Origin of the sequence: Flavobacterium sp. LM4, from assembly GCF_002017935.1 — a bacterium.
Lineage (GTDB): Bacteria > Bacteroidota > Bacteroidia > Flavobacteriales > Flavobacteriaceae > Flavobacterium > Flavobacterium chungangense.
The window spans coordinates 3171930-3222599 of record NZ_MUFW01000001.1; the positions used below are offsets into that span (position 1 = coordinate 3171930).

Genomic DNA, 50670 nt, shown 5'->3' on the forward strand with positions numbered 1-50670 from the left:
AATACAAATCCTTCAAATTTAATTCCAGGTTCTATATAAATATTATCTCTATCGGCTTTTGTAACACATTCAACAGATATACCAGTAGTTGCTGTTACGCTAATTTCTCCATAAGCATAGGATTTTCCGAAAAGAAGTGAATTGAATTCACCATTAGCTTGAATCATTCCTTCTAAATTAAGCATTACTTTTCCATCTACTTTACAGGGAGAATCATCATCATCTTTCATTAATCGCTCAGTATATTTACTACCTTCAGCAGTATTTATAGTTCCTTTGAGTGCACCACTAATTTCTGAGGTTATTTTTAAATCGAGATTTATGTCAAAATTTTCCCCGAGAGCTTCATCTAAAATATCTAATGTTGCCACTACTGCTAGTACAGCAGGATGATTGATTTTATACAATAGTTGGTATACATCATATTTAATTTCAAATCCAAAAAGAGGATCAAGATCTATAGCCCCTTCTATCATGGTTCCCATGACTGGAGTATATAAATCTTTTGGAGGGTCTGCATACCAGCTTACTGAGAGTCCCACGCTTGGAGGTATAAATTCAAAACTCCAATTGCTCTCTTTTGTTGCTTTGTTTTTTTCTAATCTCTCTTGTAAACGCTCTGATCTTTTACTTGTTTTGGCGTTTCCTTTTGGTGAGTTTGTAGTTGTCTTGTTGTTTTTTCCATTAAAAATACTTTCAATCAAATCTTTTACATCTCCTATTTTTTTTAGGAAATCGGTTATTTCGGGCATTCCGGATGAAAGTTCTAAAGCCTGATGAGGACGATCAAATTCGCATATTAGAGAAAATTCGCAATCAATTAGCCCTAAGTCTGTAGTGTTGCTAATCATGTGCGAAGCCTGGCTTCTATAGGATTGTTTTCTTTTTGCTTTAGCTTTAGCCTTTTTAGCTTTTAGTTTGGCTTCTTTTATTTTTTTACGTTTCTTTTTTTCATCAGAATCAAGATTCTCAGATCGGGATTTTAGTTTTTTTAGATCATCTTTTGCTTCAAGCTCTTTGAGTTTCCATTTGTCATGATAGACCTCCCGTATCTTGTTAAATTCTTCGGCATCATAATTAAAAGCTAACTGGAGTGTCCATTTAGTATCCGGATAAACCAAAATATCCAGAGGTAAATTGGGGCAGCAGGTTTGTAAAGTAACAGGGTATTTTTGTGCAATTTTTTCATTATTAGGCCATAAAGTGGCTAATAATCCATTTAAAGGACTGACCGTATTTCCATGGGTAAAATCATATCCGACCTGCAATTCCAGTTTTTCATCTGTTGGAGGCTGCAAAACGAAAGGCTTGTGTTCTTCTAAAACTTTAAAAGAGGATTGAGTTTTTAGAGATGAAATACCATTTATAAATTTAAAATTGTTCGTAAACGTGCTATCGTCTGATCCATGATTTTTAACTTCGGCATTTGGGTTTTCTTTTGCAGGGCTGTTACTTTTATATTCTGCTAATCTCCATTTTTTACTTCTTTCGCCTTTACCGTTTTCGATTAATTTTTCAATTTTAGAAATATCAATTACGTGTCCTGTGTGTGTTTTAACCGGATCTTTAGCGTGTAAACATTCACTGGTCTTTAAACCTTCTAATTCTACTGTGAAATCTTTTCTGGCTTCTTTTATACCAGCGGTCAGAGGAAAAACTAATTTTTTTAGGTTTTTATTGTTTTGTACATTATAGATTTCGATTTCAACGGTTTCTTCGCCTCTGGCATATTTACCCACAGCTCTGTTGAATCTACAGGGTAAAAAATTTGCAATGTTAGTTTCTATCGTACCGGCAACCAAAACTTTGTTTCCTTGTGGTTCTAAAGCCGTTTTTTCTTTTGTCTGACCTAATATTTTTATAAAAGGTTCATTGTTTGTTTTGTTGATTTTTAAGTGTTGATTATTTACAGCCGTATAAATAATGGCTTTCAACTGAATAGAATTTTCAGTTCCCTTGGAGTTACTTGTTTCTTTATTGACAAAGAAAGCCCAAACGGGATCTACATAAATATCTACAACGCACTTTTGTACAGTTTTTTTTGTAGATTTTTTATTGTTTTTATCTGTTGTTTCTAAAATATATTGCTGACAGTCAATAACGCGGTCGTCCAAATCTTTATGTACTATTACCTCTCTTGTTAATGTTTTATGAGATATAGGTACATTTTTTTTGTCAATTTGCTCTTTAGGTCTTGGTACACTTTGATATACACCATTATCTTTTTCAAATAATGGCAGATCCTCATCCTCAAATTGTATATCCCAAAGGTCAATTAGTATTTCGTCTCCGTATAAACCTTCCGTATAAATGTGAAGCTGTATGGTTTCGCCATACTTTGTATTACCTTTTATTATTGCGCCATTATTGCCCGATGAATACTCTCGCCATTCATAACCTACTACTTTAGGAGTTGTTTTTCCGGATACAAAAATACCATTATTAGGACTGCATGTTGGAGAGGTTACGCCATATATATAAGGCTCTAGCCAGGCAACTGCATTACCACTGTAAATTGTCGGAAGGTAAAATCTTCCTCCGGAGTAACCTTTGCCAATAAATTTGTTGTATTCGCTGTCCGTAAATGATAATTTGTTTTCAACTATATTCCATATCCAGACAGTTTCTCTTTTCTCAGCCTCTGTTAATTCATTCCAATTTTCTATTACAACATTAACAAAAGGATTTTGATTTTGCGGTTTATTTTTGCTATCCGAATTTGGTTTGGATTTTTCAATTTTAATAAATGAATTATTTGGATTGTAAACATCATTAATTCCAGGATTAACTTTTAATTTAAATTTTGGCATAATACTAATCTTTAATTGGTAGTTGTGTGTTTTCTATTTCCAAATTACCCAGGTCTATCCCCGGAAATATTTGTGCGTTTGTTTCGCTATTTGTGTTTTCTACATTTTTTTTAGAAACTTCTGCCACTTGTCCATGATTTTTTATTGTGATACAATCCGGGCCTCCAATTGGGCAAGTAGCTTTACTGTCTTCAAGTAATATTTTACCTTGATTAGATAACGTTACTTTCTCATAAAAACCACTCCATTTTGTAATTACCGCCTGACAAGGCAGATAATCTCCACTCCCGTTGGGTTGCATTTTACATTTGCCAAAAGTGTTTTTTTCTAATGTCTGCCCAATTTCTTTGTCAGTACCAATAAGTTTATCCTTTCCATCTTTATCATTTGCATAATGTTTAGAATGCGTTTTAACTTTTAATTTATCAATTTTAGGTTCAACGCTAAATTTGCACTGACAGGTTGCTCCTTGTACAACAAAATGTTTTTCGGCCATAATAAATGGATTAGATTATCTTATTTCTTTTTAAACATGCCTAAGAATTTCTCTAATGAGTTTTTTCTTTGGACTGGGGTAATTTCTTCTACAAAAAAGCTCACTTTTTCCTTAGGTTCTTTAAATACATCAGGTTTGGGAGTATCGTTTTTAAATATTTTACTTAAATCTATAATATCTTCGTCTCCCATAGTCTGGAAGTTTTGAAATTGCTCTTGTGCTTTTCGTTCCTCAACATCAGAGTATGGCCTGAAGTTTTCATCTTCAACCAAATGGTACAAAGCTATTTTTTGTACTTTATTTAGGGTTATATTTATCTTAGTATTAAAAGTAGAAATAATTGAAAATATTGATTTGTCTTCCCCGTAAAGTTTGTATTCCACTTCCATTTCTGATTCTAATGGTTCATATGCTTTTCCTTGTAATTTAGACTGCGGATAATTAAGCCCTCTTAAAACTTCATCAATAGATCGCTCATCAATGCTTTTACCTTTGGCATTAATAATTATTTTATTGGTAGCAGTATAATGTTCCTCAATAGTGTGATCTGTTTGGTAGTCAATAAACTGATTACCAAAAACAGGTGATTTCCACTTGTATGTTTGTGGTTTTTCTAGTGGGTATTCGATATAGAGAGGGGAGAAGTACAAGTGAAAAAACCAATCCTGATTTAATGATTTTTCAAGCGCATCTTTGTTTAGAATTAGTTTTTGGACCTTATTAAGAATTTTATACGCAATTTCACTGTAATAGTAAGTGCCAAGGTGTTCTTTTAAAGATTGCCACCTTTTTACAATTTCGTCATGATTGTATAATTCATAGATAGTGCCGTCTTTAGCCGGTATTATTTTTATCGGAAATAATGCTTTTGAACATTTGTCAAGCATTTGTTCTACAAGTAAATCGGGTTCTTGCTGATCAATATAGATTTGCTTTCTATTTATTTCGAAAATAAAGTTATTATGAGTGTTACTGGTTTCACAATTAATTTCGACCTCGTAATGTAATTCTTTAATAAGTTTTTCATTTTCGAAATCCTGATACATGTATCCATATTTTCTTGTTTCATAAAATCTGGAATGTTCCAACTCACGATTATGATAAAAGATTATTCTTTTTAATTCCGGCATATATTAAGAAAAGGCTTGTTATTTATACTTGGTAAATGTAGGATTTTGTTTTCAAACAAAACTACGATTATTCTGAATTTAACAATAATTCTATCAATTAAAGCATGTGAAAAATTCATAAATGAATGTAGATATATTCAATTTTTACATTCTGAAGAAGAAGCTTTACAAGTTATTTGGCTAAATGAATTTGATTTGTAGAACCTCTTATGAGGATTGCTCCGCTTGTTCACAATCGTTCGCTTCCTAGCCTTCTAATTAACAGAAAATTAAAAAGCCTTTATCAGGTTTTAAACTTTGATAAAGACTTCTTAATAGTTTGGAATTTAAAAGCATTGGAATTTCTAAACGTTACCTGTACTTATCATTCAGCCCAACATTCGCCAATATCATAGGAATCACTTTTTCAATTCTGGAAAGTTTAGTTTTTTCCTGTTTGGCGGTTTCAATATATTCTAAAAACTCGTATTGTTTGTAAGGAGAAAACTTCTGAAAGGCTTCTTTTAAAGTAGGATTCTGAGCCATTTCTTTTTCTAAAAGCTCAGAAATTATTGCTTCTTTTTTTGAAGGTTTGATTACTTTTCCCTGCTTCTCGTTTTGGATTGCCTCGAAAATATATTTTAAAACTTCTTTTTCGTTGATTTCTTCTTTCGAAGTAAAACGCCATTGGCGCAAAGATTTTGTTAGATTCTCCTGAGCGTTTATCAGTTTCTTTTTTTCGTCTTTCAGGAAAACTCCGTTGAAAAACCAAATGGCAAAATAATCTTTAAATCCGCCAAGGCCAATTACGTTTTTCTTTTCATAAACATAAACCGAACCGCCCCATTTTGTGGTCTTAGTCAGTTCTGTTTTATCCATAATAGATTTGAGAAGTAGTAGTTCTTCTTCCCATTTATCTCCGTATTTCCAAATGCCTTTATTTTCGGATTTTGATTCCAAATTATCTTCTTCCTTTAGGTTTTTCAGGTGTATCGAAAATTCCCGGAATTGCTGTTAATTCAGCAATTTTTACAATTACATCAGTTGCTTTTTGGATACTTTCTGCCGGAACATATTCGTATTTTCCGTGAAAGTTATGACCGCCTGCAAAAATATTAGGGCAGGGTAATCCCATAAATGACAATTGAGATCCGTCTGTACCGCCACGAATAGGTTTAATGATTGGTTTTATATGCAGTTCGCGCATTGCTTTCTCTGCAATATCTACAATATGTTTTACCGGAAGCACTTTTTCTTTCATATTGTAATACTGATCTTTAATTTCAGCAGTTACAATGTCTTCTCCATATTGTTTAGCGAATTTTTTATTGAATTTTTTGGTAATCTTCTCAATTAATTCTTTTCGCTTTTCGAACTTTTTCTTGTTATGATCACGGATAATTAACTCTAAAATAGTTTCTTCAATATTTCCTTTTATATGATGAACATGGAAAAAACCTTCATAACCTTTAGTTTCCTGTGGTGTTTCTCCTTTTGGAAGTTCATTGATAAAATCATTCGCAATCAGCATCGAATTGATCATTTTTCCTTTCGCATAACCGGGATGAACGCTTTTTCCTTTAAAAGTAATTTTGGCTCCCGCAGCGTTAAAGTTTTCATATTCCAATTCACCAATTTGGCTTCCGTCCATTGTATATGCCCATTGCGCTCCGAATTTCTCTACATCAAAATGATGTGCTCCGCGTCCTATTTCTTCATCAGGTGTAAACCCGATTCTGATTTTTCCATGTTTAATTTCCGGATGCTGAATCAGATATTCCATTGCTGATACAATTTCTGTAATTCCGGCTTTATCATCGGCACCCAGCAAAGTGGTTCCGTCAGTTGTGATGATAGTCTGTCCTTTATATTGTAGTAAATCCTTGAAGTAATCTGGAGATAAAATGATGTTTTTTTCAGCATTCAAAACAATATCTTTTCCGTCGTAATTTTCAATAATCTGCGGTTTTACATTCGCTCCGCTAAAATCAGGAGAAGTATCAAAATGCGAAACAAATCCAATGGTTGGAACTTCATGATCAACATTGCCTGGCAGAGTCGCCATGATATAAGCTTTGTCATCTATAGTGATATCCTGTAAGCCAATTGTTTTTAGTTCTTCAACTAATTTATTGGCAAGATTCCATTGTTTTTCTGTACTTGGTGTAGTTTGTGAATTTGGGTCTGATTCAGTATCAATAGTTACATAACTGATAAAGCGATCTATGATATGTTGCATTTTTTTAATTTTTTAGCAAAGATAGAATTTTTAAGATGGATTATTGAGTTTGATAATCAGTAATAAGAAAGGATTCTATTGGTGAGAATAGAATCCTTTCTTATTAAAATGGTGTTATTAATTGCTTTGAACACATCTGAATCCAATATGATTTGCGGGAGACTGATAATCTCCTTTTCCTCTGGTTCCTACCATGTAGCGTGTGCAATATTGGTCTGTGCATAAAAAGGATCCTCCGCGTTGTACTTTTTTAGGTAAATCTGGTTCTGCAGGGTCATAAGATTTTTCAGGTCCCTTAGGATTTTTGATTGTTTGCCCGCTTTCACTTAAAATAGAATAATAGTCAGTCGTATACCAGTCGTTTGTCCATTCCCAAACATTTCCGCCAATATCATATAATCCATATCCATTTGGTTCGAATTGCGCTGTTGGAGCTATTCCTATGTAGCCATCTTCTCCTTTATCTCCTTTTTCTACAGGGAAATTTCCCTGATAGATATTGGCCTGAAATTTTCCTTTTGGTTTTAACGTGTTTCCCCAGGCATAAAGTTCTCCGGTTTTTCCTCCTCGTGCTGCAAATTCCCATTCTGCTTCTGTGGGTAATCTTTTGCCTGCCCATTTTGCATAAGCAGCCGCATCGGCATAAGAAACCTGAACGACAGGGTATTTCTCTCTTCCTTTTATTGAGCTTCCGGTGCCTTCAGGATGTCTCCAATCTGCTCCTTTAACATAAGTCCACCATTGCATGTAATTATTTAAATCAACTTTTGCAGGAGTTGGAGTAAACACTGCAGATCCGGCAATTAAATTTTCTAAAGGGGCATCAGGATATTCTTCATGAGTAGGCGCTTTTTCAGCTAATGTTACATATCCTGTCGCTTTTACGAATGCTTCAAATTGTTCGTTAGTTACTTCTGTTTTATCCATATAAAACCCATCAACATATACTCTGTGTATGGGTGAAGCATCTTTGGTAACACCTTTTATACTGCATAAACTTTCGTCTTCTACATTGCTGCCCATAGAAAATTCTCCTCCCGGAATCCAGGCCATCCCTTTTGGTGTTTTGCCGGTTGGTTTGTTTTTGTTTTCAATGGTTGGTTTAAATAATGATTCTGCAGATATGTGTGGTGTTTCGGAACACTCCATTGCTGCGGATTTTGGTTTAGGAATTATTGTTTTTGTGAAGCTATATGCAATAGAAATAACAGATATTGTTAGCAAAGCAAAAATCCAATAGGTTTTAGTTTTCATTAGGGTAGTCTTTGAATTGGAAAAGTATAAATTGAATACATAAAATAATCAAAGTTATAAAAATATTCTATTTATTCTATAGGGTTAGTAATATTTTTATTTATTCTTTTGATAATAACCAAATTGTCTGACATGTGATATTTATTTATGTTTTCATTATTTAGTGTATAGTGTTAATTTTTATGAGTGTAGGAGTTGTTAAGTTAAGTAAAATTTTATTTTGAGAAAAGCTTTAATTTATATTTTCGATTTTTGTTTTTAATGTGATTTTGTGATTCAGGTTCTGTTGTTTAATATAATTTCAGATACTTTTGGTAGGAGAGGCAACAAAATTGAACTAATTTGTTTTGTATAAAAGAAGTCATTTTAAAGTTTAATATCTAAATTTGCATCCAAAAAAATAATAACACACTCTTATGTATAAATTGATAATCCGCCCGATACTTTTTTATTTTGATCCTGAAGAAGTTCATTACTTTACTTTTTCATTTGTCAAATTCATTTCAAAAATTCCGGGAGTTACATCGATTATCAAATCAATTTATGAAGTAAAAGATACCCGATTAGAAAGGGAAGTTTTTGGTATTAAATTCAAAAATCCGGTTGGACTTGCAGCAGGATTTGATAAAGATGCGAAACTTTATAAAGAACTTGGGGATTTTGGTTTTGGTTTTATAGAAATAGGAACTGTAACTCCTGTGGGTCAGGAAGGAAATCCAAAAAAGCGTTTATTCAGATTAAAAGAAGATCAGGCAATTATTAACCGAATGGGGTTTAATAACGGCGGTGTTTTGGAAGCAGTTGAACGTTTAAAAAAGAATTCAGGAGTTTTAATTGGTGGAAACATCGGAAAAAATAAAGTAACTCCAAACGAAAATGCTGTTGACGATTATGTCATTTGTTTTGATGCTTTGTTTGATCACGTAGATTATTTTGTGGTGAATGTAAGTTCTCCAAATACCCCAAATTTAAGAGCTTTACAGGATAAAGAACCCTTGACAGCTTTGCTTCAGACATTGCAAAACAGAAATGTTGAAAAGCAAAAAACAAGCAGTCAAAAAGTTAAACCAATTCTTTTAAAAATTGCTCCGGATTTAACAGACGAGCAGTTATTAGATATTATTGATATTGTAAAGATTACACAGATTGCTGGTGTAATTGCTACTAATACAACAATTTCAAGAGACGGATTACAATCACAAAATCAATCTGAAATGGGAGGCTTGTCCGGAAAGCCATTAACGAAACGTTCTACAGAAGTAATTCGTTTTCTTTCTGAAAAAAGCAACAAAGCATTCCCGATTATTGGAGTGGGAGGAATTCATTCTGCCGATGATGCGGTTGAAAAACTAAATGCAGGAGCCAGTTTAGTACAATTATATACAGGTTTTATTTATGAAGGACCTGCTTTGATAAAAGCGATTAATAAAAAAGTTTTAAGGCAATTTTAAAAGTGCCTGAATAATCAATCCCACGATTGTTGCAATCCCAAAACTTATTAGAGTCCCAATCATTACATATTCAGTAAGTTTTCGGTCTTTGGCTTCTTTTAAATCTCCAAACCTGAAAATAGATTTGGCAGCCAATAAAAACCCGATGGCTTCAAAATGCCCAGTTAAAATAAATCCGAATACAAATAAACGTTCTAGTATGCCAATGTAATTTCCTGCATTGGCAAGCGAATTATCCTGATTGCTGTTCTGACTTTCTGGACTCCAAATAGAAATAATAGTTTTAATAAAGATAGAAGTAGGTTTGGTTAACAATAATATTCCGGTTGCCAAAATCCAAAAATTATTTTCCTTCCAAAAAAAGATAATGCTTTTGTTCTCATATAAAAGTACAATCGAAATAAGAATCAATATGTGTAAAATTTGGTCCGTGACAAACCAAGTGCGTTTTGTGTTATTTTTTTGAAAACTTAATTTGATTAAATCAATAATTCCATGTGTGACTGCAATTAAAATAGCGTATGGAATAAACTGAATTTCTCCGGCCAAAATTGCTGCTAAAGTCCCGTGCAATAAAATATGAAAGTATAAAAATTTACTTTTATACTTCTTAGTTTCCTTGTCGGTCACCCATGAATTGGGCTGCCATATAAAATCCCCTAATAAATGTGCTAAAAGTAGTTTTATAAATAAAATCATGAGATTGTAAGTTGTTTTATCTGAGTTCTGAAATAACGGTCTAAATTCATAACCAAATCAAATTGAGCGCGTTTTTGTCTCCTGCTGACAGCTGCTTGATTAATGTTCAATTTTTGCCCCAGTTCTTCTTGTGATAGCGTTGGGTTTTCTATTGCAGCAGCAACAAATTTTGCTGATTGAACAAGCCAGTTATCCATAAAAGTCAACGCCAGTTGTATCATTAGATTTAATTTTTCATCAATATCCACATTACCTGTTCGTATGGCCAGAGTTACTTTCTGTTTTTTTAAAGTTTCAAAAAGTTCTCCCGAGTGTATAAAAGCGCCCCCGTTGCTTTCGGATATTTTTTCGGCATTATGCGTTTTATCTCCAAAACCAATACTCATTCTGGCATCAGATTTAATGGCTCTTAAATGAGCCTTTAACAGAATAGCAGTTAATAAAGCATCTTCCGGGTTTTTAACTTCAATTTGAAATTCGTCGCCCCTGTAAACCTCCCATTGACTCGGTGTTTCTCCAAACTGAATTAGAATTTTTTTTAAGTCTTCGACCCAATGTCTTGATTTTTGTTGTCTTGAGCCAATTATATCACCTGTAATTATGCTAGTCATAACATCAAATATAATTAAAAATAAATAAAGTTAATATTACAAATATAAGGAATATTTTAAATTATTACGCTTTTGTGTAATATTTTGTTTTATTACGTTTTTCGGTAATATTTTTAATTATTACCTTAAAAAGGAATATTCAAATAAAGAAAATTATAACTTTTATTTCTTTAAAAAAGAGCCTAACTTAGCCTTTACAAAAGAGTAAGCTTTGAGTAAAGAAATCAAAATTATCGAATGTCCACGTGATGCCATGCAAGGTATCAAAACATTTATTCCTACCCAAAATAAAGTTTCTTATATCCAGGCTTTGCTCAGGGTAGGTTTTGATACAATAGATTTTGGAAGTTTTGTGTCTTCCAAAGCGATACCTCAAATGCAGGATACTGCTGCGGTTTTGGCTCAGCTTGATTTATCTCAGACAACAAGTAAGCTTTTGGCGATTATTGCCAATACACAGGGTGCATCAGCTGCTTCTGAGCATGAAGCCATTCGGTATTTAGGATTTCCTTTTTCGATTTCAGAGAATTTTCAGATGCGAAATACACATAAAACTATTGCACAGTCTTTAGTGACACTTGAAGAAATTTTTGAAATTGCCGATAAAAAAAATAAGGAAGTAGTGACCTATCTGTCCATGGGGTTCGGAAATCCATACGGAGATCCCTGGAATATTGAAATCGTAGGCGAATGGACAGAAAAATTAGCGAAAATGGGTGTGAAAATCCTGTCTCTTTCAGATACTGTCGGAAGCTCAACGCCAGAGGTTATCACTTATCTTTTCTCTCATTTAATTCCGAAATATCCTCAAATAGAGTTTGGAGCACATCTGCATACAACACCTAATAGCTGGTTTGAAAAAATTGATGCCGCACATAAAGCAGGCTGTACGCGATTTGATGGTGCTATTCAGGGTTTTGGTGGCTGTCCGATGGCAACTGATAAACTAACGGGTAATATGCCAACAGAAAAACTCATTTCATATTTTACGGCTAATAAAAAAACGACCGATTTAAATTCTTTAAGTTTTGAAAGTGCTTATAACGAAGCTTCTAAACTATTCGGTAAATTTCATTAAGATTTTGAAGCTATTTCCGGCTCTCCATTTCAAGCACTCGGGCAAAAACACTTTTTTCCAAAGTCCTTAAAAGAGCTTCCGCCGGTCGCTTTTTAAAGCCAGGAAAAAAAAGTGCTTTTACCTTTCGTGGCTTTCCATTTCGATCCGGGCTGGGGCAGTAAGGTAATGATTTCTTTTAGAGTCAAAAAAAATCTGAATAAGTTAATGAACAAGTTTCTAATTTATTCACTATATTTGCACGCAATTCAACTACAAATTGCAAAATGATAGCACACAACTCCAAGATCATCGGCGAAGGTTTAACTTACGATGATGTATTATTAGTACCAAACTACTCGAATGTGCTTCCACGCGAAGTGAGTATCAAATCAAAATTCTCAAGAAACATAACATTAAACGTTCCAATCGTATCTGCTGCTATGGATACAGTGACCGAAAGTGCAATGGCAATCGCTATGGCACAAGAGGGTGGAATTGGAGTTTTACATAAAAATATGACCATCGAACAGCAAGCGGCGAAGGTTAGAAAAGTGAAGCGTGCTGAGGCCGGAATGATTTTAGATCCGGTAACATTGCCAATGACTTCTACAATTGCCGATGCAAAAGCTGCTATGAAAGAATTTGGCATTGGGGGGATTCCAATAGTAGACGAAAACAGAATCTTAAAAGGAATTGTTACAAATCGGGATTTACGTTTCGAAAAAAACGGTGCAAGGCCAATCGCTGAGGTGATGACAAGTTCGAACCTTGTTACTGTTGCCGAAGGAACTTCGTTAGAGCAGGCTGAAGTTGTTTTGCAAGGTCACAAAATCGAAAAATTACCAGTTGTAAACGCTAAAAATGAATTAGTTGGTTTAATTACTTTTAGAGATATTACGAAACTGACTCAAAAACCAATTGCTAACAAAGATGTTTTTGGGCGTTTAAGAGTGGCTGCAGCTATTGGAGTTACAGGTGATGCGGTTCAAAGAGCTGAAGCATTAGTTGCTGCAGGAGTAGATGCTATTATTATAGATACTGCCCACGGACATACTGAAGGTGTGGTAAATACATTGAAAGAAATAAAAGCAAAATTTCCACAGATAGATGTTATTGTTGGAAACATCGCAACCCCTGAAGCTGCTAAATATCTTGTAGAAAATGGCGCAGACGGTGTAAAAGTAGGAATCGGACCAGGTTCTATTTGTACTACCCGTATCGTTGCAGGTGTTGGTTTTCCTCAATTTTCAGCTGTTCTTGAAGTTGCAGCGGCAATAAAAGGCACAGGAGTTCCGGTTATTGCAGATGGTGGAATTCGTTACACAGGAGATATTCCTAAAGCAATTGCTGCAGGTGCTGACTGTGTAATGTTAGGTTCATTGTTAGCAGGAACAAAAGAATCACCGGGGGAAACGATTATTTTCGAGGGAAGAAAATTCAAATCTTACCGTGGAATGGGGTCTGTTGAAGCCATGCAGACTGGTTCTAAAGATCGTTATTTTCAGGATGTTGAAGATGATGTAAAAAAATTAGTTCCGGAAGGAATTGTAGGTCGCGTTCCTTATAAAGGTGAGTTAAACGAAAGTATGCTTCAGTTTATAGGAGGTCTTCGTGCCGGAATGGGATATTGCGGCTCTAAAGATATTCCTACTTTACAAGAAACAGGACGTTTTGTTAGAATTACGTCAAGCGGAATTACAGAAAGTCACCCGCACAACGTTACCATTACAAAAGAAGCTCCAAATTATTCAAGATAATTTTTACTTTTTCATATTAAAAAAGGCATAAGATTTTAATTCTTATGCCTTTTTCTTTAGTTGATTGCAGAAATCCCATTATTTAATTCATCAATAATACTTTGATTTTTCTCTATTGCTTCAGCCTGAGCTCCATATTGGATTTGTACTGAACCGCCTTTTCCATTGTAAATAAAACCTTGGTATTTATATAAATAACTGTTGTAGTTTAATTCACAGGTAAAATAATTTACTTCAAGATTATTTATTGTTTTTTTATAAATTTTTAAATTTTTGATTTTTCCGAACTCTTTATACTCATCTTCAATTGTACTTTTAAGTTTGTTGTCAGAAATAAAATAATCATATTCAATAAAATAGGCATTTATCAAGTTGTATTTATCATGAAATTCTACATCCCAATTTTGAGATTCAGGATTTTTTATCCAATGATCAGGATTGTATTTTATTTGATAAAGTTCTTTTCGGCTGGTATAAGTTTCTGTTTTTGAATTTGTTTTAGCTTGTCCAAATGAAAAAACGCTTGACATTAGAAATAGAAAGATTAATTTTTGAGACATTTTATATTTAAAATTTTAGATTATTAAACGAGAATAGTAAATTAAAATAACTCAGTGAAAATACAAATAAATAGTAATGGTTACTTTTCTAAAGGGAATCTTTTTAATAAAACACATCTAAAGAGAAGTTGTTTTCTTTTCCGTTTCCCTTAACGTTTGGTTTTCTAAAATCTTTGTGATGAATGGTTTCGTATGAATTTCAATTTCAGCTTCTGAAATATTTAAAGCTTTTGGATCAGATGCTAATTGCAGCCAAGGTTTTGGGCTGCCAAAATTATAACTTCCGAAAACAATTACAGGAGTTCCTTTTACTTTTACGTTCTCTTTGTCTTTTAAAATCCATTCATCAGCGAATTTATAAAGATATTTGGCATCTTTTTCCAGTAATCTCAAGCATGAATGCGAGGCTGGATAACCCGGTAATTCGTATTGGTGAAAACCAACGCCAAGTTTGTTTTCGATATTGAAATTCCATTTTAAGTCCCATTCGTCATTGAAGGTGCTGGTTGTTTGCTCGGCTTTCCAATTGGTAAAAAATAATCCGGTTGGAGTAGGATCATTTTTTCTTCCCATATTTGTTGGGCCCGTATGTACTAATTCACCATTTGCATAAGCTGCAAAAGTTTGCGTAGGATATGAAAAAATAATAATTTTAGAAATTCCTTCCAGAGCCTTAACATGTAAGGGGAATGGAAGATAGTAAACCAAATCGCCACTAAAATCTACCGGAACCACTACAGAATCTAATTTTTTAAAATTAGTTTTGTCAGTTCTGTTTAAAGCATACAGAATATTCATTTTACTACTGTCGGCTTCATTGTTTTTAAGCCATTCTTTTGTGTTTTGAAGTAGGTAAGAAACAGATTTTGGTTTCTTGTATTCAATTGTTTTTTTGGGTTTTTTATTTTCTGTAATTGTGACTGTGTCACTTTTTTTGCAAGAAACCAATAAAGTTAACAATAATAATAGGGCATTTGCTGCGTAATATAATTTTTTCATAGGTCGTAATTTTAGATAATTAAAATTACAAATACAGACCGGAATGCAGCTTACATAATTTTTAGGATAGTTTATTTGATTTTCATTATTATTCTGTTATTTCAAATTTTACGGGAAAGAACTTCCGGTACAGAAGTTTTCCATAAATAAAGGATCATCATTAATATTAAGCTTAATATAGCTTTAATCAATTTAAATTTTTGCAGTATAAAATATTCAGAATAAAGATAAAATCAATTTGAATCGCTTCGTTTTTATAGTGTTGAATAATTAATTTATCGTTTTTTTAAAAATTCGTTGATATTTTGTATCCACTCAACTTTATTTTTAATCAAATAATTTTCATGTCCTGTATTTTTGTAAATAGTGAGCTTTTTAGAGCCTTTTAGGTTGGTGTAAATTTCATCTATTTCTTTTCGGCTTACGCTTTTATCTTTTTCCCCATACAATAATAAGGTTGGGCAAGTGATGCTTTTTGCATACGTTGTTGGATTGTGTGCAAACCCCCAAAATCCATTTTGTAAACCTCCCCAAAAAAGTAATATTCTGGGTATAAGGAAAGTTGGTGCGTTTACTCTCTTAAATCTCGCAAGGACAGTTTTGTACATCGAGCCAAATGGACATTCGAGTATGATTCCTTTTGGTTTTATCCGGTCATCATTAATAGATTTCATTATAGCGACAGCTCCCATAGAAGTACCAAACAAGAAAATGTTTTTTTCTCCGGCTTGTTTTATATAATCAAAGGCAGTTTTAACTTGTTCTGATTCTTTATAACCAATTGTGGTTTGGTTTCCTTCGGAATTTCCGCTTCCCATAAAGTCAACCAGCATTGTACTAAAACCTAATTTTATAAATTCATCTGATTTTTCAATCAGTTGCGATTTTTCGCCGCCATAACCGTGAAATAATATGACTGTTCCTTTTGAGTTTTCAATTTTAATTAACCAGCATTCAATCTCCTTGTTACTTTTTAGCTTTATAGTTTGGTACTTTTGGGATGGAAATTTTTTATTCTTGGGTTTTGGATTATTAACCCCAAAAAATACAACTTTAGCTTTGTCAAGTGAAGACAGTTCTTCTGGGCTCTTCGTTTTTTCAGCCTGGCTGTTCGAAAAGTGAGTAAATTTATAAGCATGAAAAAAAGCAATACTATTTATTATTATAAAAATAGCGAATAGTATTTTAAGAATTTTAGTTACGTATTTAGGTAATTTCATTTAGAATTTTTATCTTAATTTGTGTTATCTAAAAATAATATATTCTAAATCAAAAAGTTTAAATCAATCCTTTTATTTTTGCATACTGTAATAACATAATAGTTTTTGCATCTGAAATCTCACCAGATTCAATCATCGCATAAGCTTCTTCAAACGTATATTCAAAGACTTCAATATTTTCCTGTTCAGCATCTAAACCGCCACCTTCGCTTACTTTCATGCTTTCATCATATTCACCAACAAAAAGATATAGAATTTCTGTAACAGCGCCTGGAGACATGTAGGTTTCTAAAACTTTTTGAACTTTAGAAATACGATAACCTGTTTCTTCTTCTGTCTCACGAATAATTGCATTTTCGGGATTATCCTGATCCAAAAGTCCGGCACATACCTCGATCATCATACCGTCCTTATTTCCGTTAAGGAAAGTAGGTAAACGAAACTGACGAGTTAAAATGACTGTTTTTTTTGTCGAATTATATAATAAAATTCCAGCGCCATTCCCACGGTCATAAACCTCTCGCGTATGTATTTCATGTACTCCGTTTTCTTTTTTGTAGTCAAAAGTAACCCGATTTAAGATGTACCAATTGTCTGAGAGTAATTTAGTTTCTTTAATTTGAACTTCTGGATTTTTCATAAATGAAATAATTTGTTGTATAAAAAAACGCTCTGATTATCAGAGCGTTTAAAATATTATTTTGTTATTGTTTGCTTTCTGTCTGGTCCAACAGATACAATTTTGATTGGCACTTCAATTTCTTTTTCAATAAACTCAATGTATTCTTTTAGCTCAACAGGCAATTGATCGTAAGTTGTCAATCCTGTTAGGTCAGCTTTCCATCCTTTAAATTCTTTGTAAACCGGAGTTACATTTTCCGGTTCAATATTATAAGGAAAGTGAGAAATGTTTTGCCCTTTATAATTGTATTCAGTACAAACTTTAAGAGTTTCAAAACCAGAAAGTACATCGCCTTTCATCATCATTAACTGCGTAACTCCGTTAACCTGAACAGCATATTTTAATGCGACTAAGTCTAACCATCCACAACGTCTTTGTCTTCCTGTGACAGAACCAAATTCGTTACCAACTCTTGCCATTGTAGCACCAACTTCGTCAAAAAGTTCAGTTGGGAAAGGTCCGCTGCCAACACGTGTAACATAAGCTTTGAAAATTCCGTAAACTTCTTTGATTTTGTTAGGAGCAATTCCTAAACCTGTACAAGCTCCTGCAGCCGTTGTGTTTGATGAAGTTACGAATGGATAAGTTCCAAAATCTACATCTAACAATGATCCCTGGGCACCTTCGCAAAGAATAGATTTACCAGCTTTTTGAGCCTGATGCATGTATTCCTCGCTGTCAATGAAATCTAATTTTTTTAATTCTTCGATAGCTTCAAAGAATTCTTTTTCTAATTCAGCTAAATTATATTGAATGGCAACGTCGTAAAAAGCAATCATTGCCTCATGTTTGTCTGCCAATGCTCTGTAACGTTCTTTGAAATCTTCTAGTTCTATATCTCCAACACGTAAACCATTTCTTCCTGTTTTATCCATGTAAGTTGGTCCAATTCCTTTAAGCGTAGAACCAATTTTTGCTTTACCTTTTGATGCTTCAGAAGCTGCGTCAAGTAAACGGTGAGTAGGTAAAATTAAATGTGCTTTTCTTGAAATGATTAATTTGCTTTTGATATCAAGGTTAAATTTCTCTAAACCTTCAATTTCTTTTTGAAAAACTACCGGATCGATTACAACTCCATTTCCGATGATATTTACTGAATCTTTATGAAAAATTCCTGAAGGAATGGTTCTAAGTACGTGTTTAATTCCGTCAAACTCTAATGTATGTCCTGCGTTTGGTCCTCCTTGAAAACGTGCGATAATATCATAATTTGAGGTAAGTACATCAACAATTTTTCCTTTACCTTCATCTCCCCATTGTAATCCTAGTAATAAATCTACGGTCATTCTTTTTTAATTTGCGTTGGGACAAGCTGAGTCGTCCTACTGATTAATGTAGTTAATTTTCTTTTTTTATTTTTTGAATAATTCCCTTTCCGGATTATTGATTTTGTTTTTTGTTTCCGTAGAAATACAATGAATGATTAGTAATCTCAATGTCAAATATTTCTTCGATTGTTTTTTTGATGGTTTGAATTCTTGGATCACAAAATTCAATTACTTCTCCGGAATCAGTCATGATAATGTGATCGTGCTGTTTGTCGAAATAAGATTTCTCGTAATAAGCCTGATTTTGCCCAAATTGATGTTTTCTAACCAAAGCGCAGTCTAATAATAGCTCAATCGTGTTGTACAAAGTTGCTCTACTTACACGATAGTTTTTATTTTTCATTTTGATATAAAGGTTTTCTATATCAAAATGCTCTTCGCTGTCGTAAATTTCCTGAAGTATAGCATAACGCTCAGGAGTTTTTCGATGCCCTTTTTGTTCAAGATACATTGTAAAAACATTTTTTACAATTTCTTGATTCTTAGTGTTGTCAGTTGAAATGAGTGTCATATCCTGCAAAGATAATTTTTTATTTTTAATGAATAAAAGTTTCGGGTTTAAAGTTTCGTTACAAAACCCTTAGAGATAGGTTAAAAAGTTAGGTTCTGTATTCTCTGGTTACTTTATCTACACCGTCAATTTTCTTAATTGCACTGATCATTTTCTTCAAAATAGTATTGTTTTTTACAATTACAGCAACCTGGCCATGAAAAATTCCGGCATCAGTACTAAGCGAAATACTCTGAATATTCACGCTCATATTATTCGAAATTACTTTAGTAAGCTGATTTGTTAAACCCAAAACATCCATACCTGTAATATTGATAATGGCTTTAAATTCTTCCTGAGAAGAGTCTATCCATTTTGCGCTCATGATCCGATAAGCATAATTTGACTGCATTCCGATAGCATTAGGGCAATCTTTTTTATGTACTTTGATTCCTTCATTTATCGTGACAAAACCAAAAACATCATCGCCGGGAATTGGGTTACAGCATTGCGAAAGTTTGTAGTCTAGTTTGTCATGTTCGGTTCCAAAAACCAGCATGTCATAATTACTGCTAATGACTGGCTTATGAATATCTTCGGCAGCCGTATCTTTATTTCTTTTGATTTTATTTTTAAAGAAATTGATAATCGTATTACTCTTTTGTGCCGCGTAATCTTTTAACTGTTGATTTTCAATGGCACCAATTCCAACACGATAAAATAAATCTAAGCTTGTTTTAAGTCTGAAAAAATTAACTAATTCGTTTGTAACCTGTTCATTAAGAGTGATTTTTAAGTGCTTTAGTTTTCGGGTAAGTAATTCTTTTCCTTCTTCGGCAATTTTTTTCGTATTCTCGTTTAGAACATTTTTAATTTTATTCTTCGCTCTTGAAGTTGTTACATAATCTAACCAGTTTATAGTTGGTTTTTGATTTGCTGAAGTAATGACTTCAACCTGATCACCACTTTTTAGTTCGTGATTTAAAGGAACTAAACGGCCATTTACACGGGTTCCTCTTGTTTTGATTCCAATTTCAGAGTGGATGCTAAAAGCAAAATCCAGAGAAGTTGCCCCCTTAGGTAATGATTTGATTTCTCCTTTTGGGGTAAAGACAAAAATTTCCTGTGAATACAGGTTCATTTTAAAATCTTCCACAAAATCTACTGCATTAGTTTCGGGATTTTCCAAAGCTTCACGAAGTAAATTCAGCCAGACATCCAGGCCGCTTTCTTCAGATGCACCGTTTTTGTATTTGTAATGTGCAGCATATCCTTTTTCGGCAATTTCATCCATACGTTCACTTCGTACCTGAACTTCAACCCAACGGCCTTTTGGTCCCATAACGGTAATGTGCAAAGCTTCGTAACCGGTTGATTTTGGTGATGATATCCAATCACGTAAACGACTCGGGCTGGGTCTGTAATGATCTGTTACGATGGAATAGATTTTCCAGGCAATAAATTTTTCGTCGTGAGAATCGCATTTATATACAATTCTAAGCGCAAACTTGTCATAAACTTCATCAAAACTCACATTTTGAGAACGCATTTTGCGACGAATCGAATAAATTGATTTTGGTCTTCCTTTTATAATATAATCGATATTTTCTGCATCCAAAGATTTTTTTAAGACATCCGAAATATCTTTAATATAGGCATCTTGTTCTTCTTTAGTTTCTCTTATTTTACTTACGATATCTTCGTAAACAGCAGGTTCAGTATATTTTAAACCTAAATCTTCAAGTTTGGTTTTAATATTATAAAGTCCCAAACGATGTGCGAGAGGGGCATAAATGTATAAAGTTTCAGAAGCAATTTTGGTCTGTTTGTACTCAACCATTGACTCCATAGTCTGCATGTTGTGAAGACGATCGGCCAGTTTAATCAAAATAACACGTACATCATCGTTCAGGGTCAGAATCATTTTACGGAAATTCTCTGCCTGCATAGAAGCATTCAGATCTTTTTGAACCATCGAAATTTTGGTTAGTCCTTCGACCAATTGTGCTACTTTCGGGTTGAATAAACGTTCAATGTCTTCAACTGTTATTGGCGTATCTTCGACAACATCGTGCAATAAGGCCGCAGCAATAGAAGTGGCTCCCAGACCAATTTCTGATGCTACAATTTTTGCAACTGCAATAGGATGAAAGATATACGCTTCACCTGACTTACGTCTTTGTTCCTTATGGGCATCAACAGCTACATCAAAAGCTTTCCGAATTAGTTTTTTATCTGTAGGGGTTAAAGTCTGATAACTGATTCGAAGTAATTCTTTGTACTCTTGTGCAATTGCTTTGTTTTCTTTTTCAATATCTATTTCTGTCATAACGGCATGGTTCAATTCTTAAAAATAAGGATTTGTTTGAATATACGCAAGGGAATGGATTGCTGATTTTGGATTTTAAACTTTAAGTTTTGGAAGGTAAATTAAATGTAAATCGAGCGGAGTCAGTGATGTCAATTCGCTTAGTTTTATTCTGAAAGTTTTTAAAAATATAATAAAATGGCATGGAAACAGCAAAAAGAAAGTCACAGACTTTTAATTTTCAACTAACGACTAAAACCCTCTCTGTCTTTTAGCTTCAAAAATTAAAATAGCAGCAGCTACCGAAACATTCATACTGTCAATTTCTCCCTGCATCGGGATGATGATATTTTGAGTTGCAGCATCACGCCATTCCTGAGTTAGTCCTGTGGCTTCTGTACCTACAACCAAAGCAGTTGGAGTGGTAAAATCCTGTGTATGATAGGAGGTTGAATTTTGTAATGTAGCACAATAAAAATCGATTTTTTTCTCTTTTAAAAAAGTAATAATTTCTAAGGTAGTTCCCGTTGCAATCTGATTGGTAAACAAGCAGCCAACGCTGGAACGCACAATATTAGGGTTGTATAAATCGCTTTTTGGATTGGCAATTAAAACAGCATCCAGATTGGCGGCATCGGCAGTACGCAAAAGAGCACCGATATTTCCGGGTTTTTCAGGAGCTTCAGCTACCAGAATCAACGGATTTTCGGATAACTTTAAATCTGATAATTGCAACGATTTGGCTTTGGCTACAGCCAGAATTCCTTCTGTCGTATCCCGATAAGCCAGTTTTTGATATACTTCTTTGTTGATTTCGATTAACTGAACCGATGATGAAACCAGTTTACCAATTTGATTTTCAGTAACCAATTCAGGTAAAAACAAAACAGTTTCTATTTCGTAACCTCCTTTTTGAGCTAATGAAATTTCACGTAATCCTTCAATCAAAAAGGTGCCACTTTGTTTGCGGGCTTTTGCTTTTTCCTGCAATAAAACAAGCGATTTTATAAACGGATTCTGGACTGAAGTAATTTGTTTCATTGTTTTGAGCGACTAAGTTTTTGAGGCGCTAAGTTACTGAGATTTTTTGAAAAAGGTATAAAGATTAAGAGCAGCAGAGTTGCCTATAAACCCGCAAGTTTTTTTTAATTTTAAAGAAATACAATTAATGATTTCTTTAGTTATTCTGTATCATTAAAAGAATTTACTTTATAAATTAAGCGAATTTTTACAGAATCTTTTTTTGAACTTGGATATTTCTCACTATTAACCCTTTGCTCAAATACTTTCATAATATCAAGATCCAGATCATCTTTAACAGCATATGTTATTTCGTTTTTTTTCTTTTTCAACTCAAATTCAATCATTATTTTGCCAGATCGTATGGAATTTTTAAACAGCTCATTAAATATTTTATTTGTTTTTTTATTATCAGTTCAATATCTTCAAAAGAGCTGTTTGCGTTTAATTCCTCATTAGAACTTAAAAGAATAACCTTTTCCAGAGCAGTTTCTTTTATTCCTTTAGAAACAGAATCAATTTCTTTTCCATTTTGATATTTCTTGATATCATTTTTTTGGATGTTATTATCTGGTTTTGGTGCTTCGTCTAGCCAAAGTAATTTTAAATCTTTTTTTAATAAGTTTAAAATATAATTATGTTCTTTAGTCTCAACTATTAACAAAGGTTCATCAATGTCAAATGATATTACAGACCAATAATATTTCAATTCATCTTCATTAGCTTTTCTAATTTTGTAATCATGAGAAACTTCATTCTTAAATTCATCCCATATTATTTTAGAATCATTAATATCCTGACTCATTTTCCCGTCCAGGATTAAATTATCAACATGAAATTGTACTTTCCCTTGCTTTATATTTTGGATTTTTTCATTGTCCTTGAACCTTTTCCACAATTCGGGGCCAATAATAAGATTGTTTTGTAGTATTTTATAATCATTGTTGTCAGATAGGTTATCACTTATTATTTTTTTTGCTTTTTCAACAACCTTAGGGCTAGAATAATTATAAACCACTCCTTTTGGAATTGTTATGGTCTCAGTTTTTTGTGCACGAAATAAAAAGCCTGTAAGAAGAAATAGGGTTAAAAAAATTTTTTCCATTTTTAAATTGATTCGTTAATATAATTCTACAAAATCCCCCTGGATTTAATCTCCAAATATTTATTAATGGCATCCAAAGTCAGATTCTCAGGTTGAGTCAGAACCGAATGGATTCCGTATTTTTTCAGCTCATTGGCAATCAAACGTTTTTCGAACATGAATTTTTCGGCAATTACTTTGTCATAAACTTCCTGAATTGTGTCTGTTTTTTTATTTATAATTTCGTTCAGTTCTGTGTTGCTGAAGAAAACAACCACTAATAAATGACTTTTTGCAATTCCTTTTAAATATGGTAATTGTCTTTTTAACCCGTCCATGGTTTCAAAATTGGTGTACAAAATAATCAGGCTGCGCTGGTTGATGTTTTTCTTAACATCTACATACAAACGGCTGTAATCGCTTTCAAAAAAGTCAGTTTTGATGTTGTATAAAGTTTCGAGAATTTTTTGCATTTGCGAACCTCTCTTTTCTGCAAAAACACGGTTTTCTACTTTTTTAGAGAAGGCAAAAATTCCGGCTTTGTCCTGTTTTTTCAAAATGACATTGGCTAAAACCAAAGTCGAATTAATGGCATAATCCAGCAGACTCAAGCCATTAAAAGGCATTTGCATTACACGGCCTTTGTCAATGGCTAAATATACTGATTGTGATTTTTCGTCCTGAAACTGGTTGACCATTAATGCATTTTTCTTTGCAGTAGCTTTCCAGTTTAAAGTTCGAAGATCATCACCCTGAACATATTCTTTAATTTGCTCAAATTCCATCGTATGGCCAATTCGGCGGATTTTCTTGATTCCGTATTGAAATAGATTATTTGAAAAAGCCAGTAAATCATATTTTCTCAATTGAATATAAGAAGGATACGTTGGTACCATTTTATCTTTATCAAAAGTAAATCTTCTCGAAATTAATTTTAAGGGTGATGAAACGTAAATATTTAAGTTTCCAAAATAATATTCACCACGCTCTGTTGGACGCAAATCGTACCCAATTTTATCCTGGGCAGAAGCTTTAATGGTTTTCACTATTTTAAAATCACGTACCTGAAACTGAAACGGAATCTCGTCAATAACCTTAATTAAAATTGGGAAAGTATAATGATTTTTTATCGAAATGCTTATCGGATTTAAATCGCCATTCGAAAGTTTTTCAGGCATATCTCTTGAAGCTTCAATTCCGGTTTGGGTGATATATAAAATTAAGATATCCAATGCGAGAAAAGTGATCAGTATTAAAATAACAAACCATACTCCGTTGTATAAATTCGGGAAAATGAAAGCACAAACAAATAGTCCGACGATACCCAAAAGCACGTAGAAAAAGAAATTATTGAGATATAGACTTTTTATGAATTTCAAGAAAGTTAATTTAATTAGTTATATAATTTATTTTGATTTCAGACTTTTTAGCTAAGTTCCAATTTACAGTCGGTTGTTTCGTTTTAATAGCATTTATATCTCTTTCATAATTGTCTTTAAGGCTAATTAGAGTATCATTTTTGAGAGCGAATTCATTTAAATTAATTTCACCAATATATGTTATTTGTCCTTTTTTTACCTCAAATGGAATTGAAAAACCACTTATTTGATTGTCTCTAACAGCATATCCCATTCCAACAGTTGCTAATCGAACATTAGAAACTTCATATTTTCCGGGCTTTCTTTTAAAAGCAAAAAGATATGTTCTTCCCTTATTTAGTTCACCACTATGTTTTAATTTCCATGTTTGATCTGGAGAAATTTGCAATTCTCTTGAATTTTCCTTTGATACTTTTTGGATGCTGTCTAATGAATGAAAATAGGTGAAATAACTATTAAATCTTGCTTTTTCTTGTGTAAAGGTTATAGAACCAACAACTATTCCGTCAGAAGAATAGTCTTTATTGAATTGCATTGGTTCTGAACTTAATCCTGAAACAGCACAGCTCGATAAAAGTAATGGTATAATAATAAAAATAGAAAATACTGAAGCAAAACTGAACATGTACTTTTTCATAATTTAGTCTTTGGATAATAATTATCGCGGAATTTCTACTGCTTCAATTATCTGTTTAATGATTTCAGAGCTTGTAATTCCTTCCATTTCACGTTCAGGAGCAACAATTACACGGTGTTGTAAAACTGGTACAGCTGCTTCCTTAATATCTTCAGGAGTTACAAAATCGCGGCCTTTAATTGCGGCGAAACCTTTGGCTGCATTTAGAATTGCGATTGATGCACGAGGAGAAGCTCCTAAATATAAAAAAGCATTTTCGCGGGTATTCACCACAATTCGGGCAATGTATTCCAATAAATTTTGCTCTACCCTGATTTGTTTGATCAAAGTCTGATATGCTTTTATCTCTTCAGATGATAGTATCGTTTTAATGGCTTCCAACTTTCCGTGGTTCTGCAATAAATGTTCTCTCTGGATAATCAGGATTTCTTCGTCTAATTTTGGATAATCAATAGATATCTTGAATAAAAAACGGTCTAATTGTGCTTCAGGTAAACGATAAGTTCCTTCCTGTTCAATTGGGTTTTGTGTAGCGATAACTAAAAATGGAGTTTCAAGCTGAAAGGCTGAACCGTCAATTGTTATTTGGCGTTCTTCCATTACTTCAAAAAGTGCAGCTTGTGTTTTGGCAGGAGCACGGTTAATTTCATCAATTAAAATCAAATTCGAGAAAATCGGGCCTTGCTTGAATTCGAATTCGGAACTTTTTAAATTAAAAATCGATGTTCCTAAAATATCCGAAGGCATTAAATCAGGTGTAAACTGAATTCGACTAAATCCAATGTTAAGCGTTTTCGACAATAATTTGGCTGTAATGGTTTTAGCAACTCCGGGAACACCTTCCAATAAAACGTGTCCGTTTGATAAAATAGCAACTAAAAGCTGATCGATCATTTTATGCTGACCTACAATTACTGTTTCGAGTTCTTTTTTAATGCTGTTAACGTGTTCTAAAAGCGGTGCCAGATTAAGTCTGGTTTCAAAATTTACATTCTCGTTTGTGATTTCGCTTTCTGTTGTATTGATATCGTCCATGTTTGGTATGTTTTTCTTTTGAATGAATTTTTGTTAAAAAATATTAGTGTAAAATTTTCTCGATCGCATTATTAATTCGGATTAAATCTTCTTCGAGACTTCCGTGATAACTTTTTCGATGTTCATTAATTAAAAATATAAGGTCCCGAATATCATTTTCATCTTTTCCAGATTTGTTATGTAATTTTTTAATAAAGTCATCATTGAGATTTGTAGTATCGATTAAATATTCATTTCTGATTTTTTCCAGAAAATAAATAATTTTTTTGTCAATAATATTATCATGATCCCCTTCCTGAAAGTATAAATTTCCAATAGTTTTGGTAAATTCAACAGTTAGGTTAGGCAATGGAGTTAATATGGGAACTATTCTCTGTTTTCGTTTGGCATTAAAAAGGATAAAAATCAATATCCCGATTAAAGATAAATATAAAGCCCATTTTAATGCCGGCTGACTTAAAATATAGCGCAAAGGTGAATCTGAAATTGATTCGCTGTTTTGCCCTTTTGTATACCAATAAACATTTCCTTTTGGAACATAAGAAAGAACCTTTTCAGCATATTGATAATGATTGTCTTTTAATAAGTGAAAGTTAGAAAAAGCAGCAGGCTGAGTATGCAAATAAAAGTAACCGTTTGAATAGGGGACTTTTATAAAATTGATATGTTTTTTATTTTTTGCATTTGCCTGATACCCCAAAACAGTAGTACTTGCAGTATCAATTTTAGAGAAATAATAATTTCCCATTCCTTCAACAAGATGGAATTTTTTTGAGCTTATATTTTTATTGGCCATCCAGATTGAAGTACTGTCAGAATACTGAAAATCGGTTCTGAAATCAATTTTTAAGCTGTCTAAAAGTGGCTGTGGAAAAGTCTTCATACTTAAAAAAACACTATTTCCATGCGATACAAAATAAAAAAGCTCTTTCATGGACTGATCGTCAATCGAAGCAAATTCTGTGATATTTAAAAAAGTTCCTTTTATTTTGTAAGTGCCTACAATGGTATCAGGTACATATTTAGAATCAAGAAATTCATACGGTGTTAATGCTGATATTCGTTCTATTTTTTGTTTTTTTAAAACCCCGTTGATTTCCTTATCGAAAACATATAACCCGAGCGGAATTTTATCATTTACAGAATAGGTGGGAGTCCAGTCAATTTCTTTAGAAGTATCATTACCGGCAATCAAAATTAAGGCAAAAATAAAAACCAGTATAGCGATGTAAATTTTGATGGATTTATTCATGGCTAAAGGTTTTTAAGGATTTCTTGAATTGGTTTTCGGCTTTAATAAAAGCAGCTTCATCAATTTCAAATTCTCCATACCAGATGTAATTATACAAGTATGATAAATAGTTAAATTCTTCTTTGTGAGCAGGTTTTTTAAGTTCGTACAAATAATCTGAATTAGTTTTTTCAATATCCCATTCGATGTAACGATTTCTCGCCATAATCTTTAATAACCAAAGATAATAGTACCGAATCGCAATTCGCTTTTCTCCGGCCTGAATGCTTTCTTTAATAAGTTTTTCGAAATCCAGAAGATGAATGTTTTTTTCAATATCTGAATAATGAATTGTTTTTTGTTTGGCATCTTTACCGAAAATCCATTGGCCTTCTCTGTTAATCAGTGCTTTGACGATTAGATAAATAACGAAAATAATAATCAGGACTGCTATTACTTTTAATAAAACAGCAACAAAATTAAGCGAAGCCTGTGGATTCTTAAAAGTGAACATTCTTCTAAATAAGCTTGCCAGCCATTCTTTGAAATGATCCCACCAATTTTTTTCAGGAGCTTTTGGCTCATATACGAAATCGCTGTCCGAATATTTTTTTTTGAAGTTTTTCTGAAATGTCTGGTTTTTAATAGTATCAGAATCTACATAAATATCAGCTTCGGAATATTTAATAGTATTAACTTTTGGAGGCTCCTGGGTTACCAAAGTATCCTGGGCAGTGGAAACTCCAAAGCAAAAAAGAGAATATAAAACAAGTATAAATTTATTCATTATTGGTTTTCATTAATTCTGTTTAGCAGATGCTTGTTGTATTTTTTTGTGAACAATAAAAGGATAAACCAAATAATAAAATGAGATAATGCTTAAGGTAAAAAGGATTATAAAGCTGCTAAGCCAATTGGGCATATCAATAGAATATCGGGTAATAAAACCTTCCAAAAATCCGGCACTGATGGTAAACGGAAAGGTACTCAGGAATATTTTGAAACTATTTTTAAAACCCATTTTAAAAGAGTTTGCTCTCGAAAAAGTTTTGGGAAATAAAATAGAAGCTCCTAAAATGAATCCGGCAGTGGTTTCGATCACAATGGCAAAAATTTCCATAGAACCATGAATCCAGATTCCGCGAACACTTTTCCAGAAAACATTTTGTTCGTAAAAGAAATACTGAAAAGCACCTAGCATAATACCATTTTGCGAAGAAATGTAAAAAGTTCCCAAACCACCAAAAATACCATAAATATAACATCTTGCACCTACATACAAGTTGTTCATGGTTATGCCAACAAAACTTCCCCAGTTACTGCCTGTTCCGTAAACTGCCATTGGATTGCCTTTTTTAATGTTTTCCAAAGTCATGTTTACGTAACCATCGCCTAAAATCAGCCGGACAAAATCCTGATCATATCTTGCAGAAATTACCCCAATGGCAACAGTTGCAAAAAACAGGGCAAATGCATACAGCAAATATCTTTTGTAGTCATAAACCAATAGTGGGACTTCTGTTTTAAAAAATTCCAGAAATCTGTTTTTTTCTGTTCGTTTGGTTTTGTAAATCTTTTGATAAATCTGTGAAGCAAGGTGATTTAAGTAAATAACAGTTTTACTTTTTGGGTAATAGGTTTGCGCATACGACAGATCATTCATCATTTGAATGTACAAATTAGCTAACTCATCAGGATTTTTTTTAGCTTTACCAAAAATAGCCAGTTCAAATTCCAGCCATTTTTCTTTATTTTGTTTTATGAATGCAACTTCTCTCATTGAGGGCTAAAATATAAAATATGTCAGAATTATCTATAACCACAACACAAAATGTCAAAATAAATTTTAAAGCCGCTTCTCCAGGTGAGCGAATAGGGTCATATTTTATAGATCTGATTATTAAAATAGCTTACTGCTTAGTAGTTTACGGAATTTTTTTTCATTGGCTAAATTTAGAAAAAAAGTTTCCAAATTTGGATGAATGGTCTGTTATGACGATTCTTTTGGTATTTTATTTTCCGGTAATGATATATTCAATTACGCTTGAAAGTGTTTTTGAAGGGCAGACAATAGGAAAAAGATTAAACAAAATTAAAGTTGTGAAAATTGACGGATACCAAGCTGGTTTTGGAGATTATCTAATGCGATGGTTTTTCAGGTTGGTTGATATTACAATTCTTAATGGAATAATAGCTTTAATAGCAGTAGTTTCAAATAAAAAGGGACAGCGATTAGGGGATATGGTTGCAGGAACAGCTGTAATTACTTTAAAAAACAAAATTGATATCAGTCATACCATTTTAGAGGAAATAGCAGAAACTTATGTACCCACTTATCCTTTAGTTATAAAATTATCAGACAATGATATGCGTATTATTAAGGAAACATTTTTAAGGGCAGAAGAAAAAAACGATTACGAAATTATTTATAAACTGGTTCATAAAATAGAAAAGGTTGCAGGAATTAAAAATCAATCTATAGGAGACCCTGCAGATTTTATTCGTACCGTTTTAAAAGATTATAATTTCTATACACAAAACATGTAGGGTGTAAAAGTCAATATCAATGACAATGTCAAATTCAATAAAAAAAGATAGTTTTTGAATCTTATAAACTTAATGATTCAGAACCTTAGAACCTAAAAAAATGTTTCATCTTTTAGATATTATCGGTACAATGGCATTTGCTATGTCAGGTGCTTTAACAGCCATGCATAAAAAACTGGATCCTTTTGGTGTTTTTATAATTGCTTTTGTTACTGCAGTTGGAGGCGGGACGCTGCGTGATGTTCTGATTGGAAGAACTCCGGTAGGATGGATGCTGGATCTGCAATATGTTTATGTGATTATTTTAGGTTTTGGATTTGCAATTCTCTTTAGGAAAAAGTTCGATAAGCTTCGTACCTCATTATTTCTGTTTGATACGATTGGTTTAGGGGTTTTTACTTTAATTGGTCTTGAAAAAGGAATTTCTATTGGACTGCATCCTGTAATTTGTATCGCTTTAGGAACAATGACAGCCTGTTTTGGCGGAGTTATTCGTGATATTTTGTGTACAGAAATCCCAACCATTTTCAGAAGGGAAATTTATGCTACGATTTGTATTTTTGGAGGAATTGTGTTTTTTGCTTTAAGAAGTTTAGAATTAAATGATGATATATTGTATTTGACAACTTCAATTGTTATAATTTCGGTACGTTTAATGGCAGTAAAATTCAAATGGTATTTGCCGGCATTCGATCATAAATAAAAAGTAAAATTGAATAAATATACCGTAAAAAAATATACCGAGAACGATTATAAAATATGGAATGACTTTATTGTCCAGGCCAAAAATGCTACGTTTCTGTTTCACCGGGATTTTATGGAATATCACAAAGATCGTTTCGAAGATTATTCGCTAATGGTTTTTGAAGGAGAAAAATTGGTTGCCGTCTTGCCTGCTAACAAGTCAGAAGGAATTTTGTACTCTCATCAGGGATTGACTTATGGGGGAGTAGCTTATGGGGATAAAATAAAATTGGCCTTAGTTATTCAAATATTCAAAGTCGTTTTGCAATTTTTGAATGACAATAATATTCAAAAATTGCAATTAAAATTAATTCCCTCTATTTATCATCAAAAACCCGCTGAAGAACTGAATTATATATTGTTTTTATTAAAAGCACAATTAGTCAGAAGAGATACTTTGGCTGTTATTGATTTATCTGAATCTTATACGTTGTCTAAAATTAGAAAGAGAGGTATCAGGTCCGGAATAAACAATGGTTTGGTTATTAAAGAAGTTGATGATTTTAATGATTTTTGGAATGAAATATTAATTCCAAATTTATTACTAAAACATCAGGCTAAACCGGTACATACCTTAGAAGAAATAACAAGATTAAAGGCCTTATTTCCCCAAAAAATCCGTCAATTTAATGTCTATGAAAATGGCAGTATAGTTGCGGGAACCACTATTTTTGAAAGTTCAAAAGTCGCGCATAGTCAATATATTTCTGGTAGAGAAGACAAAAACGAACTTGGAGGGCTTGATTTATTATTTTATAAATTGATTTCTGAGGTCTTTAAAAATAAGCGTTTCTTTGATTTCGGAATCTCCAATGAAAATCAGGGTAGAAACCTGAACGATGGATTGTCGTATTGGAAAGAAAGTTTTGGGGCAAATATTATTGTTCAGGACTTTTATGAAGTGCAAGCTTCTAATTATGATGTATTAGATACAGTTTTGTTATGATTAAATTTCTCGATTTAAAAAAAATAAATGAGTCTTACGAAGCCGATTTTCATGAAAAAATGAAATTGGTTTTAGAAAATGGCTGGTATATTTTGGGCAATGAAGTCAAGGCATTTGAAAGCGATTTTGCTAACTATTGTGGAACAAAATATTGTGTAGGTGTCGGCAATGGTTTTGATGCTTTGGTTTTGATTTTTAAAGCATACATTCAATTAGGGAAACTGCAAAAAGGAGATGAAGTAATTGTTCCCGCAAATACATATATTGCTAGTGTCCTGGCTATTTTGCATGCTGATTTGATCCCTGTTTTAGCTGAGCCTGACTTAGAGAGCTACAATATTAACCCTGGTTTAATTTTAAAAAAAATCACACCTAAAACAAAGGCTATTTTAGCAGTTCATCTTTACGGTCAATTAGCTGAAATGAGAATTATTAATGAGATTGCAAATCAAAATAACTTATTGGTAATTGAAGATGCAGCTCAGGCACATGGAGCCCTTTTAGTTGAAAGTGGAATGTTAAAAGGCGAAAGTAAAAAATCAGGAAATTTGTCTAATGCTGCTGCTTTTAGCTTTTACCCGGGCAAAAATTTAGGCGCTTTGGGAGATGGGGGAGCTATTACCACCAATGATGCTGAACTGGCAAAAGTGCTTTTTTCGCTTCGAAATTATGGTTCTGAAAAAAAATATCATAATGAATTTATTGGTGTAAATTCAAGACTAGATGAGTTACAAGCTGCTTTTTTAAATTTAAAATTGCCCAATTTAGATAACGACAACCAAAAACGCCGGGAAGCTGCCAAACGCTATCTTACTGAAATAAAGAATGATAAAATAATAGTACCTTTTTGGGATTTGTCTGAAAATCATGTGTTTCATTTGTTTGTGATCCGAACTGAAAATAGGGATCAATTACAGCAATATTTAATAGAAAACGGAATACAGACGATGGTTCATTATCCTATTCCGCCACATCAGCAAAAAGCTTTTTCAGAATGGAATACTTTATCTTTTCCAATTACAGAAAAAATACATAATGAAGTTTTGAGTTTGCCTATGAGTCCGGTTTTGACAAATGATGAGGTAAGTTTTGTTGTTGAAATTTTGAATCGATATTAAATGGATTTTATAAAGAAAATAATACAAACCGATCTGTTTAAAATTACTTCTTTAAACAGTCTGAGTGTATTATTAAAGATTGGAATAGGATTGATTACCTCAAAATTACTGGCTGTTTTTGTTGGTCCCGGAGGAATGGCTTTAGTTGGAAATCTTCGAAATTTTTCATCATCATTAGAAAGTATTGCTACTTTGGGATTTCAAAACGGTATTGTGAAATATGTAGCAGAACACAAAAATGATAAGTTGCAACTTCAAAAAATAATTGCTACGGCATTTATCAGCTTATTATTTGTTGCTGTTGTTTCAAGCTTTATTTTGTTCTTCTTAGCAGCGTTTTGGAACACACAAATTTTTGGAAATAATTTTGATTATCAAATAATTTTTAAAGCGATAGCTTTAGTATTACCCTGGTATGCAATTTCGGCTTTTTTGCTTTCGGTTATTAATGGTCTGGGAAAGTTTAAGGAAGTAATTTGGACAAATATCACAGGGAATGCAATAGGTTTGTTGGTTTCATTTTACATGATTTGGAATTATAAAACCTTGGGAGCTTTGCTTTCGATAGTAATTTCACCTTCATTATTGTTTTTTGTTACGTTTTATTTCATCAGTAAAGAGCTTAGTCTTTCATCAATAATTAAATTTCGAAATTTTGATTTTGAAACTATAAAAAAGTTATCATCTTATTCACTTATGGCTTTGGTTTCCTCTGTGTCAGGGTCATTAGTTTATTTGGTCATTCGAAAAAATATAATTGAAGTGGTAGGATTGGAGCAAGCCGGTTTTTGGGAAACGATGACCAGGATTTCAACTTATTATATGATGTTTATTACCACAATTTTAAGTGTTTATTTTTTTCCAAAATTGTCAATAGCCAAAAATAACAAAGAGACACAAAATATTTTCCGGACTTTTTATAAAAATATTTTGCCACTATTTGTACTTGCGGTAACTGTTATTTACTTTGCTCGATTTTTTATTATAAAATTGCTCTTTACTCCTGATTTTTTGCCAGTTACGACCTTGTTTTTTTGGCAATTAACGGGCGATATTCTAAAATCTGCTGCATTGGTTTTGGGATTTCAGTTTTTTGCAAAAAAAATGACAAAGGCTTTTATTCTTTCAGAAATAGCTTCACTTGCTGTTTTGTATTTTTTGAGTCATTATTTTGTTGTAATATTCGGTATCCAAGGGATCGTTATGGCGCAGGCTTTGGATAATTTTATTTATCTGCTGTGGTTAGCTGTTTATTTTAGGAAAAGTTTGTTTGGATAGTTTTTTAGATTTATCATTTGTGATAGATGTCTTTGTAGAGATAATTATATAAGTAATTGGTACATTTTGTAATGAAATAGTGTTTTTTTTCTTGTGAAACTATATTTAAAATAATTATTAGTTTGTTTTTTTAATGAAAATTCATTTCTATATTTTAGATTTTTTTTATTAAGAATAATTCCTTCTTTATTTATTAATATTGCACTGCTTTACAATAAATAAATTCAGACAAAATGAAAAATAAAATTACACTACTTTTTTTGGGAACTCTTTTTTTTAATACAACGCTAAAGGCACAAATTAGTACTGGTGCTGGAGGAGCTGCGAGTGTATTACCTAATAGTACAACTACGAATACGAATGTAGGTATTGGAACAACTGATCCGACTGCTAAGTTAGAAGTGGTAGGTACTGTTAAAGCATATGCAGGTGAATTTTCTACAGCTCTTCCCAATGGTTCAAGTTTTATTGATTGGAAAGATAGAAATAGAAAATCCAGAGTTTTGAATTTAGGGTCTGTAAGAGATGCCTCGGATGGTGGCAGGTTATTCGTTTTTTATGATTTTCCTCAATCAAACGTACTTAATACTAAACCAACTGTCGCTTTAACTATCGATGATAGGAATAATTATAGAAGATTTCTTTTTGAAGCTGAGACTGAAGGAATTGGTCAAGTGGCATTTTATAATAAGGCCCAACAAGAACTAATGAAACTTTATGAAGATGGCAATGATAATGTTTACATGCATTTTCCAAAACCAAATTCCAGAGTCGTTATTGCAAATTGGGGAAATTACTTACCAGAACATAAATTTGTAGTTTCTGGCAGCGCCAAAATAGAAGGAAACATTCTAACAGATGCAAATATCGGCATTGGAACCTCAAACTTCACAGACGGTTCAGATACCTACAAACTTTCAGTAAAAGGAAAAGTAAGGGCAGAAGAAGTAAAAGTTTACAACACCTGGGCTGATTATGTTTTTGCAAAAAACTATGATTTGAAACCACTTACAAAAGTAGAGGAGTACATCGCTCAAAATGGTCATTTGCCTAATGTACCGTCTGCTAAAGAAATAACAGAAAAAGGGTTGGCACTTGGAGAAATGGCAAAAGTTCAGCAGGAAAAAATCGAAGAGCTTACATTGTATTTAATTCAGCAAAATAAGGAAATCGAAGAGTTGAAATCTCAGATGAAGCTGTTATTAGCTGCCCAAAAAAAATAAGTTTATCACTTTAAAAGAATCAGTTTAATGAAATATTATATTATACTAATGGTGTTAGCCTTTTCGCTATTGTCCACTGCCCAAAACCAAACGAAGATTAAGTTTAGTTATGATAATGCCGGCAATCAGACAAGCAGGACATTGTGCGTTAACTGCCCGCCGGAAACAGGAAAACAGATTAAAGAAATTGAAGCCATTGTTGATGAAGACCTGGAAAAAATAGAAGGAGAGGATATGATTTCCTACTATCCCAATCCGGTAAAAGAAGAACTGTATCTAAAATGGGAACTGAGGGATGACAATTATGTAACCTCCATCCAGCTTTTTTCACTTACAGGACAGGTTTTAAAAACGTTTCAGGGAACTAAAAATACAAATACCCAGAATATTTTGTTTCAGTCATATCCGTCAGGGGTGTATGTTGTTTTAGTTAACTACAAATCAGGTGCCCCAAAATCATTTAAAATTATCAAGCAATAAACTGTGATATGAAACACTTTTACTTTTTCATTTTTCTTTTAGCTACACATTTTTCTTTTTCACAAAATTTCACAGATACTAAAGGCGAATTGCAGATAGCAGCTTCCGGTACTGCTACTTACACATTACCTATAGCCACACCGCCCAGTATAAAAAATGTCGCACCTATTATTAATCTTACCTATAGCAGTGGTGTAAGAGGAGGAATTGCAGGACAGGGATGGAGTATAAACAGTATTTCGGCAATCAGTCGTATAGCTACGCGTCGTGATATTGACGGTTTTGTAGACGGAGTTGATTTTGATGATAATGACAAACTGTCTTTGGACGGTCAGCGATTATTAATAAAAACAGGAACCTACTGGGCAAACGGCTCTACTTATGAAACCGAATATAAAAGCAATACTAAAATAGAATTAAAAGTTGAAGGTACTGTAACGTATTTTATTGTTACTGCACCGGACGGCTCCAGAAGCTGGTATGGCTCAAAAGGAGGCGGAAGCCTGCAAAATTCAGTATCGGTTAATTCCTGGTATATTGTCCGTTTTGAAGATACATATGGAAATTTTATTGATTATACGTATCAAACGGTTACTTACAACAGTACAAGCCAATTATATATTGATACGATTGTTTTTAGCGGAAACACTGCAGCAGGAATTGCAACTCAGGATAAAATTGCTTTTAAGTACGATAATTCAAAACGTATAGAAAGGGATTATATGAAAGGGGGTGCAGTTTATGCAACTAAAATTTTAAAATTTGTAGAGGTATATGCTAATAATACACCTTTCAGGACTTATCAATTGACACATACGGAAGATGAATCAGGATATGAAAGAGTAACAAGTGTAAAGGAAATCAATGCTCAAAGCGAAGAATCAAATCCGGTAGTTTTTGAATATAATACAACTCAAACCAGTACTACAAAGACTGAAAAAACGTATAATAATAATCTAAATTTTAGTGAAGCAGAAGCTGCTGGTGATTTTGATGGTGATGGACAGTTGGATTTTATTGCTGATAATAAAATTTTCACCAAATTATTTTTAGAAAATAGTGGAAACGCAGGTATCGCAATGCCTTCTGGATATGGAGTAAAACCTTTTGCGGCAACCACATTAGCCAATAATAAGCTAAATCAATTTAACTCAATTGTAGCCACAACTAATACATTAACAAGTACTACTTTTAATGTTTATAATCTTACATCAGCCAATAATGTGGTATTAAATCAATCTAAGACTATAAATATTGATAATTTAGTTACTCATGATATTTTTTTAGATGTTTATAAAACAGTTGATACTGGTTTTCTTGATTATGGTTATAATTGTACAGAAGGCTCAAAAATAAAATCTTCTGCTGAATATTTAGAAGGGGATTTTGATGGTGATGGTATAAGTGAAGTGTTAATATACCAATCTGTGAATGAGAAATATTATTTTGAAGAAACAGAGGATTGGTATACATCTAGAATTACATGTCGTACATATTATAAATATGAAGAGCAGGAATGCTATATTTTGTCTCTTGACCCAAATGCCTCAACCACTCTTGGGGAGAAAGGATATATTAAGTTTCAAAATAGTTCTTTGTTAATCGGAGAAAAAAAATATATCGCAGATTATAATGGAGATGGAAAATCAGATGTTTTGGTAATTGGCACAGATAAAACCTATAAAATTATAAGTTTTAAGCAACTTGCAGTAAGCCCATGGATCGAATTACAAGTAATCGGTTCAGGTATATTAGACAAATATTCAAAAACCAAACAACTTCTTTTAGGCGACTACAACGGAGATCGCAAAACAGATGTAATGCTGCCTGATTCAGAAGGAGGAGAAGGAAAAATACAATGGCATATTTATTATAGTAATCAGAAATTGACTGGAGGAGAATTTTTTGTAAAAGAATCACATAATATTGTAGAATATCGCCCGGATACGAGCAAAGAAAGCGATCCTTACAAAACGCAAATACATTTAAGTAATTATTATGCCATTGATATTAATAAAGATGGTAAATCTGATTTGGTTCGTGTTTGGAGAATGTATTACAAACCAAAATGGACAATCAACGACCATGATACAAAATGGCGTGTAACAGCTTTTTTGAATAATGTAGGGAAAGTTGAGGCTTCAGGGTTTACACAAACATATTCTTCAAATGAATTTGAGTCAGGTTCTCCTGATATCCCAATTCCTTTAGTTTCCAATTACAGATACGATGGTGCCAATACGGATTTGGTTATTGTCCGTGGACATTCTAACAAAATCGAATATTACCAATTCAATAAAGATTTTGACAAGGATAATCGATTAAAGACAGTCACAGAAGCCAATGGAAAAATCATCCAGACTATTGAGTACAAGCCAATGATGCCTCCTGAAACTGGTACTACAAATAGCAGCATTGATTTTTATTCTTCGGCAGATGCTGTAAACTATCCCAATATTGAGATTATCAGAAACTCAGGCAGTTATTTGGTTTCCAAATTAACCGCTACAATCAATGGAATCTCGAAATATCAGGATTTCAGGTACCGCGGCTATGTATCTAATTTTAATTACGGGACAGTCGGTTTTACCAGAACTACAAGAAGCAGCTGGTACTTATCTGAGTCCGATACCAAAATATGGACCACGCAGCACAATGACGTCAATCTGAGAGGAGCAAATATTATAACCTGGTCAAGCACAACAGGGACTACCGTTTTTGATGCGACACCTTCAAATTTGTTAAGTACTAAAACCAGTATATTTGGAGGATATACAAAAGGCGGGGGTGATACTGTTTCATCCAGCTCCATTTCGGATGTTCTGAATATTACAGCCCCTGTAACTGCCGGGCAGACCTATAAAGCAGGTGCTTCTATAACGGCTTCCTCTGCAATAAACAATGATATAGCAGTTCACTATCAGGCACCTCAGATTATTTTAAAACCAGGATTTTATGCTAGTGCTGCCAATAACAGCAAGTTTACCGCAACTCCGGCTGCAACTCCGGGCGGAAGTAATGCCCCAGTTTCCAATAATAGTGTTTTCAATGTTTTATTGACCAAAGAGACCACGGTAGACCATTTGTCAGGTATAAAAAGTGAAACTATTTTCAGTTACGACGGAACTGCTGAAAGCCCGAATTATTATGGTTTAGAAACCAGAACGGTTACCAAAAAATATAATGGTTCAAACGTGCAGGGAACCACTACAGTTGATACGGAATATGACAATAATCCATCAGGAGGGGGAAGCTCTTATTATATAGGGAAACCTAAAAAAGTAAATACGTCAACGAGCATTTACACAGGAGACACCCGAAGCTCTGAAGAAGTGTATACCTACACAGGGACAAACCTGACCCGGACAGAGAAAAAAGGACATAATACCTATGCCATTGTCGAGGACATGACTTATGATGCAGTAGGCAATCTGCTGACCAAAACAGTCTCTGCACCAAATGCATTGCCGGCACCGACAGCCCGAAAAATAACAGACGAATATGATGCCACCAAACGTTTCGTGGTCAAAAAAACAGATCATCAGAACTTTGTAACTAATTTTGTTTACAACAGACTGGGGCAGGTGACACAATCAACAAGCCCTTTGGGAGTGGTAAGTGATTATACTTTTGATAATTGGGGAAAACTGACCAAAACCAAAACCACCGGAGCATCTGCCGTACCATTGGAAACCACCATTACCTATGCTAAATTATCAGATGGAGGCTACACTGTTACCAGCCTGAATACAGTAGGCGATAATGCCAAAAGCATCACGCAATATGATGTGTTGGGAAGAGCAGTTATCACAACAACAAAAGGTCTGGCAGTCAATTCGACAATCTCAAAACAGGTGGTTTATGACGGTCTGGGAAGAAAGACAAAAGAGAGCGAGCCTTATTTTTCATCCCCAAGCCGATGGGTAGTCTATGAATACGATTACCTGATGCGTCCCAAAAAAATAACACAGCCAACGGGCAGGATTCAAACCTTTGATTATCCCCCAGGTCTGACTACAACCAGCGTTGATGACGGAAAAACAACAACCGTTACAGTTGATGCATTGGGTAATAAGATTCAGACGACAGATCCGGGAGGCACCATCACTTTTACTTATTATGCGAATGGCCAGCTGAAAGAATCAAATTATGGCGGGCACAAAGTGAATATTACCATCGATGGCTGGGGCAATAAAATTGAAATGAAAGATCCTAATGCGGGCACTTATACTTACAGCTACGATGCTTTTGGACAGTTAACTGCCGAAACCACTCCAAAAGGAAGAACCGATACTTTTTATGATGATGTTGGAAAAGTAACCAGAAGAAAAGTGTCAGGGGATGGGGCAGATATCGAGACAGAATATGCCTATAACTCTTTTGCTCAGCTTACAGGCGAAACCAGTAAAAATAGTTTGGGAGCAAACATAGATAGTTTTGGCTATACCTATGATGAATACCACAGAGCTGTAACCAATACAGAAACCAATGCCGCTTTTACGCAAACTAAAACCATAACCTACGATAGCTACGGAAGACCTATTACTGCTATTAACGCTACTCAGGATTTTGTATCGGGTTTAAGTGAATCTGTTACGACAAAAAACATCTATAATACCTACAACGGTATAATGGATAAACTGACAGATGGCAATGATGCCGTTTTATGGCAGCTCAATACAGCCAACGAGAAGATGCAGCCGTTAACCCAAACATTGGGTAACGGAGTTGCAATAACCAATGCCTATGACACACATGGTTATTATGCTTCTCAGACACATACCAAAAATAGTATTAATATAGTAAACAATACCTATAGTTTTAATGCCATAAAAGGAACATTGAGCAGCCGCCAGAATGTGGCATTGGGAACATCAGAAACTTTTACGTATGATGCTCTTGACCGACTGACCCACTGGACCAACCCGTTGACAGGTATTGTCGATTCGAATACCTATGACGACAGGGGAAGGATTACCAATAACAACAAACTGGGTGCGGTAACCTACAATGGTAATTTCAATACCGGTATTTACCAGAAGAAAGAAATAGAACTGACAACAGAGGGTGAGGCCTATTACAACAATCTGCCAAAACAATTGGTGAGCTACAATATGTTTAAAAGTCCAATATCGATAAACGAAAGTGATAAGGGCAGTACGACATTTACGTATAATTCCCATCTGTCAAGACAGGCCATGAAATTTGGTTATCAGATCCCCACACCGGGAGCAGATGGTGTGTATACCAAAACCAAAAATTATACTGATGACGGTACGGTAGAGATTATAAGGACTCCTACAGAAATTACGATCCGCACTTATGTAGGAGGAGATGCCTACGGAGCACCTCTGTATACAGAAAAAACAAAAACGGTTGCTACAGGCGCCATTACAGACAAAAAATATTACCTTCACAGGGATTATCTGGGAAGCATTATCGCTATTTCAGACAACACAGGTACAGCGGTAGAAAGACGCCAGTTTGATGCGTGGGGAAATCTGGCCAAATTGCAGAAAAATGGTGTGGCAATCACCCTGCCAACAAACGGTACAGGGGCAGCCCTGATGATGCTGGACCGTGGTTATACCAGCCACCAACATCTGGCCGAAGTTGGACTGATACACATGAACGGTCGTTTGTACGATCCTATTTTACGTTCTTTTTTAATGCCGGATAATTTTATACAGCAGCCTGAGAATACACAAAATTACAACAGGTATTCGTATGTACTGAACAATCCATTGATGTACACAGATCCTAGTGGGGAAGCGTACGAACTTTTAGCAGCTGTAGTAATTGGAGTAGCAATTGCTATAACATCATATACACTTACAGCTTTATTAGCCGATGTACCCTTTAGTGTTGGAGGTTTGGCTAAGTCAGCTATTATTGGTGCGGCCAGTGCTGCAGTTACATTTGGGATTGGTAGTGCAGCGAGTACAATTACAAATTTCTATGTCAGGACTGCGGTAAGTGCTGTGGCTCATGGAACTTTTCAGGGTGGCATGACAGCTATTTCAGGAGGTAAGTTTTGGAGTGGTTTTGCTTCTGGTGCCTTGAGTAGTATTGCGGCGAGTGCCTGGAGCGGAGGAGGATCAAATAGTAATTATCATGGAGCAGGAAACTTCGCAAGTTCAGGAGCTGGTATGATTGCTTTTGGAACAGTTTCTGGTGGTGCTGGAGCAGCTTTAACTGGAGGAAACTTTTGGCAGGGAGCAGTTACTGGGCTTGTTGTTAGTGGACTGAATCATTATATGCATAAAATGCAAGAGAATTCTATGCTTGAAAAAGCAATAAGATCAGGTGGTTATGGTGATGAACTAGATAATGATCCGTATTTAAATTGGAGCAATGAAAAGATAAAAGAATTTGCTTCGAAAGTGTTTCCAGAATTATTCAAGAGTGCTAATTCTCCTGATTTTGAAAAAACATTAATAATTGATAATGATATTAGTATTTCAGGCCAAGCGCAAAAGGAAGTAACTCTTAATGCAAATGGTAAGTATACAGTAAAATCATTAGGAAAGATATTAATTAGAAGTAATGTTTTAAATTCAATAAGACAGCTAGCAAGTGTCGTCGGACATGAATTAAATCACGTGCAAGATTATGTTTCAGGGTATTATTCAGATTTACTAAACACTTATGGTAAGACGATTGGACCAGCTTATTCTGAAACAAAGGCATATGGATGGGAAGAATGTATGGGATCTTCTAATTTAAATAAGGATAAATATAATCATTTTTTAAATTTAGTAAATTAACAAAGTGTATGGAAATGAGAATAATCACTTTAATATTTTTTTCTTTGATGATGAATTCTTGTATTTCAAAAAAAGAAGTAAGTAATGATATAGAGTTAAAAATACAGAATGAAATTGTTAGAAATAATGGAATGCTTACCATGTTGATAATCAACAATACTCAGTGTAACTATTATTTACCAATTTTAAATTCTCCCGAAAGTGAAAAATGGAAATTTATGTTGTCCGCCAAAGAGAATAGTTTTTTTTTCCTTTATATGTGTACATATAATGCAGAAGAAGCACCAATAAATTGGTATACACCTAATTGTTTTAATGAACATTTATTAGATGAAGAATCGAATAAACTCAATGCTTTATGGGAACAGAAGAAGAAAAATATTGGAATTACAGACTTAATCTTGATACCAGCCGGAGAAACAATAACGATTGAAATCCCTGTTAAATTACATCTAGATATTTCGAAATATTGCTTTTGGGAGATAGAAAATTATAAAGAAGAGGATAAGTTGTTGATATCTTTTAGATATCCTGATAAAAGCTTACATACTATATCTGACTTTATAACTTTAAATACAATTAAAGCTTTGAAACAAAAAGGCTACAGACTTTATGATAAAAGTATGGAATCTAATAAAGTAATTTTAATTAAGTGAAAATTTTTATATAAACTCGGAAATAGGAGGATATAGTTGGGAAATGTGAATGAGGCTGGCGTAAGCAGAATTAAGTAACGGCTAGCGCGATGCCTCAGTCTCGTGCCTACAAAGAAATCTGGTCAAGTTACAAAAAAAAAAGGTGTTGCGATCAACCCTGCACACAAATAGTACAGGAGCATGGCTTATGATGCTCGACCGTGGTTATACCTGATTGCGCAAATATGTAGACAACGATAGGCGGAAATTTTTTCCGTGCCCGCAAAGAGAGTCTACAAAGAGTAGAAAAAAATACATCGTCCTGCTCCGCAAAGTATCACGACTTTGCGGATTTTTAAAAGTTCTTGAAAGCCATAAAATATGATAAAAGTCTCCCAACTTTTCCATGAATGTCTTGATCATTGTATGCGTTTCAAGGGTTATCGGTGAGTACAACTGCCAAAAAACGTTGTAGCGGTATATGTAGGAACGGGTACGAAGTCGCGAGACTTCCCTGGAGTGGAGGTATGAGTTCTGAAACAGTAGGGAATGTTACAAAAGAAACAATGCATTACGGATTAAGTGGAGAATTACGTATGACTAATGGATTTGGGACTATTGCTTTTGGTACAATAAGTGGCGGTGGTGGTGCAATCCTAACAAAAGGAAATTTCTGGCAAGGTGCAATAAGTGGTTTTTTTGTTAGTGCTTTAAATCATGTAGCACATGGCGGGGAAAATTCAGAAAACTTATTATATTCCAGAAGATATGCCAAAGATGAAAATGGTAATGTCATAAGTGAAAGTTTAAATTACTTCCCCAGCTACCGCACGAATCCTTTCGTGTGGCGGTCTTGTTAAGTTCGATTGAACCCACTGGCACTCGTTTGTCGACAACTCTGGCGCTTGCTTATAGCGAGTGCCTACTTAATTAAAAGATAAATCGTAGCGTTTGTAACGCGGTTAAAACAACAAACCCGCTCCGCAAAGTCGTGAGACTTTGCGGATTTTTAAAAGTTCTTGAAAGCCATAAAATATGATAAAAGTCTCCCAACTTTTCCATGAATGTCTTGATCATTGTATGCGTTTCAAGGGTTATCGGTGAGTACAACTGCCAAAAAACGTTGTAGCGGTATATGTAGGAACGGGTACGAAGTCGGGAGACTTCGCTCAGCAGGATTAATGCTAGATCAGGTAATTCCTCATTATGAAGCCGCTGGTTATACCGTTAATCAGTATGTAGGACCTATGAATAATGAAAGTGTAATGCCTTGGATTGCAAACGAAATGGGAAATGGTAGGATAGTCCAATTTAATTTAGGATATTAAATGGTCATAATGTTTCTGTTAGTAGGGCTGCATATATGCTTGATTTTAGTCATAATTTAATACAATTAAACAACTATAGACCATTGCAAGGAATTAGTGGGAAAATTGTAAAACAAATATTTAGTGTATGGCATCCATAAAAACAAAAATTATTTTATTCTTTTTTACGATTTGTACTTTCGCTCAAACAAATAAAAAGCAAGATTTGTTTGATACAATAGTTTTTCGTTATGATAGAAGTTTTTATAATAAAATTGCTGAAGATAGTGTTAAAGTATTATATAATAAGCAGATTATTAAATATAACGAAGCAGATATTTTTCCTTATGTTAAAGAAACAGCAATATCACTAAATTACAAGTTAGAAGATTTGTATTATTATTCAATACCAATATTTAGATTATTTGAAGATGCCTCTGAAGAGTTTAATTGTGAAAGTAACATAGAGAATTATATTGCATTTGAAGAGTATAATAAATTTCAATTAACTTTAATAAGGTTTAAAAATGAGATATTATGTGAAATTCCTATTCCAAACCCTATATTTGAAAGGCAAAGAATTAGGAATCCTGGACTCGGAAATACAGTAGATTCATATACATATAATCGAGAATATATTCAAAAATTTAGTGCTTATCCAGAAAATTATACAAGCTATTATAATAAAATTATTTACAATAAGGATAATAATTTCTTTTTTGAAATATCTGGATTATATCAGGTGCTTTTTGAAATAGAAACTAAAACAGGTTTACTCTATGCTAATTATTATGGAGATACATTTGATGTAGGGTTAAATAATAGAATGTTAGCCAATGAGTTTATTAGAAAAAATATTGGAATAACAAAAATTAAAATTTTAGCAAGCGGTAATTATGATGAAATAGACAAAGAAAATTTAAATCTTCCAATTCCTTGTTTAGAATATCATTCTAATAATAAAAAAGTATTTTTAAGGGTTAAGCGATAAATATCCCCGCTCAGCAAAGTCTCATGACTTTTGCAGGTTTTTAAAAGTTCTTGAAAGCCATAAAATAACGTGAGTTCGACATAAAAAAGGAAGGATATATTTGAAAAATAGAGATGGTTTATGTATATTAAATCCTGACAAACAATTAATTACATTTAAAACCACCTCTATGTTAGATGCGAATAAAATTACTGAAATTTACTTTCTTATAGACGAATTCTGTAAAGAATTTGATAAAACTATAGCTGCTCATAGCTTAAAAGAAAAAGAGGCTCCAAAGAAAAGAAACCGAAAATTTATTATGTCAGATAGTGAAGTTATAACCATTTTAGTGCTATTTCACACTATGGGTTTCAAAAACTTAAAACATTTTTACTTGTTTTATATAGGAAAACATTTGAATAACGAATTTCCAAACCTTGTGTCTTACAATAGATTTGTGGAACTTCAAAAAAGAACCGCTGTACCAATGGCCCTATTTTTGAAAACCTGCTGTTTAGGTCAATGCACAGGAATTTCTATAATTGACTCTACCCTTTGAGAGCATGCCATATTAGACGGGAAAAACAGCATAAAACATTCAAAGATTTAGCTACAAAAGGGCATACTTCAACGGATGGTTCTTTGGGTTTAAAATTACACTTATTATAAATGATAAGGGAAAATTCTTGATTTTATCTTTACTCAAGCCAATGTTGATGATAGAGAACCTTTAAAAAGCAATAACTTTCACAAAAGAATTTTTGGAAAACTTTTTGGTGACAAAGGATATATTGGAAAAGATTTGTTTGAACAGCTTTTTATAGATGTGTGCATTTGATTACTAAAATCAAAAAGAACATGAAAAATAGTATGATGCTTTTACAAGATAAAATTATGCTAAGAAAGCGCTCATTAATTGAAACTGTTTATGATCAATTGAAAAATATTTGTCAAATAGAACATACAAGACACAGAAGTTTTGATAACTTTATAACTAATTATTATCAGCACTAATAGCCTATTCTTTCTTCCCTAAAAAGCCTTCTATAAATATTGATTTTGAAAACAACAGGCTTGTAGCTTAATTATTGTTTACATCGAACTCACGTTAAAATAGGAAAAAAGTCTCCGACTTTTTCCGTGAATGTCTTGATAATTGTATGCGTTTCAAGGGGTATCGGTGAGTATGCAACTGCCAAAAAACATTTTAGTGGCATATAGGAACGGGTACTCTGTAAAGTATATAAAAGTAAACCCTCGCAAATTGCGAGGGTTTACTTTTATATTAAACTTATTTTAGTATACTTTATAAAATGGTTAACTGTTGTAAGTAGACACCAAGCACTTGACAAACATGAACAACGTTAGTAAAGAATACTTCGAAAAACAAGGGATTATTTATTGATTAGCTTTTCAAGCTTGCCATCATTTCATCTTTCTCTTTCAGCATACGCTCATATAGTGCGATCTTTTCTTCATGAAGTGAAATCAATTTGTCGATTGGATTATTATTGAAAGTTGGGCTGTAATTTATTAAGCCTTGAGTGTCATGAAATGTATTAGAAATAATATTTATTGCCTGCTCCTCATCAAAATTTTGAAATGCCTCAACAGGGATTCTTAACGAATTTGATATTTGTTTAAGCAGACTGTCTTCAATAACATCTTTCTGCTCCAGGATAGAAATTTTCTTCTGGTTCCAGTCATCTCCAGATCATAAGCCAGTGCTTCCTGTTTGATGCCTAGCATTTCTCTAAAACGTTTTACGTTTCTTCCCTGATGTATTTTCTGTTCCATAACGAGTATCGATTTTCTAATGGCCCAAAGATAAAGCCTTTTAGTTTCAAAGATAAAAAAATGTCAGGTAAAACATGTTTTTTATCAGATATTATAGATCATAATTTTAAAATTAGAACTTTGCGGTAAATAGTAAAACACACTTTTATGACAAGACAGCTTTATGGATAAAGCATAGATAGTGCATGAAAACTACATTTTCTTTTTTAGCAGATTAACTTTTTTATAATTCTGATACTAAGAAGATTTATCAGGTAGTGGCAGGAAAAAATAAGATGCCAATAATAATTAGCTTTAATTAAATATAAAAAATAAAAAGAATAGTATAAGTTAATTTGTAGGCATATACATTATGAATTTACTTAAATTTAGGTATTTTTGAAAAAAAATACGTAAATATGATTCCATTATATTTTGATCCGGGAACTGGCGCTTTGATTGTTCAGTTTTTAGCGGCTGCTGTAGCAGGAGTATTATTGTTTTACAGAACAGTTGTACATAAAATAAAATCTGTTTTTGGAATCAAAAACAAAGCAGAAGATGATTTAATGGATGATACGATACTAAGGAAGATCAGCAATAAATGGAAAACACAAGAAGACTTCTTCATTTAGGGATCGTCGTAGTATCGGTATCATCATTAAATCATCTTCTGCTTTGTTTTTGATTCCAAAAACAGATTTTATTTTATGTACAACTGTTCTGTAAAACAATAATACTCCTGCTACAGCAGCCGCTAAAAACTGAACAATCAAAGCGCCAGTTCCCGGATCAAAATATAATGGAATCATATTTACGTATTTTTTTTCAAAAATACCTAAATTTAAGTAAATTCATAATGTATATGCTACAAATTAACTTATACTATTCTTTTTATTTTTTATATTTAATTAAAGCTAATTATTATTGGCATCTTATTTTTTCCTGCACTACTGATAAATCTTCTTAGTATCAGAATTATAAAAAAGTTAATCTGCTAAAAAGAAAATGTAGTTTTCATGCACTATCTATGCTTTATCCATAAAGCTGTCTTGTCATAAAAGTGTGTTTTACTATTTACCGGCAAAGTTCTAATTTTAAAATTATGATCTATAATATCTGATAAAAAACATGTTTTACCTGACATTTTTTTATCTTTGAAACTAAAAGGCTTTATCTTTGGGCATTAGAAAATCGATACTCGTTATGGAACAGAAAATACATCAGGGAAGAAACGTAAAACGTTTTAGAGAAATGCTAGGCATCAAACAGGAAGCACTGGCTTATGATCTGGGAGATGACTGGAACCAGAAGAAAATTTCTATCCTGGAGCAGAAAGATGTTATTGAAGACAGTCTGCTTAAACAAATATCAAATTCGTTAAGAATCCTGTTGAGGCATTTCAAAATTTTGATGAGGAGCAGGCAATAAATATTATTTCTAATACATTTCATGACACTCAAGGCTTAATAAATTACAGCCAACTTTCAATAATAATCCAATCGACAAATTGATTTCACTTCATGAAGAAAAGATCGCACTATATGAGCGTATGCTGAAAGAGAAAGATGAAATGATGGCAAGGCTTGAAAAGCTAATCAATAAATAATCCCTTGTTTTTCGAAGTATTCTTTACTAACGTTGTTCATGTTTGTCAAGTGCTTGGTGTCTACTTACAACAGTTAACCATTTTATAAAGTATACTAAAATAAGTTTAATATAAAAGTAAACCCTCGCAATTTGCGAGGGTTTACTTTTATATACTTTACAGAGTACCGTTCTATATGCCACTAAAATGTTTTTTGGCAGTTGCATACTCACGATACCCTTGAAACGCATACAATTATCAAGACATTCACGGAAAAAGTCGGGAGACTTTTTTCCTATTTTAACGTGAGTTCGATGTAAACAATAATTAAGCTACAAGCTGTTGTTTTCAAATCAATATTTATAGAAGGCTTTTTAGGGAAGAAAGAATAGGCTATTAGTGCTGATAATAAATTAGTTATAAAGTTATCAAAACTTCTGTGTCTTGTATGTTCTATTTGACAAATATTTTTCAATTGATCATAAACAGTTTCAATTAATGAGCGCTTTCTTAGCATAATTTTATCTTGTAAAAGCATCATACTATTTTTCATGTTCTTTTTGATTTTAGTAATCAAATGCACACATCTATAAAAAGCTGTTCAAACAAATCTTTTCCAATATATCCTTTGTCACCAAAAAGTTTTCCAAAATTCTTTTGTGAAAGTTATTGCTTTTTAAAGGTTCTCTATCATCAACATTGGCTTGAGTAAAGATAAAATCAAGAATTTCTCCTTATCATTTATAATTAAGTGTAATTTAAACCCAAAGAACCATCCGTTGAAGTATGCCTTTTGTAGCTAAATCTTTGAATGTTTTATGCTGTTTTTCCCGTCTAATATGGCATGCTCTCAAAGGGGTAGAGTCAATTATAGAAATTCCTGTGCATTGACCTAACAGCAGGTTTTCAAAATAGGGCCATTGGTACAGCGGTTTTTTTTGAAGTTCACAAATCTATTGTAAGACACAAGGTTTGGAAATTCGTTATTCAAATGTTTTCCTATATAAAAAGTAAAAATGTTTTAAGTTTTTGAAACCATAGTGTGAAATAGCACTAAAATGGTTATAACTTCACTATCTGACATAATAAATTTTCGGTTTCTTTTCTTTGGAGCCTCTTTTTCTTTTAAGCTATGAGCAGCTATAGTTTTATCAAATTCTTTACAGAATTCGTCTATAAGAAAGTAAATTTCAGTAATTTTATTCGCATCTAACATAGAGGTGGTTTTAAATGTAATTAATTGTTTGTCAGGATTTAATATACATAAACATCTCTATTTTTCAAATATATCCTTCTTTTTTATGTCGAACTCACGTTATTTTATGGCTTTCAAGAACTTTTAAAACCTGCAAAAGTCATGAGACTTTGCTGAGCGGGGATATTTATCGCTTAACCCTTAAAAATACTTTTTTATTATTAGAATGATATTCTAAACAAGGAATTGGAAGATTTAATTTTCTTTGTCTATTTCATCATAATTACGCTTGCTAAAATTTTAATTTTTGTTATTCCAATATTTTTTCTAATAAACTCATTGGCTAACATTCTATTATTTAACCCTACATCAAATGTATCTCCATAATAATTAGCATAGAGTAAACTGTTTTAGTTTCTATTTCAAAAAGCACCTGATATAATCCAGATATTTCAAAAAGAAATTATTATCCTTATTGTAAATAATTTTATTATAATAGCTTGTATAATTTTCTGGATAAGCTAAATTTTTGAATATATTCTCGATTATATGTATATGAATCTACTGTATTTCGAGTCCAGGATTCCTAATTCTTTGCCTTTCAAATATAGGGTTTGGAATAGGAATTTCACATAAT

43 protein-coding genes and 4 pseudogenes (1 of these 47 cut by a window edge) are annotated in these 50670 nt (G+C 33.2%); 18 read left to right on the plus strand and 29 right to left on the minus strand.

Annotation, left to right across the window (positions count from 1 at the left end; genetic code table 11):
- The 6 genes from BXU10_RS13930 to BXU10_RS13955 all read right to left on the minus strand — a co-directional run.
- Positions 1-2810: the 5' portion of a hypothetical protein gene (locus BXU10_RS13930; RefSeq protein ID WP_078227824.1), read on the minus strand. Its footprint begins 166 nt before the window's first position; only the first 2810 of its 2976 coding nucleotides appear in the window; its start codon is at positions 2808-2810; its stop codon lies off the left edge, out of view.
- A 4-nt stretch (positions 2811-2814) separates the two neighbouring features.
- Positions 2815-3306, minus strand: a complete 492-nt coding sequence (locus tag BXU10_RS13935; RefSeq protein ID WP_078227825.1) for a DUF4280 domain-containing protein — start codon at positions 3304-3306, stop codon at positions 2815-2817.
- A 20-nt stretch (positions 3307-3326) separates the two neighbouring features.
- Complete coding sequence (locus BXU10_RS13940; RefSeq protein WP_078227826.1) at positions 3327-4436, minus strand: hypothetical protein; 1110 nt, start codon at positions 4434-4436, stop codon at positions 3327-3329.
- A gap of 351 nt (positions 4437-4787) precedes the next feature.
- Positions 4788-5375: a YdeI family protein gene (locus BXU10_RS13945; protein ID WP_078227827.1), complete on the minus strand. Its 588-nt coding sequence runs from the start codon at positions 5373-5375 to the stop codon at positions 4788-4790.
- A gap of 1 nt (position 5376) precedes the next feature.
- Positions 5377-6654, minus strand: a complete 1278-nt coding sequence (gene pepT, locus BXU10_RS13950; RefSeq protein ID WP_078227828.1) for a peptidase T — start codon at positions 6652-6654, stop codon at positions 5377-5379.
- A 117-nt stretch (positions 6655-6771) separates the two neighbouring features.
- Positions 6772-7908, minus strand: coding sequence for a formylglycine-generating enzyme family protein (locus BXU10_RS13955; RefSeq protein WP_078227829.1), 1137 nt, complete (start codon positions 7906-7908; stop codon positions 6772-6774).
- Between the two features lie 416 nt (positions 7909-8324).
- Here BXU10_RS13955 and BXU10_RS13960 point away from each other — a divergent pair, with 416 nt between their 5' ends.
- A complete protein-coding gene (locus BXU10_RS13960) occupies positions 8325-9359 on the plus strand; it encodes a quinone-dependent dihydroorotate dehydrogenase (protein ID WP_078227830.1) in 1035 nt (344 codons plus the stop codon).
- On the opposite strand, the gene BXU10_RS13965 is transcribed toward BXU10_RS13960, so the two are convergent.
- Both BXU10_RS13965 and BXU10_RS13970 read right to left on the minus strand, forming a co-directional pair.
- Positions 9345-10058, minus strand: coding sequence for a DUF3307 domain-containing protein (locus BXU10_RS13965; protein WP_078227831.1), 714 nt, complete (start codon positions 10056-10058; stop codon positions 9345-9347). The genes BXU10_RS13960 and BXU10_RS13965 overlap by 15 nt on opposite strands.
- The gene (locus BXU10_RS13970; protein ID WP_078227832.1) at positions 10055-10669 is read right to left on the minus strand and encodes a SatD family protein; all 615 of its coding nucleotides are present in this window, start codon (positions 10667-10669) and stop codon (positions 10055-10057) included. The genes BXU10_RS13965 and BXU10_RS13970 overlap by 4 nt, the downstream gene beginning before the upstream one ends.
- Positions 10670-10880: 211 nt before the next feature.
- Here BXU10_RS13970 and BXU10_RS13975 point away from each other — a divergent pair, with 211 nt between their 5' ends.
- Positions 10881-11747 carry a hydroxymethylglutaryl-CoA lyase gene (locus tag BXU10_RS13975; RefSeq protein ID WP_078227833.1) on the plus strand — a complete coding sequence of 289 codons (867 nt, stop codon included), beginning with the start codon at positions 10881-10883 and terminating at the stop codon, positions 11745-11747.
- A gap of 263 nt (positions 11748-12010) precedes the next feature.
- Positions 12011-13483: an IMP dehydrogenase gene (gene guaB / locus BXU10_RS13980; protein WP_031453771.1), complete on the plus strand. Its 1473-nt coding sequence runs from the start codon at positions 12011-12013 to the stop codon at positions 13481-13483.
- Positions 13484-13539: 56 nt separating this feature from the next.
- Here guaB and BXU10_RS13985 read toward each other — a convergent pair whose 3' ends face one another.
- The 16 genes from BXU10_RS13985 to BXU10_RS14060 all read right to left on the minus strand — a co-directional run bounded on the left by BXU10_RS13985 (position 13540) and on the right by BXU10_RS14060 (position 29236).
- Entirely contained in the window at positions 13540-14043 is a 504-nt protein-coding gene (locus BXU10_RS13985) for a hypothetical protein (protein WP_078227834.1), read from the minus strand.
- A gap of 117 nt (positions 14044-14160) precedes the next feature.
- A complete protein-coding gene (locus BXU10_RS13990; protein WP_078227835.1) occupies positions 14161-15042 on the minus strand; it encodes a L,D-transpeptidase in 882 nt (293 codons plus the stop codon).
- Positions 15043-15317: 275 nt separating this feature from the next.
- On the minus strand, positions 15318-16262 hold the full coding sequence (locus BXU10_RS13995) for an alpha/beta hydrolase (RefSeq protein WP_078227836.1): 945 nt from the start codon (positions 16260-16262) through the stop codon (positions 15318-15320).
- A 58-nt stretch (positions 16263-16320) separates the two neighbouring features.
- Positions 16321-16902, minus strand: a complete 582-nt coding sequence (locus BXU10_RS14000; protein WP_078227837.1) for an NUDIX domain-containing protein — start codon at positions 16900-16902, stop codon at positions 16321-16323.
- A gap of 56 nt (positions 16903-16958) precedes the next feature.
- Positions 16959-18230, minus strand: coding sequence for an adenylosuccinate synthase (locus BXU10_RS14005; RefSeq protein WP_078227838.1), 1272 nt, complete (start codon positions 18228-18230; stop codon positions 16959-16961).
- 94 nt (positions 18231-18324) lie between these two features.
- Positions 18325-18783, minus strand: a complete 459-nt coding sequence (locus tag BXU10_RS14010) for a Fur family transcriptional regulator (protein WP_031453777.1) — start codon at positions 18781-18783, stop codon at positions 18325-18327.
- 88 nt (positions 18784-18871) lie between these two features.
- Positions 18872-21091: a bifunctional (p)ppGpp synthetase/guanosine-3',5'-bis(diphosphate) 3'-pyrophosphohydrolase gene (locus BXU10_RS14015; RefSeq protein WP_078227839.1), complete on the minus strand. Its 2220-nt coding sequence runs from the start codon at positions 21089-21091 to the stop codon at positions 18872-18874.
- 231 nt (positions 21092-21322) lie between these two features.
- The gene (locus tag BXU10_RS14020) at positions 21323-22111 is read right to left on the minus strand and encodes an RNA methyltransferase (protein ID WP_078227840.1); all 789 of its coding nucleotides are present in this window, start codon (positions 22109-22111) and stop codon (positions 21323-21325) included.
- Positions 22112-22251: 140 nt separating this feature from the next.
- The gene (locus BXU10_RS14025; RefSeq protein ID WP_078227841.1) at positions 22252-22437 is read right to left on the minus strand and encodes a hypothetical protein; all 186 of its coding nucleotides are present in this window, start codon (positions 22435-22437) and stop codon (positions 22252-22254) included.
- Positions 22437-23195 (minus strand): hypothetical protein, encoded by a 759-nt coding sequence (locus BXU10_RS14030; RefSeq protein WP_078227842.1) that lies wholly within the window; start codon positions 23193-23195, stop codon positions 22437-22439. Before BXU10_RS14030 ends, BXU10_RS14025 begins: the two co-directional genes overlap by 1 nt.
- Positions 23196-23221: 26 nt before the next feature.
- On the minus strand, positions 23222-24553 hold the full coding sequence (locus tag BXU10_RS14035; protein ID WP_031453781.1) for a DUF58 domain-containing protein: 1332 nt from the start codon (positions 24551-24553) through the stop codon (positions 23222-23224).
- Between the two features lie 10 nt (positions 24554-24563).
- Positions 24564-25190, minus strand: coding sequence for a hypothetical protein (locus tag BXU10_RS14040; protein ID WP_123922000.1), 627 nt, complete (start codon positions 25188-25190; stop codon positions 24564-24566).
- Positions 25191-25211: 21 nt separating this feature from the next.
- Positions 25212-26225: a MoxR family ATPase gene (locus BXU10_RS14045; protein ID WP_078227844.1), complete on the minus strand. Its 1014-nt coding sequence runs from the start codon at positions 26223-26225 to the stop codon at positions 25212-25214.
- Between the two features lie 43 nt (positions 26226-26268).
- Positions 26269-27477, minus strand: coding sequence for a DUF4350 domain-containing protein (locus BXU10_RS14050; protein ID WP_078227845.1), 1209 nt, complete (start codon positions 27475-27477; stop codon positions 26269-26271).
- Positions 27470-28243 carry a DUF4129 domain-containing protein gene (locus tag BXU10_RS14055; protein WP_078227846.1) on the minus strand — a complete coding sequence of 258 codons (774 nt, stop codon included), beginning with the start codon at positions 28241-28243 and terminating at the stop codon, positions 27470-27472. The genes BXU10_RS14050 and BXU10_RS14055 overlap by 8 nt, the downstream gene beginning before the upstream one ends.
- A 12-nt stretch (positions 28244-28255) precedes the next feature.
- Positions 28256-29236, minus strand: a complete 981-nt coding sequence (locus BXU10_RS14060; RefSeq protein ID WP_078227847.1) for a stage II sporulation protein M — start codon at positions 29234-29236, stop codon at positions 28256-28258.
- Between the two features lie 20 nt (positions 29237-29256).
- On the opposite strand from BXU10_RS14060, the gene BXU10_RS14065 reads away from it, so the two are divergent.
- The 13 genes and pseudogenes from BXU10_RS14065 (at position 29257) to BXU10_RS14125 (ending at position 46559) form a co-directional block, all read left to right on the plus strand.
- Positions 29257-30003, plus strand: coding sequence for an RDD family protein (locus BXU10_RS14065; RefSeq protein WP_078227848.1), 747 nt, complete (start codon positions 29257-29259; stop codon positions 30001-30003).
- Between the two features lie 100 nt (positions 30004-30103).
- On the plus strand, positions 30104-30706 hold the full coding sequence (locus BXU10_RS14070; protein ID WP_031453788.1) for a trimeric intracellular cation channel family protein: 603 nt from the start codon (positions 30104-30106) through the stop codon (positions 30704-30706).
- Positions 30707-30715: 9 nt separating this feature from the next.
- Positions 30716-31693 (plus strand): GNAT family N-acetyltransferase, encoded by a 978-nt coding sequence (locus BXU10_RS14075; protein ID WP_078227849.1) that lies wholly within the window; start codon positions 30716-30718, stop codon positions 31691-31693.
- Positions 31690-32811, plus strand: coding sequence for a DegT/DnrJ/EryC1/StrS aminotransferase family protein (locus BXU10_RS14080; protein WP_078227850.1), 1122 nt, complete (start codon positions 31690-31692; stop codon positions 32809-32811). Before BXU10_RS14075 ends, BXU10_RS14080 begins: the two co-directional genes overlap by 4 nt.
- Entirely contained in the window at positions 32812-34089 is a 1278-nt protein-coding gene (locus BXU10_RS14085; protein WP_123922001.1) for an O-antigen translocase, read from the plus strand.
- A gap of 233 nt (positions 34090-34322) precedes the next feature.
- Positions 34323-35312, plus strand: a complete 990-nt coding sequence (locus tag BXU10_RS14090; protein ID WP_078227851.1) for a hypothetical protein — start codon at positions 34323-34325, stop codon at positions 35310-35312.
- Between the two features lie 27 nt (positions 35313-35339).
- Positions 35340-35792 carry a T9SS type A sorting domain-containing protein gene (locus BXU10_RS14095; RefSeq protein ID WP_078227852.1) on the plus strand — a complete coding sequence of 151 codons (453 nt, stop codon included), beginning with the start codon at positions 35340-35342 and terminating at the stop codon, positions 35790-35792.
- An 8-nt stretch (positions 35793-35800) separates the two neighbouring features.
- A complete protein-coding gene (locus BXU10_RS14100; RefSeq protein WP_078227853.1) occupies positions 35801-42559 on the plus strand; it encodes an RHS repeat-associated core domain-containing protein in 6759 nt (2252 codons plus the stop codon).
- 8 nt (positions 42560-42567) lie between these two features.
- The gene (locus BXU10_RS14105; RefSeq protein WP_078227854.1) at positions 42568-43215 is read left to right on the plus strand and encodes a hypothetical protein; all 648 of its coding nucleotides are present in this window, start codon (positions 42568-42570) and stop codon (positions 43213-43215) included.
- Positions 43216-43640: 425 nt separating this feature from the next.
- Positions 43641-44054: a hypothetical protein gene (locus BXU10_RS14110; RefSeq protein ID WP_123922002.1), complete on the plus strand. Its 414-nt coding sequence runs from the start codon at positions 43641-43643 to the stop codon at positions 44052-44054.
- 240 nt (positions 44055-44294) lie between these two features.
- Positions 44295-44522, plus strand: a complete 228-nt coding sequence (locus BXU10_RS14115) for a hypothetical protein (protein ID WP_123922003.1) — start codon at positions 44295-44297, stop codon at positions 44520-44522.
- Between the two features lie 127 nt (positions 44523-44649).
- Positions 44650-45492, plus strand: a complete 843-nt coding sequence (locus tag BXU10_RS14120) for a hypothetical protein (protein ID WP_078227857.1) — start codon at positions 44650-44652, stop codon at positions 45490-45492.
- Positions 45493-45661: 169 nt separating this feature from the next.
- A pseudogene (locus BXU10_RS14125) lies at positions 45662-46559 on the plus strand (IS982 family transposase).
- A gap of 309 nt (positions 46560-46868) precedes the next feature.
- Here the strand turns inward: BXU10_RS14125 and BXU10_RS14130 are convergent.
- Positions 46869-47271: pseudogene (locus tag BXU10_RS14130) on the minus strand (XRE family transcriptional regulator).
- Between the two features lie 398 nt (positions 47272-47669).
- Here BXU10_RS14130 and BXU10_RS14135 point away from each other — a divergent pair.
- A complete protein-coding gene (locus BXU10_RS14135) occupies positions 47670-47885 on the plus strand; it encodes a hypothetical protein (RefSeq protein WP_078227858.1) in 216 nt (71 codons plus the stop codon).
- On the opposite strand, the gene BXU10_RS14140 is transcribed toward BXU10_RS14135, so the two are convergent.
- On the minus strand, positions 47835-48062 hold the full coding sequence (locus BXU10_RS14140) for a hypothetical protein (protein WP_078227859.1): 228 nt from the start codon (positions 48060-48062) through the stop codon (positions 47835-47837). The two genes, BXU10_RS14135 and BXU10_RS14140, sit on opposite strands and share 51 nt — an antisense overlap.
- A gap of 394 nt (positions 48063-48456) precedes the next feature.
- Between BXU10_RS14140 and BXU10_RS14145 the strand changes: the two are divergent.
- Positions 48457-48859, plus strand: a pseudogene (locus tag BXU10_RS14145) (XRE family transcriptional regulator).
- Between the two features lie 274 nt (positions 48860-49133).
- Here BXU10_RS14145 and BXU10_RS25620 read toward each other — a convergent pair.
- From BXU10_RS25620 to BXU10_RS25625, 3 genes and pseudogenes are all read right to left on the minus strand, one after another.
- Positions 49134-49607 (minus strand): annotated as a pseudogene (locus BXU10_RS25620) (transposase); the annotation flags it as partial.
- Complete coding sequence (locus tag BXU10_RS25755; RefSeq protein ID WP_369803398.1) at positions 49597-49692, minus strand: hypothetical protein; 96 nt, start codon at positions 49690-49692, stop codon at positions 49597-49599. The pseudogene BXU10_RS25620 and the gene BXU10_RS25755, both read right to left, overlap by 11 nt.
- 167 nt (positions 49693-49859) lie before the next feature.
- Positions 49860-50054, minus strand: a complete 195-nt coding sequence (locus BXU10_RS25625) for a hypothetical protein (RefSeq protein WP_255406101.1) — start codon at positions 50052-50054, stop codon at positions 49860-49862.
- Positions 50055-50670 lie beyond the last annotated feature (616 nt).

What these genes read in the sequence shown, in the direction of transcription:
- BXU10_RS14020 (WP_078227840.1), bottom strand. Translation starts at nt 22,111, where the DNA reads ATGAAACAAATTACTTCAGTCCAGAATCCGTTTATAAAATCGCTTGTT.
- BXU10_RS13990 (WP_078227835.1), bottom strand. Translation starts at nt 15,042, where the DNA reads ATGAAAAAATTATATTACGCAGCAAATGCCCTATTATTATTGTTAACT.
- BXU10_RS14140 (WP_078227859.1), bottom strand. Translation starts at nt 48,062, where the DNA reads ATGATTCCATTATATTTTGATCCGGGAACTGGCGCTTTGATTGTTCAG.
- BXU10_RS13985 (WP_078227834.1), bottom strand. Translation starts at nt 14,043, where the DNA reads ATGTCTCAAAAATTAATCTTTCTATTTCTAATGTCAAGCGTTTTTTCA.
- BXU10_RS14095 (WP_078227852.1), top strand. Translation starts at nt 35,340, where the DNA reads ATGAAATATTATATTATACTAATGGTGTTAGCCTTTTCGCTATTGTCC.
- BXU10_RS14040 (WP_123922000.1), bottom strand. Translation starts at nt 25,190, where the DNA reads ATGAAAAAGTACATGTTCAGTTTTGCTTCAGTATTTTCTATTTTTATT.
- BXU10_RS14050 (WP_078227845.1), bottom strand. Translation starts at nt 27,477, where the DNA reads ATGAATAAATCCATCAAAATTTACATCGCTATACTGGTTTTTATTTTT.
- BXU10_RS13965 (WP_078227831.1), bottom strand. Translation starts at nt 10,058, where the DNA reads ATGATTTTATTTATAAAACTACTTTTAGCACATTTATTAGGGGATTTT.
- guaB (WP_031453771.1), top strand. Translation starts at nt 12,011, where the DNA reads ATGATAGCACACAACTCCAAGATCATCGGCGAAGGTTTAACTTACGAT.
- BXU10_RS14135 (WP_078227858.1), top strand. Translation starts at nt 47,670, where the DNA reads ATGATTCCATTATATTTTGATCCGGGAACTGGCGCTTTGATTGTTCAG.
- BXU10_RS13935 (WP_078227825.1), bottom strand. Translation starts at nt 3,306, where the DNA reads ATGGCCGAAAAACATTTTGTTGTACAAGGAGCAACCTGTCAGTGCAAA.
- BXU10_RS14000 (WP_078227837.1), bottom strand. Translation starts at nt 16,902, where the DNA reads ATGAAAAATCCAGAAGTTCAAATTAAAGAAACTAAATTACTCTCAGAC.
- BXU10_RS14055 (WP_078227846.1), bottom strand. Translation starts at nt 28,243, where the DNA reads ATGAATAAATTTATACTTGTTTTATATTCTCTTTTTTGCTTTGGAGTT.
- BXU10_RS14070 (WP_031453788.1), top strand. Translation starts at nt 30,104, where the DNA reads ATGTTTCATCTTTTAGATATTATCGGTACAATGGCATTTGCTATGTCA.
- BXU10_RS14045 (WP_078227844.1), bottom strand. Translation starts at nt 26,225, where the DNA reads ATGGACGATATCAATACAACAGAAAGCGAAATCACAAACGAGAATGTA.
- BXU10_RS25625 (WP_255406101.1), bottom strand. Translation starts at nt 50,054, where the DNA reads ATGTTAGATGCGAATAAAATTACTGAAATTTACTTTCTTATAGACGAA.
- BXU10_RS13955 (WP_078227829.1), bottom strand. Translation starts at nt 7,908, where the DNA reads ATGAAAACTAAAACCTATTGGATTTTTGCTTTGCTAACAATATCTGTT.
- BXU10_RS13970 (WP_078227832.1), bottom strand. Translation starts at nt 10,669, where the DNA reads ATGACTAGCATAATTACAGGTGATATAATTGGCTCAAGACAACAAAAA.
- BXU10_RS14085 (WP_123922001.1), top strand. Translation starts at nt 32,812, where the DNA reads ATGGATTTTATAAAGAAAATAATACAAACCGATCTGTTTAAAATTACT.
- BXU10_RS14005 (WP_078227838.1), bottom strand. Translation starts at nt 18,230, where the DNA reads ATGACCGTAGATTTATTACTAGGATTACAATGGGGAGATGAAGGTAAA.
- BXU10_RS14030 (WP_078227842.1), bottom strand. Translation starts at nt 23,195, where the DNA reads ATGGAAAAAATTTTTTTAACCCTATTTCTTCTTACAGGCTTTTTATTT.
- BXU10_RS13995 (WP_078227836.1), bottom strand. Translation starts at nt 16,262, where the DNA reads ATGAAATTACCTAAATACGTAACTAAAATTCTTAAAATACTATTCGCT.
- BXU10_RS14060 (WP_078227847.1), bottom strand. Translation starts at nt 29,236, where the DNA reads ATGAGAGAAGTTGCATTCATAAAACAAAATAAAGAAAAATGGCTGGAA.
- BXU10_RS13960 (WP_078227830.1), top strand. Translation starts at nt 8,325, where the DNA reads ATGTATAAATTGATAATCCGCCCGATACTTTTTTATTTTGATCCTGAA.
- BXU10_RS13940 (WP_078227826.1), bottom strand. Translation starts at nt 4,436, where the DNA reads ATGCCGGAATTAAAAAGAATAATCTTTTATCATAATCGTGAGTTGGAA.
- BXU10_RS14065 (WP_078227848.1), top strand. Translation starts at nt 29,257, where the DNA reads ATGTCAGAATTATCTATAACCACAACACAAAATGTCAAAATAAATTTT.
- BXU10_RS14010 (WP_031453777.1), bottom strand. Translation starts at nt 18,783, where the DNA reads ATGACACTCATTTCAACTGACAACACTAAGAATCAAGAAATTGTAAAA.
- pepT (WP_078227828.1), bottom strand. Translation starts at nt 6,654, where the DNA reads ATGCAACATATCATAGATCGCTTTATCAGTTATGTAACTATTGATACT.
- BXU10_RS14015 (WP_078227839.1), bottom strand. Translation starts at nt 21,091, where the DNA reads ATGACAGAAATAGATATTGAAAAAGAAAACAAAGCAATTGCACAAGAG.
- BXU10_RS14090 (WP_078227851.1), top strand. Translation starts at nt 34,323, where the DNA reads ATGAAAAATAAAATTACACTACTTTTTTTGGGAACTCTTTTTTTTAAT.
- BXU10_RS14105 (WP_078227854.1), top strand. Translation starts at nt 42,568, where the DNA reads ATGGAAATGAGAATAATCACTTTAATATTTTTTTCTTTGATGATGAAT.
- BXU10_RS14120 (WP_078227857.1), top strand. Translation starts at nt 44,650, where the DNA reads ATGGCATCCATAAAAACAAAAATTATTTTATTCTTTTTTACGATTTGT.
- BXU10_RS14100 (WP_078227853.1), top strand. Translation starts at nt 35,801, where the DNA reads ATGAAACACTTTTACTTTTTCATTTTTCTTTTAGCTACACATTTTTCT.
- BXU10_RS14080 (WP_078227850.1), top strand. Translation starts at nt 31,690, where the DNA reads ATGATTAAATTTCTCGATTTAAAAAAAATAAATGAGTCTTACGAAGCC.
- BXU10_RS14025 (WP_078227841.1), bottom strand. Translation starts at nt 22,437, where the DNA reads ATGATTGAATTTGAGTTGAAAAAGAAAAAAAACGAAATAACATATGCT.